Origin of the sequence: Bradyrhizobium tropiciagri, from assembly GCF_001189845.1 — a bacterium.
GTDB classification, from domain to species: domain Bacteria; phylum Pseudomonadota; class Alphaproteobacteria; order Rhizobiales; family Xanthobacteraceae; genus Bradyrhizobium; species Bradyrhizobium tropiciagri.
The window spans coordinates 1-57,671 of sequence record NZ_LFLZ01000050.1; the positions used below are offsets into that span (position 1 = coordinate 1).

The following is a 57,671-nucleotide window of genomic DNA, read 5'->3' on the forward strand; positions in this document are numbered from 1 at the left end:
GCAGGCGCCGGGCTTGCCAATGCGATCGCGGCCAAAGGGAGCAGCGCGACCAGGGCCGCGCGGAGCGTGTTGATACGGTTCATTGATACTTCTCCATCCCCTTCCTCAGGCGGCCGCTCGATCTGTCCCGGCGCGCGCGGTCCGCGAGGTGCGATATTCCTAACACGCGAGTTCTGCATTCGTCCCATGACAGATGTGTCATAGGGCCATTCAGACTGGCCTTCCGGCCACCACTCGCCATATAACCGGGCAGAATTTAGGAAAATCGATGAGCGCGCTCGCCAATCACGCATTCGCCAAGATGAACGGCATCGGCAACGAGATCGTCGTCGTCGACCTGCGCGATTCCCAAGGGCAAGGTCGGGCACATGTGTCGCCCGAAGAGGCGCGCGCGGTGGCGTCGCCGGCCGGAGCGCCCTATGACCAGCTGATGGTGCTGCAGCCGCCGCGGCTCGACGGCACCGAAGCGTACATCACGATCTACAACAATGACGGCTCGGAGGCCGGGGCTTGCGGCAACGGCATGCGCTGCGTGGTGCGGCGGATCTTCGAGAAGACCGGCCAGACCACGGCAACGTTCCAGACCCGCGCCGGCCTGCTCAATTGCTGGCAGGGGCCGGCGCCGGATCTCTACACCGTCGACATGGGCGCGCCGAAGTTCGGCTGGCAGGACATTCCGCTGGCTGAGGAATTTCGCGATACCCGCTACATCGAGCTGCAGGTCGGGCCGATCGACAATCCGGTGCTGCATTCGCCCTCGGTGGTCTCGATGGGCAATCCGCATGCAGTGTTCTGGGTCGATGACGTCAATGCCTACGACCTCGAACGGTTCGGGCCGCTGCTGGAAAACCATCCGATCTTCCCGGAGCGCGCCAACATCACGCTGGCCCATATCGTCGATCGCGACCACATCACGATCCGCACCTGGGAGCGCGGCGCCGGCCTGACCAGGGCCTGCGGCTCGGCAGCCTGCGCCACGGCGGTCGCGGCGGCGCGGCTGAAGCGCGCGAATCGTGTCGTCGAGATCACGCTGCCCGGCGGCAAGCTCGGCATCGAGTGGCGCGAGCGCGACGACCACGTGCTGATGACCGGCACCGCCGATTTCGAATATGAGGGCCGCTTCGATCCGGCGCTGTTCGCCAGCGTCGCTTAATTGCCATGGGCGTCGATGTCGTCACCTTTGGCTGCCGCCTCAATTCATTCGAATCCGAAGTGATCCGCCGCGAGGCCGAGCAGGCGGGACTTTCCGATACCATCGTCATCAATAGCTGCGCCGTCACCAATGAGGCGGTGGCGCAGGCCCGGCAGTCGATCCGCAAATTGAAACGCGAGCGCCCCGCGGCGCGCATCGTCGTCACCGGCTGCGCGGCGCAGACGCAAAGCCAGATGTTTGCCGAGATGGCCGAGGTCGATCGCGTCGTCGGCAATGACGAGAAGATGCGCGGCGACGCCTGGCGCGCGACACGTTCGGCATTCAACATCGGCGCAAGCGAGAAAGTCGCGGTCGCCGACATCATGGCGGTCACGGAGATGGCGCCGCATCTGCTCGACGGCTTCGAGCGCGGCCTGCCGCGGGTGTTCGTGCAGGTGCAGAATGGCTGCGATCATCGCTGCACCTTCTGCATCATCCCCTATGGCCGCGGCAATTCGCGCTCGGTGCCGATGGGCGCCGTGGTCGATCAGGTCCGCGCGCTGGTCGAGCGCGGCCATGCCGAGATCGTGCTGACCGGCGTCGATCTCACGAGCTATGGCGCCGATCTGCCCGGCACACCGAAGCTCGGCCAGTTGACCCGGCAGATCCTGCGCCACGTGCCCGAGCTGAAGCGGCTGCGCATCTCCTCGATCGATTCGATCGAGGCCGACCGTGATCTGCTCGATGTCATCGCCGACGATGCGCGGTTGATGCCGCACCTGCATCTGTCGTTGCAGTCCGGTGACGACATGATCCTGAAGCGGATGAAGCGCCGTCATTCCCGCCAGGATGCGATCGATTTCTGCGCGCAGGTGCGCAGGCTGCGGCCGGATATCGCGTTCGGCGCCGATATCATCGCGGGCTTTCCGACCGAAACCGAGGAGATGTTCGCGCGCTCGCTCGATCTGGTCGAGGAATGCGATCTCACCTTCCTGCATGTGTTTCCCTATTCGAAGCGTCCCGGCACACCGGCGGCGCGGATGCCGCAGGTCGCAGGCGGCGCGATCAAGGAACGCGCCAGGCGGCTGCGTGCGGCCGGCGACGCCGCGCTGCTGCGGCGGCTTGCCGCGGAAGCCGGCGCGACGCGCGAGGTGCTGATCGAAAGCGATAGGCAGGGCCGCACCGAACATTTCCTGCCGGTCGCGATCGATGGCGATGTGCCCGGCGTGGTGCGCCGGCTTGTGGTGACAGGCCATGATGGCGCGCGCCTCGTTGGATCGCGCGACGACGCCAGCTAGAGCACGATCCGGAAAAGTGCGAAGCGGTTTTCCTCGCGACAAACGCGGAGCGTTTGCGGGAAGATCATGCTTAAACAACGAGCTGAAGCGCGATGTCCGGTCGATCATCCAGTTCGCTCAACGGTGTTGCAAGAGGGCAGAGCGCCTCCTTGATCAGCCTGGGTCATTGTTTTCACGCTTTGTGAACGCGTCCAGTCTGAGGTAAACCATGCTCTGGCCTCGTCGTATGAGGCCCGTAGTCGCCGATCGCCCACAGTCGGACGGATCACTATGCCGGAGAAACAGCCAAGCGCGGATATGGAGGCTGCTCTCAAGCACTGGCTCGAAACCGTTGACCTCGGCCAGTACAGCGAGCTCTTTGTGCAGCATCGTATCGGTTTGGACGTCCTGCCCGATCTGACCGAGCAGGATCTGATCGAACTTGGGCTTCCGCTCGGAGATCGCAAGCGCTTGCAGCGCGCGGTCGCTTCCCTGACCCGTTCAGCAAAAAGTGCGGCCGGCAGTCGGAGCGATGCAGAAAGCGTAGCGGCGAGCGCCGAGCGGCGCCAGCTCACCGTGATGTTCTGCGACATGGTCGGATCGACCTCGCTGTCCGAACAGTTCGATCCCGAAGACGTCCGCGACATGATCGCGAGCTTCAGGGAAAAGTGCGTCGGCGTGGTCAAGCGGTACGAAGGCTTCGCGGCGCGCTACCTCGGGGACGGCATTCTGGTCTATTTCGGCTATCCGAACGCGCATGAGGATGACGCAGAGCGGTCGGTGCGCGCAGCGCTCGAAATTGTGCGGAGCCTGTCGACGGCGAGAGCGAATGACGCCCCCGGAGTCGCCAGTCATGGGCCCAGCGTGCGGATCGGGATTGCGACCGGCCTTGTTGTCGTCGGAGATCTGGTTGGGCGGGACACCGAAGAGCGCGATTCAGCAGTCGGCGAGACGCCAAATCTGGCTGCCCGTCTGCAGACCCTGGCACCTCCAGACGGCGTCGTCATAGCGTCTTCGACGCAAGCCCTGCTGAAAGGAAAGTTCGACTACCAGGACCTCGGATTTCACGCGCTGAAGGGGATATCCGCGAGGGCTCGGGCCTGGCTCGTAGTTCGACCCTCCCGCGCGGAAACGCGATTTGCGGCAGCCATGGGCCCCAGACTGACGCCGCTGGTCAACCGCACCGAAGAGGTGGCGTTGCTGCTCACGCGCTGGCAGCAAGCGAAAGCCCGTGGGGGCCAGGTCGTGCTGCTGACGGGCGAGCCGGGGATTGGAAAGTCCCGGATCGTCCAAGAGCTGCGGGAGCGGATCGCAAGCGATCCGCATGGACAGGTTTCGTTCCAGTGCTCTCCGTATTACAGCAGCACCGCCTTTCACCCCTTCATCGAGCAGCTCAAATTCGCGCTCGGCCTTGATGGCGAGCACGCATCTGCGCTGTGGCTGACAAACCTCGAAGCTGATGTCGCCGGCTCGAACGGAAATGCGGAGACAGTGGTACCGATCCTTGCGGCATTGCTTTCAATTCCCACCGGGGATCAATATGCGGCCCTCGATCTCTCGCCGCAACAGCAGAAGGATGCGACCGTTGCCGCTCTCGTCAACCGTCTGCTCGCGCAAGCACGCAAGCAGCCGCTGCTGATCGATTTTGAGGACGTGCATTGGATCGATCCCACCTCGCAGGACGTGCTCGATCTCCTGGTGGAGAACGTTCGCAACGCGTCGATCTTCATCGTGGTCACCGGTAGATCGGAGTTTCAGCCCGGCTGGACCGGTCACGCGCATACCATGACTGCGAACCTGAAGCGCCTCGGTCGACAAGTCCGCACGACACTGGTCGAACGCGTAGCGGGAGACAGGCAACTCCCCCGGGAGGTGGTCGAGGATATCATCGTCAAGACGGATGGTGTGCCACTCTTCCTTGAAGAACTGACCAAAGCCGTCCTTGAGTCGGACGTCCTGACCGAGCAGCATGGACACTACGTCTTGTCCGGTCCATGGCATCAGCTCGCGATTCCCGCAACACTGAACGATTCCCTCATGGCCCGCCTTGATCGGATGGGGCCGTTCAAAAAAATCGCGCAGATCGGCGCCACCATCGGCCGTGAGTTTTCCTACGAGATCCTTTGCGCGGTTGCCGATGCGCCAGCGGACCAGATCGAAGCCGCCCTGGACCATCTGGAGGCGGCCGGATTGATCGTCCGCTTCGGTTCCTGCCGGAGGCGTTGTACTCATTCAGGCATGTGATGATCCAGAATGCGGCGCATGAAAGCCTGTTGCACAGGGAAAGACGAACGCTGCATGCGAACATCGCGCGTGTGCTGGCCGACAAATATCCGGAAAAGACCGAACGCGAGCCGGAACTCCTCGCCTACCACCTGACCGAATCTGGCCAGAGCGAGCCGGCCGCGAGTTTCTGGCTCAAGGCAGGCAAGCAGGCCGCCATGAAGGGCGCCACTTTGGAGGCGATCGGCCATCTGCGTCGTGGGCTTGCCGTTCTGCAAGCCTCGCCCGGCATGCAGGGCCGAAACGAGTCCGAGCTCGAGCTTCGCATCGCCCTGGGCACGGCCCTGATTGCGGCCAAGGGATATGCCGTGCAGGAGGTCGAGGAAAATTATGTTCGAGCGCTCGAGCTCGGCCGGCATCTCGACGACAAGGCGAAGATCTTTGCGGCGACGCGCGGACTGTGGGTGTGCCATTTCATTCGCGGCGATCTCGCGCGGGCGCATGAGCTGAGCGCGGAGCTTCTGAAGTTCGCGAGGCGCGAGGCATTGAACCAAAAAATATCTCAGGCGCAACAGACCGGATATCTGATCGAGGCGCATCGGGCGATTGCGATGACCATGCTGTACCGCGGGCGATTTGTGGCCGCCGAACATCATCTTCGGCGCTTCAGGAGCCTGTACAGTCCGGAACTGCACGGCGCGCTGACGGCAACGCACGGCATCCACCCTGGCGTCGTCTCGCTGTCGTACATGGGATATCTCTTGTGGTTTCTCGGCCATCCTGACGCGGCGCGCCAGTATAGCCAGCAGGCCATTTCGGAGGCTGAAAACCTTCGCCACCCCTTCACGCTGTCGTTTGCTTTGACTTTCGGCGCTTACGTTTGCCAGCATCTCCGCGATGTCGAAGGGACCCGCGATTACACCAACAGGGCACTAGCCTTGTCATCGGAACACGGCTTCCTGCATTGGAAGCATCAGACGACCATCCTGCGCGGATGGGCGATGACCGAACTTGGAGATGTCGATGAGGGATTGAACCAGATGCGAATGGGCATCGACGGCTACGAGGGCATGAATGCCTGGCTCGCCAGTTGCTGGTTCAGGAGCCTGCTCGCGAAGGCTTTTGCAAGTGCCGGCTTGCTGGATGCTGCCTTGCGCGAACTCGACACCGCATCGGCGATCGGCGGAAGAACGGGAGAGCATTTTTACGAAGCCGAGATCTATCGGCTGCAAGGTGAGATGATCCTCAATTACGCGAAACCATCGTCCGTCGAATCCGCCGAGCGATTATTCCTCGCCTCGATCGAGCTGGCGCGCAGGCAAAGCGCGCGGTCCTTTGAGCTGCGGTCAGCTGTCAGCCTGGCGCGCCTATGGCGACATTCCGGCAAACACGAGCGAGCGAGCGAGCTGCTGCTCCCCGTCGTCCGAACGTTCACGGAAGGTCTGCTTACGTCCGACGTCAAGGAAGCGCTCGAGCTGGCGAATGAACTTGGCGCGGAAATGCCCGGAGATCATGAATGGAGCAGGCGTGACTGAGGCTGCGAGGTACCCTGGGGCGGGCGACCCAGTACGCCGCGGCCTCTCGATTCAAGCTCCGGTGTCTCTGCATGCGCGGGTGATGACACCGAGAGCGTGGCTGTTTGACAGGTCACGTCGGAATGGGGGCGCGTCATCGCGCATGATGTACTCGGCGTGTCGCACTCAGTGCGTGCGTCCGCCGGGCTTTGGAGGATGCGACGTGCGAACCTGCCAGAATCGCAGCAGGCGATCGGCGTTTTCGCGGGTCATTTTCGTGAACTGGCCCTTCGCGTGGGCGAGCTCGACGGGGCCCATGGAGCCGGTCGTGTAGCGGCATTCCATCACCGCGGCGGTGGTCTCCCAGCTCAGGCCAGCCGCGCGGCACGGCACCAGCAGGCCCTCACTGCGCAGGCTTTGCATCAGCGAGCGGATCACCTCGATGCTCGACTGCGCAAGATCCGCCAGCGCGACGACGGTTTCTTCATATTTTCGCTGCCTGGCGAAGCCGAGCAGGGCGGCTTCATTGAGCTCGCCGCTATCCCTGAGCTTTGCGATGTGGCGCCTGGCTGCGGCGAAATCGCGGACCTGCGACATGTCGCGGTCGACGCCGGCCGCGACCGCGGCGACCGCGTGCCGGATCTCCTCGAATAGATACGGCGGGGCGCGTTCCAGCAGACGACCGCGAACCTCTTCCGTTGCGTGGCGCAGCAGCTGAAGGCGGAGCTCCGATGGCAGGTCGGCGCGGATGCCGGTCTCGACGGCGAGAACCGGATCGTACTCGGCCTGCGCGAGGATGACGGCAAATCCGTCCGGCGAGACCTTGGCGCCGGGATTGTTGACCAGGCGGCGGCTCACACTGGCAAAGCGACGCGCCAGAAGCGCATCGGTGACGACCTCCTTCAACCACCAGCGGCCGGCGACGGCGAGCAGATGCTGCTCGCTCTTGGTCTGCGCGATCTCGACCAGGTCGTCCGCGCTGAGTCGCGACGACTCCTGCAAGACCGGCCGCGCGATCCTGATCTCGTCATTGCCGGCGAGACGGCGAATGATCGCGGGCGGTGCCTGGGTCACCGGTGCGAGCTGCTCGCTGATGTCGGTGAGCGCCATCCGGGCGCTGATGTCGGCAAGCGCCCTCAATTCGATGGTCTTGACCAGCCGATCAAGCACGTTGTCGAACAGCTCGACCTGTTCACTGTTGAAACTGCCGGCCGAGGCGAGGAACAAGTCGGTGACGCGCTTGGCGGTGGCGATGCACTTTTCGGCGGAGCCGGCGCGTATCGCCGCCTCGACTTCGTCGACAATTGCCTGCCCGGCAGTCAGCATTGCTCGTCCTGAGCCCGTCGTGAGCGCTTTTCTAAGCCGCCTGCAGGACTAGCGGACGAGGCTGAAAGTTCCGTAAAGGATAATGGTCCGTAAAATCCCGGAGATCACTGGCCGTTCCAGCCACAGGCCCTGAGCCGCTGCCACATATGCTCCGGCGCCGGTGCGACCACATGGACCGGGTCCTTGTTGCGGGAAATCGGGATGCCGATTTCGCGGGAATGCAGATGCAGGGTCGGCTCGCCAAAGCGGGGGCCGTTGCCATAGATATTGTCGCCGACGATCGGCCAGCCCATCGCCGACGCATGCACCCGCAGTTGATGGGTGCGGCCGGTGACCGGCTCCATCGCCAGCCAGGCGAGGCCTTCGCCGCGCCCCAGCACCTTCCAGTTGGTGATCGCCTTCTGCCCGTCCGGATCCGGCTTCTGCCACCAGCCGCGCTCGGCGTTGAGCCGGCCGAGCGGCATGTCGATGGTGCCCTCGTCCTCGGCGGGGCCGCCCTCAACCACGGTCCAGTAGGTCTTCAAGATCTTGCTGTGCTTGAACAGCAGCCCGAGCGAGGCGGTCGCCTTGCGGTGGCGTCCGAGGACAAGGCAGCCGGAGGTGTCCTTGTCCAGCCGATGCGCCAGCACCGGCGGCCGCGGCAGGCCGAACCGCAACGCGTCGAAGGAGGCCTCCAGGTTGGGCCCGCCTTTGGGGCCACGATGCACCGGCATGCCGGCCGGCTTGTCGATGACCAGCATCAATCCGTCGCGGTGGAGCACCCGGCCCAGGATTTCTTCCGCGGTCAATTGGGGAACATCGATCAATTCGTCGAGACTTTCGTTTGTGAGCCGAAACGGCTAACACGTCCGCGCCATGAACGATACCACTGCAGGAACTCCAAAACAGAGCTGGTGGCAGCGCCTGAAGGGCGGCCTGAAGCGGACCTCGAGTTCGATCGGGACCGCGGTCGCGGACCTCGTCACCAAGCGCAAGCTCGATGCGGCCATGCTCGATGACATCGAGGATGTGCTGCTGCGCGCCGATCTCGGCACCGATGTCGCGGTCCGCATAGCGGAGGCGGTCGGCAAGGGCCGCTACGACAAGGCGATCTCCGCCGACGAGGTCAAGGACGTCGTTGCGACCGAGGTCGAGAAGGTGCTGGCCCCGGTGGCGAAGCCGCTCGAGATCGATGCCACAAGGCGGCCGTTCGTCATCCTGGTCGTCGGCGTCAACGGCTCCGGCAAGACCACGACGATCGGCAAACTGTCAGCCAAATTTGCCGCCGAGGGCCGCAAGGTCATGCTGGCCGCCGGCGACACCTTCCGCGCCGCCGCGATCGAGCAGCTCAAGGTCTGGGGCGAGCGCACCAAGTCGCCGGTCATCGCCGGCGCCCAGGGCTCGGACTCGGCAAGCCTCGCCTTCAGCGCGCTGACCGCCGCCAAGGAGCAGCAGCGCGACGTGCTGCTGATCGATACCGCCGGCCGGCTGCAGAACAAATCCGAGCTGATGAACGAGCTCGAGAAGGTCGTGCGCGTCATCAAGAAGGTCGATGCGTCGGCGCCGCACGCGGTGCTGCTCGTGCTCGACGCCACGGTGGGACAAAATGCGCTGTCGCAGGTCGAGGCATTTCATCGTACGGCGGGTGTCACCGGCCTCGTGATGACCAAGCTTGACGGCACCGCGCGCGGCGGCATCCTTGTTGCGCTGTCGGAGAAGCATAAGCTGCCGGTGCATTTCATCGGCGTCGGTGAGGGCGTCGAGGACCTCGCGCCCTTTACGGCGAAGGATTTTGCCAAGGCGATTGCCGGGATCGAGGCATGACCTCGAAAATCATGCCTCAAACCAACACAGAGAATTAATGGACAAGACCCAGCCGCATCCGCTGTTCAAACTTGCGACCGAGCTCGGGCCGCTGCTCGTGTTCTTCATCGCGAACGCCAAGTACCATCTGTTCGTCGCCACGGCTGCGTTCATGGTGGCGATCGTCGCGGCTATGATCGCATCCTATGTGGTGACCAGGCACGTTCCGATCATGGCGCTGGTGACCGGCGCGATCGTCTTGGTGTTCGGCACCCTGACATTGGTGCTGCACGATGAGACCTTCATCAAGGTCAAGCCGACCATCATCTACGGCCTGTTCGCGGCCGTGCTCGGCGGCGGGCTGTTGTTCGGGCGCTCCTTCATCGCCGTGATGTTCGACCAGATGTTCAACCTGACGCCGCAGGGCTGGCGCATCCTCACCATGCGCTGGGCGCTGTTCTTCGCCGGCATGGCCATCCTCAACGAGATCGTCTGGCGCACGCAGACCACGGATTTCTGGGTGAACTTCAAGGTGTTTGGCGTGACGCCGCTGACCATGATCTTCGCCATCGCCCAGATGCCGCTGACCAAGCGCTATCACCTGGAACCGGTCTCGCTGGAAACCAGCGAGGCGGAGGCGGGCGATTTGCGGAAGTAGATCGAAACGCAGCACGGGCAATTGCGCCGCGCTGCGTTCGAGGTCTCAAAGCGCGATGAGATCGGGTTGAATCGTCATCGCGCTTTGGTTTCTTGTTTGAGCATGATCTCCGCGCAAACGCTTCGCGTTTGTCGCGAGGGAAAACCGCTTCGCACTTTTCCAGATCATGCTTCAGAGCTCAGCTCTTCTGCTTGGCGACGATCTTGTCCTTGATCTTGTCGTAGGTCGCCTGCGGCAGGATGTTCTTCTGCACCAGCTCATCCTTGCCCTTGTAGGGGCGGCCCTTGATGATCGCGGCCGAATAGGCCTTGCCGACACCAGGCAGCGCGTCGAGCTGGTCTGCGCTGGCGCTGTTGATGTCGAGCAGGTCGTCCTTCGCCATTCCCGTCGTCTTTGCATCGGGGGCCGCCGTCTTCGGCGCTGGCGTCATCTTGCCGGTCTCCGATTTGGTGGCGGGCGTAGCCGGCTGAACGCTCTGGGCCATCGACGGCGTGGCCGTCAGAATGCCGAGCGTAAGCGCGGTGGCGAGCAGTGAAGCGAGTGTGGTCTTGCGCATATGTCCCCTCCAGAGGAACGTTGATGTCAACGCTGCTGAGTTGGGGTTGCGTTCGTGGCGTTGCCGTGGCCGCGAAATGAACCGCGGATAAACGTGTCGAATTATTTTGTCGCAGGCATTTCGCTCGCCATTCACCAGCGGTTCACGGCACGTCTGAACGACGGTGCGCTTACTGTCCGGCGCGCAGCGCCTTCTCGATCTCTGCCTTCAGCACGCTGTTGACGTTCTCGGGCGTCACCGGTCCGACCAGCTTGTAGACGATGGTGCCCTCGCGTCCGACCAGGAAGGTCTCGGGCACGCCATAGACGCCCCATTCGATCGAGGCGCGGCCGTTGCCGTCGACGCCGACGATGCCGAACGGGTTGCCGTAGCGGCCGAGGAAGCGCCGCGCGTTCTCGGGCGAGTCCTTGTAGTTGATGCCGATGATCTGGAAGCGCTTGTCGCGGCCGAGCTCCGTCAGCAGCGGCGCCTCGTCGTGGCAGGGCACGCACCAGGATGCCCAGACGTTGACGACGCTGACCTTGCCCTTGAACGCTGCGGGATCGAGACCGGGGACCGGCGCGCCGTCCTTCACCAGGCCGTCGAGCGCGGGCAGGGCGGTCTGCGGCGCCGGCCGGCCGATCAGCGCCGACGGAATGCGCGAAGGATCGCCGCCATAGAGCCGCAGCAGGAACAGCCCGGCGAGCCCGAGGAAGATCAGCAGCGGCAGCACCACCAGCAGGCGGCGGGCTTGCGGCGGGCTGTTGGTCGCCTGCTCGCTCATCTGACATCCGCCGCGCTGCGGCCGGAGCGGCGCGTGATGCCGCTGGCCTCGATCTCTTTGAGGCGCGCCTGCTGGCGGCGATAGTCGGCGATGATCCAAACGATCAGGAGCAGCACCACGGCTGCGACCAGCAGATAGGACGTCACGATGAAGGAAGCGTAGGGACCAAGCGACATCGTGTCACGCCGCTCCGATTTCTTTTGGACCGGCACCGGCTTCGCTCGTGAACGAGACGCGGCTGGCCTGCATCATCTGCAGGCTGCGCACGCGCCGGCGCAGGATCTCGTTGCGCATCGCTGCGAGGTGCAGGGTGATGAAGAGCAGCGAAAACGCGATCGCCATCACCAGCAGCGGCCACAGGAACGCCTTGTCGAGCGTCGATCCGCCCATCCGGAGCACGGATGCCGGCTGATGCAGCGTGTTCCACCAGTCGACCGAAAACTTGATGATCGGGATGTTGATCGCACCGACCAGGGTCAGCACCGCCGCCGCCCGCGCCGCGCGCGAGGGGTCCTCCACCGCGCGCCACAGCGCCATCAGGCCGAGATACATCAGGAACAGGATCAAGACCGAGGTCAGCCGCGCATCCCACTCCCAGTAGGTGCCCCACATCGGCCGGCCCCACAGCGAGCCGGTGACGAGCGCAAGGAAGGTGAAGGCGGCGCCGATCGGGGCAGCGGCTTTCGCGGCGACGTCGGCGAGCGGGTGCCGCCACACCAGCGTGCCGAGCGCAGCCACGCTCATGACGCTCCAGACGAACATCGACAGCCACGCGTTCGGCACGTGGATGAACATGATCTTGACGGTGGCGCCCTGCTGGTAGTCGTCGGGCGCCATCGCCGACTGGTAGAGCCCGATCGCGAGCAGGATCGCGGTCGCGGCCGCGAGCACGGTAGGATGCGTGCGGTCAGCGCCAGAAACCTGGTCGGGTTGGCGAGGTCGGTCAGCGTCTCGGTCAGCTTCATGGCACCCTGATAGTCGTCCGCTGTGAGCGAGGCAATTGGCCGAATTCCCCTCGGCGAGATTTGATCAGTCCAGCCCGTGCCGCAGGCTCGCGGCGGCCGCAAACGGGCCGATCACGAGGCTGGCAAGCGACAGCGCGCAGAGGATCGAGAACGGTGTTCCAAACGGCAGCGGTCCCGAGATCGCCGCCTGTGAGGCCGCGACGCCGAAGATCAGCACCGGGATCGACAGCGGCAGCACCAGCACCGCGAGCAGCAGCCCGCCGCGATGCAACGTCACCGCCAACGCCGCGCCGATCATCCCGGTGAAGGTCAGCGCCGGTGTTCCCGCCAGCAGCGTGGCTGCGACCGCAAGCGTTGCCGTGCCGTCGAGATTGAGCAACAGGCCGAGCACCGGGGTCGCGACGATCAACGGCAGCCCGGCGGCGATCCAGTGCGCCAGCGCCTTGGCCGCGCAGGCGAGTTCCAGCGGCGTCCGGCTCATCACGATCAGGTCAAGCGAGCCGTCCTCGTGATCGGCCGTGAACAGGCGGTCGAGGGTCAATAGGCTCGCCAGCAGCGCGCCGAGCCAGAGGATGGCCGGGCCGAGCCGCGACAGCAGGGCCAAATCGGGACCTACCGCAAACGGCATCAGTACCGTGACGGTGAGGAAGAACAGCACCCCGATCAACGCGCCGCCGCCGACGCGCAGCGCGATGCGGATGTCGCGGCGGATCAATGCGGCCAGTGCGCTCATGCCGCGCCTCCCATCCGCAAATCGCGCGCTTCGATGCCGAGCGGCAGATGGGTTGCTGCGACGATCAGGCCGCCGCTTGCGAGATGATCGCGCATTAGGGCGACGAACAGCGCCTGTCCGGCCGTATCGAGCGCCGATGTCGGCTCGTCCAAGAGCCAGACCGGGCGCCGCACCGAGAGCAGGCGCGCGATCGACAGGCGGCGGCGCTGGCCCGCGGAGAGGTAGGCCGCCGGCAGATGCTCGGCGTGGTCGAGCCCCACGGCGGCCAGGCAGCGGCCGGCATCCTCGGTCTTGCCGCCGAGGAATTCCCGCCAGAAGGAAAGATTTTCCATAACGCTCAGCGCCGGCTTCAACGCGTCGCGGTGACCGAGATAGTGGGCCTGCTCGGGCAGGCTGAGCTCGGCGTCGCCGCCTTCGAGCGCGACCGTCCCCTCAGCTGGAACCAGCAGCCCGGCGAGCACCCGCAGCAACGAGGTCTTGCCCGCGCCGTTGGGGCCGGTCACGGCGAGCGCCTCGCCGGCCGCCGCCGAAACATCGAGGCCGGAAAACACCTCGCGCCCGCCGCGCACGCATTTCAGATTTCGTCCCGAGAGCCGCATGGTTCGTCTTGTCACAGCCCTCTGAAATCTTTCGCTATCGCGTGAGAATTTTTGGGTCGCGCGATGCCGCCGCACGCTTGTCGGTGTGGCGGTGCTTCTAGAAAGGTTCTATAAGCCCGGAACTTGATGCAGCACACACAATCGGCGGCCGCAACCCACCCCCCGGGCCATCCCTTGGCCAGTGTCGTTCGCCGGTGTTTAGTTACCCTTGCCGGGTATAACTGATAATTGGGATTCCTCGCATGACCTCACTCGACAGCTTCAAATGCCGCAAGACCATGAAGGTCGGCGCCAAGTCCTACGTCTATTACAGCCTGCCCCAGGCGGAGAAGAACGGACTGAAGGGTATTTCGAAGCTGCCGTACTCGATGAAGGTTCTGCTCGAGAACCTGCTGCGCAACGAGGATGGCCGCACCGTCAAGAAGGAAGACATCGTTGCGGTGTCGAAGTGGCTGAAGAAGCGCCAGCTCGAGCACGAAATCGCGTTCCGCCCGGCGCGCGTCCTGATGCAGGATTTCACCGGCGTCCCGGCCGTGGTCGATCTCGCCGCGATGCGCAACGCGATGCAGAACCTCGGCGGCGATGCCGAGAAGATCAACCCGCTGGTGCCGGTCGATCTCGTCATCGACCACTCGGTCATCGTCAACTTCTTCGGTGACAACAAGGCGTTCGCGAAGAACGTCACCGAGGAATACAAGCAGAACCAGGAGCGCTACGAGTTCCTGAAGTGGGGCCAGAAGGCGTTCTCGAACTTCTCGGTGGTGCCGCCCGGCACCGGCATCTGTCACCAGGTCAATCTGGAATATCTCGCGCAGACGGTGTGGACCAAGAAGGAGAAGATGACGGTCGGCAAGAAGACCGGCACCTTCGAGGTCGCCTATCCCGACTCGCTGGTCGGCACCGACTCGCACACCACGATGGTCAACGGCCTCGCCGTGCTCGGCTGGGGCGTCGGCGGCATCGAGGCCGAAGCCTGCATGCTCGGCCAGCCGCTGTCGATGCTGCTGCCGGAAGTGGTCGGCTTCAAGCTCAAGGGCCAGCTCAAGGAAGGCGTCACCGCGACCGACCTCGTGCTCACCGTCACCCAGATGCTGCGCAAGCTCGGCGTGGTCGGCAAGTTCGTCGAGTTCTTTGGCCCCGGCCTCGACTATCTCTCGGTTGCGGACAAGGCGACCATCGGCAACATGGCGCCCGAATACGGCGCGACCTGCGGCTTCTTCCCGGTCGACGCCGCGACTATCGATTATTTGAAGACCTCGGGCCGCAAGGCCGATCGCGTCAAGCTGGTTCAGGCCTATGCCAAGGCCCAGGGCCTGTTCCGCACCGCCAAGTCGACCGACCCGGTGTTCACCACCACGCTGACGCTCGATCTCGGCGACGTTGTGCCGTCGATGGCCGGCCCGAAGCGCCCCGAAGGCCGCATCGCGCTGCCGGCGGTGTCGACCGGTTTCGCGACCGCGCTGGTTGGTGAATACAAGAAGCCCGAGGGTGAGCAGAAGCGCTACACCGTCGAAGGCCGCGACTTCGATCTCGGCCATGGCGACGTCGTGATCGCCGCGATCACCTCCTGCACCAACACCTCGAATCCGAGCGTGCTGATCGGCGCCGGCCTGCTGGCGCGCAAGGCGGCCGCCAAGGGCCTGAAGGCCAAGCCGTGGGTGAAGACCTCGCTCGCGCCGGGCAGCCAGGTGGTGGCGGAATATCTCGCCAATTCCGGCCTGCAGGCCGATCTCGACAAGGTCGGCTTCAATCTGGTCGGCTTCGGCTGCACGACCTGCATCGGCAACTCCGGCCCGCTGCCGGAGGACATCTCGAAGTCGATCAACGAGAACGGCATCGTCGCCGCCGCCGTGCTCTCCGGCAACCGCAACTTCGAAGGCCGCGTCTCGCCCGACGTGCAGGCGAACTACCTCGCCTCGCCGCCGCTGGTGGTCGCGCATGCGCTTGCCGGCACGGTGACCAAGGATCTCGCGGTCGAGCCGCTCGGCATCGGCAAGGACGGCAAGCCGGTGTTCCTCCGGGATATCTGGCCGACCGCCAAGGAGATCAACACCTTCATGAAGAAGTACGTCACCGCGACGATCTTCAAGAAGAAGTACGCCGACGTGTTCAAGGGCGATACCAACTGGCGCAAGATCAAGACCACGGAAAGCGAGACCTATCGCTGGAACATGGGCTCGACCTATGTGCAGAACCCGCCCTATTTCGAAGGCATGAAGAAGCAGCCCGACCCGGTCACCGACGTGGTCGACGCGCGGATCCTCGCGATGTTCGGCGACAAGATCACCACCGACCACATCTCGCCGGCCGGTTCGATCAAGCTGACCTCGCCCGCCGGCAAGTTCCTCAGCGAGCATCAGGTGCGTCCCGCCGACTTCAACCAGTACGGCACGCGGCGCGGCAACCATGAAGTGATGATGCGCGGCACCTTCGCCAACATCCGCATCAAGAACTTCATGCTGAAGGGCGCCGACGGCAATATTCCGGAAGGCGGTTTGACCAAGCACTGGCCCGACGGCGAGCAGATGTCGATCTACGACGCCGCGATGAAGTATCAGGCCGAAGGCGTGCCGCTGGTGGTGTTCGCCGGCGCCGAATACGGCAACGGCTCGTCGCGCGACTGGGCCGCCAAGGGCACGCGCCTGCTCGGCGTGCGCGCGGTGATCTGCCAGAGCTTCGAGCGTATCCATCGCTCCAACCTGGTCGGCATGGGTGTGCTTCCGCTCACCTTCCAGGACGGCACGTCGTGGTCCGCGCTCGGCCTCAAGGGCGACGAGAAGGTCACGATCCGCGGGCTGCAGGGCGACCTGAAGCCGCGCCAGACGCTGACAGCCGAGATCGTCTCCGCTGACGGCGGCAAGCGGGATGTCCCGCTGCTCTGCCGCATCGATACGCTGGACGAGCTCGACTACTATCGCAACGGCGGCATCCTGCATTATGTGCTGCGCAAACTCGCGGCCTAAGGCCGCTTGTTTGAGCATGGTCTCCGCGCAAACGCCTGGCGTTTGCCGCGGGGGAAAACCCCTTCACACTTTTCCGGACCATGCTCTAACGCGACTTTGTGATCGGTGCCTCACTGCTTAGTGAGTAGCGGCTAAAAAGAAGGCGGCCTATGAAAAGGCCGCTTTCTCGCGTTTTGGGGCACGCAAGTTCAGGGACAGACTTCATGCTCCGTACAATTACGGATGGAAATCATCACGACTGGTTCGCAGTATGACAGCGATGATGGCCTATAATTCCATTTCGCGATGGTCCAGCGCGCTCGGTATCTGCGCGATCGTCGCGATCATCCGCCCCGCTCACGCCGATCCGCGTGCAGTCGTCGAACTCTTCACCTCGCAGGGATGCTCGTCCTGTCCGCCTGCGGACAAGATCATCGGTGATCTCGCCAAGGACCCCAACGTCATCGCGCTCAGCATGCCGATCGACTATTGGGACTATCTCGGCTGGAAGGACACGCTGGCCGATTCCCGTTTCAGCGCGCGCCAGAAGGCCTATTCCCACATGCGCGGCGATCGCGACGTCTACACGCCGCAGGCCGTGATCAACGGCTCCGCGCATGTCATTGGCAGCGATCGCGCCAGCATCGAGGATGCCATCAAGAGCACCGAGAAGGGCGGCACCGTGATGTCGGTGCCGGTCACCATGACGCTGACCGGCAAGCAGATCAACGTGTCGGTCGCGGCGTCGAAGTCGCCCGCCGTGTCGCGCGGCGAAGTCTGGATCTGCTCGATCTCGAAGTCGGTGCCGATCTCGATCTTGCGCGGCGAGAACCGTGGCCACGAGATTACCTATCACAACGTGGTGCGCAATCTGCTGAAGGTCGGTGACTGGAACGGCTCGTCCGGCAGTTGGACCGTACCGCTCGAGAACATCACGCGCGATGGCGTCGATGCCGCGGCGGTGTATGTCCAGGACGGCAATCGCGACAAGCCGGGCCCGATGCTCGGCGCCGCATTCACCTCGCTTCACTAGCGCGTTGCTGCGCTAACTGCCGTCAGGCGCGTCGTTGGGCCGCACGTATTGTCGTGCCGCCTGGTGCCGCGGCAAGCGTGCATCCGGTGGCGTGCATCCAGTGATGTGCTGAAGGGAAGGCGCCGAGGGTTTGCGCTCGCGTCTCGGTCGCGCGGAGTTGAGCAGGTCCCCAAAACAAAAAGGACCAACTTTCGTTGGCCCAGTGTTGGGATTTAACTCCCCTGCGAACAGGCCCGATCCCGACGGCCCCGGGGGGCTGGGGGCTGAGGAATCCGGAACCGAAAGGACCGGGCCAACGCAGGATTTTCTTTTCGCAGGGCAGCGGGGCGGGCGATGGGCGGAAGTGGGGCAGCAATATGATTCCGCTAACGTTCCCGTGACTCTTCGGTTTTCCGGACAATCCGTCGCGCCTGACCCTGGTTCAGCCTGGTTGCGTTGCGAATGGCCCCTTGCAGGCCCCCGCGCTTAGCGCGATCATGTCAGTCTCGTGACGATCCCGAAGCAGGGGGCACCGGCCTTCGGAACCGCCGTCACCGGGATGACAGGAGGCGCTCGATGAGTTTGATCTCGGAGGACACCGATCCGAGCGGGAGCCGTGCCGCGGCGCGCCCCGCCGCCGCGACACCCCAGCCCAACCGCGTGACATTCAATCGACTTGAGCTCAACCGCATTCTCAATCTCTACGGCCGCATGGTCGCCGACGGCGAGTGGCGCGACTATGCGATCGACTTCCTGAAGGACCGTGCCGTGTTCTCGGTGTTCCGGCGCGCCTCCGAAATGCCGATCTACCGGATCGAGAAGGATCCCCGGCTGGCGCGCAAGCAGGGCATGTACAGCGTGATTTCGGCGACTGGCCTGATACTGCGCCGCGGCCACGAACTCGAGCGGGTGCTGTTCGTAATCGACCGCAAGCTGTCGCTGGTGTAGGCGCGGTCGTTCGACGCCCGTAGCCTCGTAGCCCGGATGCAGCGAAGCGAAATCCGGGGGACTGTTCCTGCGGATAGCGCTGCCCCCGGATTACGCTGCGCTCCATCCGGGCTATGGTCGCAATTTGCTCGACGCAAAGAAAAAGCCCCGGCCGCATGGCCGGGGCTTGGATCGGTTGCCTTGCTCGAGGCGCTTAGTCGCGCTGGCCGAGCAGCTGTAGCAGCAGCGTGAACAGGTTGATGAAGTTCAGGTAGAGCGACAGCGCACCAGTGATTGCCGCACGCTCTGCCATCACGCCGCCCTGCGAGGCGTAGCCGTAGATGTAGTCGTTCTTCAGCCGCTGGGTGTCCCAGGCGGTGAGGCCGGCGAACACCAGCACGCCGACGATCGAGACGATGAACTGCAGCGCCGAGCTCGCCAGGAACAGGTTGACCAGGCTCGCGATGATGATGCCGATCAGGCCCATGAACAGGAACGAGCCCATGCCGCTCATGTCACGCTTGGTGGTGTAGCCGTAGAGGCTCAGCGCACCGAACGTCGCCGCGGTGATGAAGAACACGCGCACGATCGAGGTGTGCGTGTACACCAGGAAGATCGACGACAGCGACAGGCCCATCAGCGCCGAGAACACCCAGAACAGGAGTTGGGCGGTCGCAGGCTGCAGGCGGTTGATGCCGGCCGAGATGACGAACACCATCGCAAGGGGGGCGAGGATGAACAGCCACTTCAGCGGGCTCACGAACATCGCGTAGCCGAACTGCGTCAGATAGGCATTGCCAAACTTGGCGACGGCGGCGGACTGGTCGGTCGTCACCGCGCCCATATAGACGCCGAGCGCGGCCAGGCCGGTGATGGCGAGGCCGATGCTCATGTAGTTGTAGATGCGCAGCATGTAGGCGCGCAGACCGGCGTCGACGGCCGCAGCGTCAATGCGCCCGGCGGCCCGGCCGAAAGGAGAAGCGTAGTTGCGGTCTAGGTCCGACATGGTCGAATTCCCGTGGTTGGTCCCGGTGGAGCGCAAGGGATTTGCGGCGCCGGTTATAAATCTATCTCAGATGGCTCGGTTTGCGGAGCATTAATTCCGTGTCATTCAAACCGACTATCCGACCCGACTGGTATGTGGGAAATTAACACATCCGACGCAAGCTTCCACGCGCGGCCGAATGTCGCTCTGGCCTAGCATGACAGGAAAAAACGGCGCTTCCACCGCTACAAATTGTCACAAATTCCGCAACACCGAGGCCGGCTTCTGGTTCAGCGCGAGCAGCGTTCCGGCCAGCCCCAATCCGACGGTGACGACCAGCGCGGCGGCCACGACCAGGGCGGCGCTGCCGGCCTGCCAGATGAAACTCAGCGTCATCAGCCGCGTCACGATCAGCCAAGCCGCGACCGAGCCGGCGATCACGCCGAAAATCGCGGTTGCAAAGCCGATCATCAGGTACTCCAGCGCGTAGGCGCCGAGCAATCGCGCCCGCGTGGCACCGAGCGTCTTGAGGATCACCGCGTCATAGACGCGGTGGCGGTGCCCGGCGGCGAGCGCGCCGCCCAGCACCAGGATCGCCGAGATCAGCGTCACGGCGCTGGCGCCGCGGATCGCCAGCACCAGGTTGCTGACGACGCTGCCGATGGTCTCCAGCGCCTCGCGGACCCGCACGCTGGTCACCATCGGAAATGCGTCGGCGACCTGCTTGATGATGCGCGCGTCGTCGTTGGAGCTCGCTTGGGTCGCGCTGGCATGTGGTTCCGTCAGCGTCGCGACGTGGCTGTGCGGCGCGCCCTTGAAGGCGTTCGGCGAGAACACCAGCACGAAGTTGATGCCGAGGCCCTGCCAGTCGATGTTGCGCAGATTGGCGATCTTCGCCGGCACGTCGCGGCCCAGCACGTTGACCACGATCTCGTCGCCGATCTTCAGGGACAGGCCGTCGGCGATCTTCTTCTCCATCGAGACCAGCGGCGGTCCGCTGTAGTCCGGGCCCCACCATTCGCCCTCGACGATCTTCGAGCCCTTGGGAATTTCACCGGTATAGGTCAGGCCGCGGTCGCTCTGCAGCACCCACTCGGAATCGACCGACGGCTTGAGCTGGTCGGCCTTGACGCCGTGCGCGGCGACGATGCGCCCGCGCAGCATCGGCACGTCCTCGACGGTCGAGCCGGCGGCGATCTGGGCCAGGAAGGCATTGAAGCGATCGGCCTCGGTGGAGGGGATGTCGATGAAGAAGAACGACGGCGCCCGTTCCGGCAATGCGGCCAGGAATTGCCGGCGCAGATTGCCGTCGATCTGGGTGATAGTGACGAGCACGGCGAGCCCAAGGCCGAGCGACAGCACGACCGACGGCGTCAGCGCGCCCGGCCGGTGGATGTTGGCGATGGCGAGCCGCAGCATGGTCATGCGGCTGCGCGGCAGCCGGCGCGCCACCGCCATCAGGATCTCGGCGATCCCGCGTAGCAGCAGGAACACCGCGATCGAGGCGACGACGAACACGGTGGCGACCCGCTTGTCATAGGCAAGCCCGATCGCAACGCCGATCAGCAGCGCGACCACCACGGCCATCAGCGCGAGATAGCTCCAGCGCGGGCGGTGCCACTCGCTGGCGACGGTCTCGCGGAATAGCGCCGCGACCGGCACGTCGTGGACCCGGCCGAGCGGCCACAGCCCGAACGCCAGCGCCGTGAGCTGGCCATAGATGAAGGAGAGCGCGAGCTCGTCGGGATGCAGGGCGGGCACCACCGGCAGCGGCAGCAGCTTGCCGAACAGGCCGACGATGACGAACGGCAGCGCGGCGCCGAGCACGAGGCCGATCACCGAGCCGATCCCGGCCAGCACCACCACCTGCGTGCAGTAGATCGTGAAGACGTCGCGGCCGGTGGCGCCGAGCGCCTTGAACGAGGCGATGACGTCGCGGCGGCGGTCGATATGGCTCTTCACCGCATTGGCGACGCCGACACCGCCGACCAGGAGCGCGGCAAGACCAACGAGGGTCAGGAACTGGGTGAAGCGGTTGATGGTGCGCTCGAGCTGCGGCGAGGCGTTGCTGCGGCTGCGGACCTCCCAGCCGGCCTCCGGCGCCGCGGCGCGCGCGCCGTCGATCAAGGCGGTGGTGGCGCGATCGTCGTTGGCGCCGTCGGGCAGCTTCACCCGGTAGATCCAGCGCACCAGGCTGCCGGGCTGCAACAGGTCGGTGGCGCGCAGGCTGGCTTCGCTGATCAGGAAGCGCGGGCCGAGGCCGACGCCGCCGGCGAGCTTGTCGGGCTCGGCCGCCACCACGCTGCGGATCTGGTAGGTCGCGCTGCCGATGGTGACGCGGTCGCCGAGCTTCAGGTCGAGCCGCGCCAGCAAGGTCGAGTCGGCAGCCGCGCCAAAAACGCCGTCGCGCTCAGTGAGCAGATCGGCGATCGGCATGCTGGGCTCGAGCGTCAGCTCGCCGAGCATCGGATATTTGCCGTCGACCGCCTTGAGCTCGACCAGCGCCAGCTTGCCGTCGCCGCTGCGGGCCATCGCGCGCAGCGTGGCCGCAACCGAAACCTCGCCGCGGGTGCGCAGATAGGCGACCTCGTCGGGCTTGGCCTCGCGCGAGATCAGCGAGAACGCGACGTCGCCGCCGAGCAGCGTGCGGCCCTCGCGCGACAGCCCGTCGCCGAGGCTCGCCGCGACCGAGCCGACGCCGGCAATTGCCATCACGCCGAGCGCGATGCAGGCGATGAACACGTAGAAGCCGCGCAGGCCGCCGCGCAGTTCGCGCAGCGCGTAACGGAAGGCAAGCGACGACGCACGGCCCTGGGTACGGACCTGCACCGCGACTTCGGACGCAATGCTCATGTCGGGGATTGTCCGTCGATGCGGCCGGAGCGCAGCCGCACCACGCGGTCGCAGCGCTGCGCGAGCGCGAGGTCGTGAGTCACCAGCACCAAGGTCATGCCGCGCTCGGCGTGCTTGGTGAACAGCAAATCGACGATCTGCTTTCCCGTCGTCTCGTCGAGATTTCCGGTCGGCTCGTCGGCGACCAGGATCGCCGGATCGGGCGCGAGTGCGCGTGCGATCGCGACGCGCTGCTGCTCGCCGCCGGACAGTTGCGTCGGATAGTGATGCAGCCGTTCGCCGAGACCGACCGATTGCAGCTCCTGCGCGGCGCGCGCGGCGGCATCGGGATTGCCGGCGAGCTCGAGCGGCACCGCGACGTTCTCCAGCGCGGTCATGGTCGGGATCAGATGGAACGACTGGAAGACGATGCCGACCTGGCGGCCGCGGAAGCGCGCCAGCGCATCTTCATCGAGGGCATTGAACGAGGTGCCGTCGACAACCACTTCACCGCTGTCAGGACGTTCAAGCCCCGCCATCACCATCAGCAAGGTCGACTTGCCCGAGCCCGACGGGCCGATCAGGCCGATGGCCTCACCCGCTGCCACACGAAGGCTGATATCTTTGAGGATATGAACCCGTGCCGCGCCGGTGCCGAGCGAGAGATTGACGTTCCTGACGGCAATGGTGTCCGGCTCGACGTCGGTCAGTGAAGAGGATTCGATGAGACTGTCCATGGTTCGGTCATATGGCACTTCCGCCGCTGCGGTCGAGGCCCGGTTGAGAATCTTCGTGCACATACTCGTGTTGCTTATGGGCTTGATGACGGCGGCGAGCGCGCAGACGCCAGACCAGGGGAAAGCTTCCGCGAAACCGATCAAAATGGTGGTTCTGGGCGATTCCCTGAGCGCCGGGTACGGCCTTCCGGCCGAGGCGGCATTTCCGGTCCGGCTGCAAAAAGCCTTGGAAGCCAAGGGGATAAAGGTCGGCATGACCAATGCCGGGGTGTCCGGCGACACCGCCTCGGGCGGCCGCGAGCGGCTCGACTGGTCGGTGGCCGACGGAACCGATGCCGTGATTGTCGAGCTCGGCGCCAACGATGCCTTGCGCGGCATCGACCCCGCGGTGACGCGCGCCGCGCTCTCCGACATCATCACAAAGTTGCAGGCGCGCAAGATCGCGGTGCTCTTGTGCGGCATGCTCGCGCCACCGAACTATGGCAGTGAGTATGCGGCGAAGTTCAACGCGATCTATCCGGATCTGTCGAAATCGCTTGGCGTGCCGCTCTATCCGTTCTTCCTCGATGGCGTTGCTGCTAATCCGAAGATCAATCAGGCCGACGGAATGCATCCGACGGCAGAAGGTGTGGACATCCTCGTGAAGAATATCCTGCCCACGGTGGAGGCATTTCTCGGCGCATTATCAGGGCAACGCAGTTGAAACGCAGGCAGCGCGCGGCGTTGCGTCCGTAGGTTTACGAGCTGTTAACGCCTCATGCTTCGCAGAGTCACATATCTCGGGTACAAATAGGCATCGGTGATTCGTCGCCGGGCTTGTTACAGGGTGCGGGCTCCCAAAACCCGCGCCAGCATCGAGGATTATAGCGATGCCGCGTCTGTTCACTGGTCTGGAAATTCCGGCCGATATCGGCCAATCCCTCTCCAATTTGCGTGGCGGCCTTCCCGGCGCACGCTGGATCGATCCCGAAAATTATCACGTCACCCTGCGCTTCATCGGCGATATCGATGGCCTCTGGGCCAACGAGATCGCGACGATGCTGTTTCGGGTGAACCGCAAACCGTTCGAGGTCAAATTGCAGGGCCTGTCGAGCTTCGGCGGACGCAAGCCGCGCGCGGTGGTTGCCGCCGTCGAGCCGAGCCGGCCGCTGATCGAACTGCAGGCCGAGCTCGAGCGGATGATGCAGCGGATGGGGCTCGATCCCGAGGGCAGGAAATTCACGCCACATGTCACGCTCGCGCGTTTGCACGACGCGTCGAGCCAGGACGTCGCGGACTATCTGTCCGTGCGCGGCTACTTCCCGAGCCGCACCTTCCTGGCGGACCGCTTCGTGCTGTTCTCGTCGCGCGCGTCGACAGGCGGCGGCCCCTACGTGGTCGAGGATTCCTACGAGCTCTGCGCGTAGGGTTTCCTGAGATCGCGGTTTGTGGCGCCGGCGAGGCGCGTGCGGTCGGCCGTGGTATGCAAGGGTTTGCGCTTGCATACCTGCTGCATGCCCATTGGCACAATTCACGGCTTGCAATTTGCCGCGCACTAGGGCCGTAAGGTGGGCTCATGCTGTCCACCTCGCCTAGTTCGTTCCTAGAACACTACAAATCCCTGGTCGCCTCCGGCGCGATCGAGGCTGATCCCGCGCAGGCCGTCGCCGCCGATGCGTTCAGCGCGCTGGAGGAGCGGCTCGCGAGCTACAAGCCGCAGCGCAAGCAGGGTCTGTTCGGGCGGCTGTTCGGCGGCGACAAGGACGACAAGCTGCCGCGCGGGCTCTACGTCCATGGCGAGGTCGGCCGCGGCAAGACCATGCTGATGGACCTGTTCTTCCAGCAGAGCCCGGTCGAGCACAAGCGCCGCGCGCATTTCCACGAATTCATGGCCGAGGCGCATGAGCGCATCTACGGCTTCCGCCAGCAGATCGCGCGCGGCGAGATCGCGGACGGCGACGTGATCGCGCTCACCGCGCAGGCGATCTTCGACGAAGCCTGGCTGCTCTGCTTCGACGAATTCCACGTCACCGACATCGCCGACGCGATGATCCTCGGGCGGCTGTTCGCAAAGCTGTTCGAGCTCGGCACCGTCGTGGTCGCGACCTCGAACGTCGCGCCCGACGATCTCTACAAGGGCGGTCTCAATCGCGCACTGTTCCTGCCGTTCATCGCGCAGATATCAGACCACATGGACGTGCTGCGGCTCGATGCGCGCACCGACTTCCGGCTGGAGAAACTCGTCGGCGTGAAGATGTGGCTGGTGCCCGCGGATGACGCGGCCGATGCCGCGCTCAACGCGGCCTGGCGCAAGATGACCGGCAATGCGCCGTGCAAGGCGCGCCTCATTCCGATCAAGGGACGCATCCTGAACGTGCCGTGCTCGGCGCACGGCGTCGCGCGCTTCAGCTTCATGGACCTCTGCGAGAAGCCGCTTGCCGCGTCCGATTATCTGAGGCTTGCGCACGACTACCACACGATCCTGATCGACCACATTCCGGTGATGGATTACGCCGAGCGCAACGCGGCCAAGCGCTTCATCTCGCTGATCGACACGCTCTATGACAATGCCGTGAAGTTGATGGCCTCCGCCGAGGCCGATCCGGTGTCGCTGTACCTTGCCGAGGAAGGCGTCGAGGCGATGGAGTTCAAGCGCACCGCTTCGCGCCTGATCGAGATGAGCTCGGAATCCTACCTGGCTTTGCCGCACGGCCGGAAGGATTCGTCGGCGAGCGGTTCGACGACCGGACTGGTCGAGACCTGACATTCAGCCCTGAAATTTGGTCTCGAAATTTGCTCTTGCCCGCGGCCCGGTTCGGAGCAACTTTTCGTGTCTCCGGGCGGACGTTGCTGGCATGCCTGACCGAATTGCAGGCAGGGCCCGCAATCGGGCAGGCCCTGACTTGAATGGATCATTCGAAAGGGATAACCACCCTTGCAACCGACTTCCCTCCCTCCTGCATCCAGTTCAAAGGACTGATTTCCCATGGCACGCGACAAGATTGCACTGATTGGCTCCGGACAGATCGGCGGAACGCTGGCGCACCTCGTTGGCCTCAAGGAACTCGGAGACGTCGTGCTGTTCGATATCGCCGAGGGCGTGCCGCAGGGCAAAGCGCTCGACATCGCGCAGTCGTCGCCGGTCGACGGCTTCGACTCCAACCTGGTCGGCGCCAATTCCTATGAAGCGCTCGACGGCGCCAAGGTCTGCATCGTCACCGCGGGCGTGCCGCGCAAGCCGGGCATGAGCCGCGATGATCTCCTCTCCATCAACCTCAAGGTCATGGAGCAGGTCGGCGCCGGCATCAAGAAGTACGCGCCCGACGCCTTCGTCATCTGTATCACCAACCCGCTGGACGCGATGGTGTGGGCGCTGCAGAAGGCCTCCGGCCTGCCGCACAAGAAGGTGGTCGGCATGGCCGGCGTGCTCGACTCCGCGCGCTTCCGCTACTTCCTGGCCGATGAATTCAACGTCTCGGTCGAAGACGTCACCGCCTTCGTTCTCGGCGGCCATGGCGACACCATGGTGCCGCTGACCCGCTACTCGACCGTTGCAGGCATTCCGCTGCCCGACCTCGTCAAGATGGGCTGGACCTCGCAGGCGCGCATCGACGAGATCGTCGATCGCACCCGCAATGGCGGCGCCGAGATCGTCAACCTGCTCAAGACCGGCTCCGCGTTCTACGCGCCGGCCGCTTCCGCGATCGCGATGGCCGAGAGCTATCTGAAGGACAAGAAGCGCGTGCTGCCCTGCGCGGCCTATCTCAACGGCGAGTACGGCGTGAAGGACATGTATGTCGGCGTGCCCACCGTGATCGGCTCCAAGGGTGTCGAGCGCGTGGTCGAGATCGAGCTCGCCGGCAAGGACCGCGAAGCGTTCGACAAGTCGGTCGGCGCGGTGCAGGGCCTGGTCGACGCCTGCAAGAAGATCGCGCCCGATCTGCTCGGCAAGTAATCTCAATCGGCAATGACCCGATAGGCGATTCCAATCGCCTGTCGGGTGCAAGATGATGAAATTCTGGCGGATTTTGTAGTTGCGCGAGCCTTGGTATATGGTATGCCAGTGTCAGGGCTGACGTTAAGTTCGCCGCACGAGGGTTTGGGAGCGTCTTTCCATGAATATCCACGAATACCAGGCCAAGGCTCTGCTGCATGAATTCGGCGTGCCGATCTCGCGCGGCGTTCCGGTGCTGAAGCCGGAAGAAGCCGACGCGGCGGCCAAGCAGCTCCCCGGCCCGATCTGGGTGGTGAAGAGCCAGATCCACGCCGGCGGCCGCGGCAAGGGCAAGTTCAAGGAAGCATCCGCCGGCGACAAGGGCGGCGTCCGCATCGCCAAGTCGGTCGCCGAGGTCGGCGAGTTCGCCAAGCAGATGCTCGGCGCGACGCTGGTCACGGTGCAGACCGGCCCGCACGGCAAGCAGGTCAACCGCCTCTACATCGAGGAAGGCTCCGACATCGACAAGGAGTTCTACCTCTCGATCCTGGTCAATCGCGAGACCTCGGAAATCTCCTTCGTGGTGTCGACCGAAGGCGGCGTGAATATCGAAGAGGTCGCCCATTCGACTCCCGAAAAGATCGTCTCCTTCTCGGTCGATCCCGCCACCGGCATCATGCCGCATCACGGCCGCACGGTGGCTGAGGCGCTGAAGCTGAAGGGCGATCTCGCCAAGCAGGCCGAGAAGCTGACGGCCCAGCTCTACACGGCGTTCGCCGCCAAGGACATGGCGATGCTCGAGATCAACCCGCTGGTTGTCACCAAGCTGGGCCAGCTCCGCGTGCTCGACGCCAAGGTGTCGTTCGACAGCAACGCGCTCTACCGTCATCCGGACGTGGTCGCGCTGCGCGACGAGACCGAGGAAGACGCCAAGGAGATCGAGGCGTCGAAATACGATCTCAACTACGTCGCGCTCGACGGCACGATCGGCTGCATGGTCAACGGCGCCGGCCTCGCCATGGCGACGATGGACATCATCAAGCTGTACGGCATGGAGCCGGCGAACTTCCTCGATGTCGGCGGCGGCGCCAGCGTCGAGAAGGTCGCGGCCGCGTTCAAGATCATCACCGCCGATCCGAACGTGAAGGGCATCCTGGTCAACATCTTCGGCGGCATCATGAAGTGCGACGTGATCGCCGAGGGCGTGGTCGCCGCGGTGAAGCAGGTCGGCCTCAAGGTGCCACTGGTGGTGCGCCTCGAAGGCACCAATGTCGAGCAGGGCAAGAAGATCATCCGCGACAGCGGTCTCAACGTGCTGCCGGCCGACAATCTCGATGACGCCGCACAGAAGATCGTGAAAGCCGTCAAGGGAGGCTAACGATGGCCGATCATCTCGACGCTCCGACCCCGCTGGACGAACACCGCAAGCTCGCGGCTTTCGCGGGCGAGTGGAACGGCGAAGAGATGGTCTTTCCGTCGCGCTGGACCGCCGGCGGTCCAGCCACCTCGCATGTCGTTGCGCGCATTGCGCTCAACGGCTTCTACCTGATCCAGGACAGCGTGCAGACCCGCGACGGCAAGGAAAGCTTCGCCACCCACGGCGTCTTCACCTACGACCGCGACGATCGCGCCTACAAATTGTTCTGGCACGATTCGCTCGGCTACTACCCGCCGTCGCGCCTCCGGCGGCTGGGCGGGCAAGTCGCTGATCCTGGTGCGCGGCTCGCTGCGCGGCAATGCCCGTCACGTCTACGAGGTCGTCGACGACAACACCTACACCATGAAGATCCAGTTCTCGCCTGACGCGGAAGGGTGGGCCGATGTGCTCACCGGCGTGTACCGGCGTATCCACTAAACCCTTCACCGCTGTCTCGCGAAAGCATCTCGAACCATGTCCATTCTGATCGACAAGAACACCAAGGTCATCTGCCAGGCTTCACCGGCAAGAACGGCACGTTCCATTCGGAAGCGGCGATCGCTTACGGCACCAAGATGGTCGGCGGCGTGGCGCCGGGCAAAGGCGGCTCGACCCATCTCAACCTGCCGGTGTTCGACACCGTCGCCGAAGCGCGCGAGAAGACCGGCGCCGACGCCAGCGTGGTCTATGTCCCGCCGCCGGGCGCGGCAGATGCGATCTGCGAGGCGATCGATGCCGAGATCCCGTTGATCGTCTGCATCACCGAGGGCATTCCGGTGCTCGACATGGTGCGCGTGAAGCGCTCGCTGTCGGGTTCGAAGTCGCGGCTGATCGGGCCGAACTGCCCCGGCGTGATGACCGCCGGCGAGTGCAAGATCGGCATCATGCCGGCCAACATCTTCAAGCCCGGCTCGGTCGGCATCGTCTCCCGCTCCGGCACCCTGACCTATGAAGCGGTGTTCCAGACCACCCAGGAGGGCCTCGGCCAGACCACCGCGGTCGGCATCGGCGGCGACCCGGTCAAGGGCACCGAGTTCATCGACGTGCTGGAGATGTTCCTGGCCGACGAGAAGACCAAGTCGATCGTCATGATCGGCGAGATCGGCGGTTCCGCCGAGGAAGACGCCGCCCAGTTCCTCAAGGATGAAGCCAAGCGCGGCCGCAAGAAGCCGATGGTCGGCTTTATCGCCGGTGTTACCGCACCTCCCGGCCGCCGCATGGGCCATGCCGGAGCGATCATCTCCGGCGGCAAGGGCGACGCCGGTTCCAAGACCGCGGCGATGGAAGCCGCCGGCATCAGGGTGTCGCCGTCTCCGGCGCGGCTCGGGCACACGCTCGCCGAGATGCTGAAGTAATCGCCGCCCGGCGAGGTTCCCTTCGGCTGGCGCGATTTCGGGCGGGTTCTCCTTGGGGAACCCGCCTTTTTCATGCGTTTTGCGGTCAGAACGCAGATCAATAAGATATGAAAATTGATTCATTCTTTAGTTCTTTTAGGCAGGAATATCCGACCTAGATAGGGTAAAGGATATCCATCCAGCCGGCGCTCTTCCCAGACCGGCACTTGCGCCGTCTCCTACGCGCGAACCGAAAAAATCACCAGGACTGCCTCATGTCTCGCCAAGACGCGAACGCCGCTTTTGCTCTCTCCTCATTCCTGCAAGGCACCAACGCCGCCTATATCGACGACCTCTATGCTCGCTACGAGCAGGACCCGTCGTCGGTCGACGCCGAATGGCAGGATTTCTTCAAGAGCCTGAAGGACGCCCCGGCCGACGTGCAGAAGAACGCCGAAGGCGCCTCGTGGGGCCGGGCCAACTGGCCGGTGACGCCGCGCGACGAGCTGACCTCGGCGCTCGACGGCAACTGGGCCCAGGTCGAGAAGGCGGTCGGCAGCAAGCTCGCGGCCAAGGCGCAGGCCAAGGGCGCCGCGCTCTCCGACGCCGACGTCCATCAGGCCACCCGCGATTCGGTTCGCGCACTGATGCTGATCCGCGCCTACCGCATGCGCGGCCATTTCCACGCCAAGCTCGATCCGCTCGGCATCGAGGCGCCGCGCGACCGCGAGGAACTCGATCCGCGCTCCTACGGCTTCTCCGAGGCCGACTTCGATCGCAAGATCTTCCTCGATCACGTGCTCGGCCTCGAATACGGCACGCTGCGCGAGATCGTTCAGATCTGCGAGCGCACCTACTGCCAGACGCTCGGCGTCGAGTTCATGCACATCTCCAACGCCGCGCAGAAGGCGTGGATCCAGGAGCGCATCGAGGGTCCGGACAAGGAGATCAGCTTCACGCCGGAGGGACGCCGCGCGATCCTCAACAAGCTGATCGAGGCCGACGGCTTCGAGAAGTTCTGCGATACCAAGTTCACCGGCACCAAGCGCTTCGGCCTCGACGGCGGTGAATCGCTGATCCCGGCGCTCGAGCAGATCATCAAGCGCGGCGGCAATCTCGGCGTGAAGGAGATCGTGTTCGGCATGCCGCATCGCGGCCGCCTCAACGTGCTGACCCAGGTGATGGGCAAGCCGCACCGCGCGCTGTTCCATGAATTCAAGGGCGGTTCGGCCAACCCGGACTCGGTCGAAGGCTCCGGCGACGTCAAGTATCACCTCGGCGCCTCCTCGGACCGCGAGTTCGACGGCAACAACATCCATCTGTCGCTGACCGCAAATCCGTCGCATCTCGAGATCGTCGATCCCGTCGTGATGGGCAAGGTGCGCGCCAAGCAGGACCAGCACGGCGATCCGCCGGACATGCGCATCTCGGTGCTGCCGCTGCTGATGCACGGTGACGCGGCGTTCGCGGGCCAGGGCGTGGTGGCGGAATGCTTCAGCCTGTCCGACCTGAAGGGCTACCGCACCGGCGGCTCGCTGCACTTCATCGTCAACAACCAGATCGGCTTCACCACCTATCCGCGCTACTCGCGCTCGTCGCCCTATCCGTCCGACGTCGCGAAGATGATCGATGCGCCGATCTTCCACGTGAACGGCGACGATCCGGAAGCGTGGTGTTCGCCGCCAAGGTCGCGATCGAGTTCCGGCAGAAATTCCACAAGCCGGTCGTCATCGACATGTTCTGCTACCGGCGCCACGGCCACAATGAGGGCGACGAGCCGGCCTTCACCCAGCCGGTGATGTACAAGAAGATCGCCTCGCACCCGACGACGCTGGAGATCTACGCCAAGCGGCTGGTCGCCGATGGCGTGCTCACCGAAGGTGAGGTCGAGAAGGCCAAGGCCGACTGGCGCGCGCGGCTCGATGCCGAGCTCGAGGCCGGCTCGGGCTACAAGCCGAACAAGGCCGACTGGCTCGACGGCAAATGGGCAGGCTTCAAGTCGGCCGATCAGGAAGAAGACGCCCGCCGCGGCGTCACCGGCGTCGATGTCGCCGTGCTCAAGGAGATCGGCCGCAAGATCACCAAGGTGCCGGACGGTTTCCGGGTTCACCGAACGATCCAGCGCTTCCTCGACAATCGTGCCAAGGCCATCGATACCGGCGAAGGGATCGACTGGGCGACCGGCGAGGCACTGGCGTTCTGCACGCTGCTGCAGGAAGGCCATCACGTGCGGCTGTCCGGCCAGGATTCCGAGCGCGGCACCTTCTCGCAGCGCCATTCGGTGCTGATCGACCAGGAGGACGAGAGCCGCTACACGCCGTTCAACCATCTCGGCGGCGAAGACACCGGCCATTACGAGGTGATCAACTCGCTGCTGTCGGAAGAGGCCGTGCTCGGCTTCGAATACGGCTACTCGCTGGCCGAGCCGAATGCGCTGGCGCTCTGGGAAGCGCAGTTCGGCGACTTCGCCAACGGCGCCCAGGTCGTGTTCGACCAGTTCATCTCCTCGGGCGAACGCAAATGGCTGCGCATGTCGGGCCTCGTCTGCCTGCTGCCGCACGGCTATGAAGGGCAGGGACCGGAGCACTCCTCCGCGCGCCTCGAGCGTTATCTGCAGATGTGCGCCGAGGACAACATGCAGGTGGTCAATCCGACCACGCCGGCGAACTACTTCCACGTGTTGCGGCGCCAGCTGCATCGCGAGATCCGCAAGCCGCTGATCCTGATGACGCCGAAGTCGCTGCTGCGCCACAAGCGCGCCGTGTCGCGGCTCGACGAGCTCGGCAAGAACGCGACCTTCCATCGCATCCTGTACGATGACGCGCAGATGCTGCAGGACGAGAAGATCAAGCTGGTGCCGGACGACAAGATCCGTCGCGTCGTGCTGTGCTCCGGCAAGGTCTATTACGACCTGTACGAGGAGCGCGAGAAGCGCGGCATCGACGACATCTATCTGATGCGCATCGAGCAGCTCTATCCGGTGCCGCTCAAGGCGCTGGTCCAGGAGTTCGGCCGCTTCAAGAATGCCGAGATGGTCTGGTGCCAGGAAGAGCCGCGCAACATGGGCTCCTGGCACTTCATCGAGCCCTATCTCGAGTGGGTGCTGAACCAGGTCCACGCAGCCAACAAGCGTCCGCGCTATGCCGGCCGTCCGGCATCGGCGGCGACCGCCACCGGGTTGATGTCGAAACATCTCGCGCAGCTCAAGGCGCTGCTCGACGACGCACTGAACTAACGACCTTCACCAACACCATGCCCCGCCTTGTGCGCAATTGCGCACTGGAGCGGGGCATCCGGTATCCCGCGTCATCCAGCACAAGCGCTGTCGTCACGGAGTACCGGGTCGTTCGCTTTGGCGGATGGTGGCCGGAAAAATTTTGCGACCGCAGGGTTATCGAGGAAAAGACCATGACTGAAATTCGCGTTCCAACGCTCGGCGAATCCGTAACCGAGGCCACGATCGGCCGCTGGTTCAAGAAGGCCGGTGAGGCCGTTGCGGTGGACGAGCCGTTGGTGGAGCTGGAAACCGACAAGGTCACCATCGAGGTGCCCGCGCCGGTCGCCGGCACCCTCGGCGAGATCATCGCCAAGGACGGCGAGACCGTCGCCGTCGGCGCGTTGCTCGGCCAGATCAATGACGGTGCCGTCGCCGCGGCCAAGCCCGCTGCCGCAGCCGCCGCTCCCGCAGCGGCGCCTGCCGCACCCAAGGTGCCGCCGGCGGATGCGCCGCTCGCGCCCTCGGTGCGCAAGCTCTCCGCCGAAAGCGGCGTCGACGCCTCCACCGTTCCGGGCTCGGGCAAGGACGGCCGCGTCACCAAGGGCGACATGCTGGCCGCGATCGAGAAGGCCGCCTCGGCGCCGACCCCGGTCAACCAGCCGGCCGCCGCCGTGCAGGTGCGTGCGCCGTCGCCGGCGGACGACGCCGCCCGCGAGGAGCGCGTGAAGATGACCCGGCTGCGCCAGACCATCGCGCGCCGACTCAAGGACGTGCAGAACACCGCCGCGATGCTGACCACCTTCAACGAGGTCGACATGACCGAGGTGATGAAGCTGCGCGCCCTCTACAAGGACACGTTCGAGAAGAAGCACGGCTCGAAGCTCGGCTTCATGGGCTTCTTCACCAAGGCGGTGGTGCAGGGGCTGAAGGATATTCCGGCGGTCAACGCCGAGATCGACGGCTCCGACCTGATCTACAAGAACTACTACCACATCGGCGTTGCTGTCGGCACCGACCGCGGCCTGGTGGTGCCTGTGGTGCGCGACTGCGACCACAAGTCGATCGCCGAAATCGAGAAGTCGATCGCCGACTACGGCCGCCGTGCCCGCGACGGCCAGCTCAAGATCGACGAGATGCAGGGCGGCACCTTCACCATCACCAATGGCGGCATCTACGGCTCGCTGATGTCGACGCCGATCCTGAACGCGCCGCAGTCCGGCATCCTCGGCATGCACAAGATCCAGGAGCGGCCGATGGTGGTCGGCGGCAAGATCGAGGTCCGCCCGATGATGTATCTGGCGCTGTCCTACGATCACCGCGTCATCGACGGCAAGGAAGCGGTCACCTTCCTGGTGCGCGTCAAGGAGAGCCTGGAGGATCCGGCCCGCCTGGTGCTGGACCTCTAAGGTCATATCGCGCGCGGCGTCCGATCGGATCGGGCGCCGCGATTCGTTGGGTGCTTACCTTTGGGGATCAACGTGACGGACAAGGTCGTTGTCATCACCGGCGGCAGCCGCGGCATCGGCCGCGCCACCGCGCTTGCAGCTGCCGCGCGCGGCTATCGCGTCGTCGTCGGCTACGCCACGAACCAGGCTGCGGCCAATGAGGTCGTCACCGCGATCGAGGCCAGGAACGGCAAGGCGATCGCGGTGAAGTGCGACGTCGGCAGCGAGCAGGACATCCTGGCGCTGTTCAAGGCGGCGGATGGCTTCGGCACGCTCGGTGCGCTCGTCAACAATGCCGGCATCGTCGGCAAGAGCGGTGTGCGCGTCGACGAGATGTCCGCCGAGCGCATCCAGCAGATGATGTCGGTCAACGTCACCGGCAGCATCCTGTGCGCGCGCGAGGCGGTGAAGCGGATGTCGACCAAGCACGGCGGCAAGGGCGGCGTCATCGTCAACCTGTCCTCGGTCGCGGCGAAGCTCGGCGCGCCCAACACCTATGTCGACTATGCCGCCTCCAAGGGCGCGATCGATTCCTTCACCGTCGGCCTCGGCTACGAGGTCGCGGGTGAAGGCATCCGCGTCGCCGGCATCCGGCCCGGACTGATCGACACCGACATCCATGCCGCGGGCGGTGAGCCCGATCGCGCGCATCGGCTCGCCCATATGGTGCCGATGAAGCGTGTCGGCACCGCGGATGAAATCGCCAACGCCATCGTCTGGCTGATCTCGGACGAGGCGTCCTACGTCACCAGCGCGATCCTCGACGTGTCGGGCGGCCGCTAAAACATAAATCCGACGCGGGTCCCGATCTGCCGATCAGATCGGACCCGCCTTATTGTCACAGAGTTAGCTACAGGACCTTCCATCATGGCTTCTTACGATCTCGTCGTCATCGGCACTGGCCCCGGCGGTTATGTCTGCGCGATCCGCGCGGCGCAACTCGGCATGAAGGTTGCCGTCGTCGAGAAGAATGCGACGCTGGGCGGCACCTGCCTCAATGTCGGCTGCATGCCGTCGAAGGCGCTGCTGCACGCTTCCGAGATGTTCGAGGAAGCGGGGCACTCCTTCGCCAAGATGGGCGTCAGCGTCCCGGCGCCGAAGCTCGATCTGCCCGCGATGATGAACTTCAAGCAGCAGGGCATCGACGGCAACGTCAAGGGCGTCGAATTCCTGATGAAGAAGAACAAGATCGACGTGCTCAAGGGCACCGGCAAGATCCTCGGTGCGGGTAAGGTCGAGGTCACCAGTGACGGCAAGTCCGAGACCGTCGAGACCAAGAACATCGTGATCGCCACCGGCTCCGACATCGCGCGGCTGAAGGGCATCGAGATCGACGAGAAGCGCATCGTGTCGTCGACCGGCGCGCTGTCGCTGGAGAAGGTGCCGGAGAAACTGCTGATCATCGGCGCCGGCGTGATTGGGCTCGAACTCGGCTCGGTCTGGCGCCGCCTCGGGGCGGATGTCATGGTCGTGGAATTCCTCGACCGCATCCTGCCTGGCATGGACGGCGAAGTGGCAAAACAATTCCAGCGCATGCTGGAGAAGCAGGGCTTTGTCTTCAAGCTCGGCACCAAGGTCACCGCGGTCGACACCTCGGGCAAGACGCTGCAGGCCAAGGTCGAACCGGCCGCTGGCGGCGCTGCGGAGACCATCGAGGCCGACGTCGTGCTCGTGTGCATCGGCCGCGTGCCCTACACCGAGGGCCTCGGGCTGAAGGACGCCGGCGTTGCGCTCGATAATCGCGGCCGTGTCGAGATCGACGCGCACTTCTCGACCAATGTGAAGGGCATCTACGCGATCGGCGACGTCGTCGCCGGGCCGATGCTTGCGCACAAGGCGGAAGACGAGGGCGTTGCCTGCGCCGAGATCATCGCCGGCCAGGCCGGCCATGTGAACTACGACGTCATTCCAGGTGTTGTGTATACCACGCCGGAAGTGTCGTCGGTCGGCAAGACCGAGGAAGACCTCAAGCAGGCCGGCGTCGCCTATACCGTCGGCAAATTCCCGTTCACCGCGAACGGCCGCTCCAAGGTCAATCAGACCACCGACGGCTTCGTGAAGGTTCTCGCAGATGCGAAGACGGACCGGGTGCTCGGCGTCCACATCGTCGGCATCGAGGCCGGTGAAATGATCCATGAAGCCTGCGTTCTGATGGAATTCGGCGGTTCGGCCGAGGATCTGGCGCGGACCTGCCACGCACATCCGACCCGCTCCGAGGCGATCAAGGAAGCTGCGCTTGCGGTGGGCAAGCGCGCCATCCATATGTGATGATCGAACGTCCGGCGCGAGCCGGGCTGGAGCATGGTCCGGAAAAGTGTGAAGCGGTTTTCCGAGAAGATCATGCTCAAACAAGGAGCTGAAGCGCGTTGATTCAACTCGGTCTCATCGCGCTTTAGGATCACAGGGATGTTGCGCCGCCTGCTTCAGCCGTTCTGGGTCCTGCTTGCGATCATCTTCCTGATCGAGGCCTGGCTGTGGGACCACCTCGAGCCGATCGTGGCCCGGGTGGTCGCCTGGATCCCGCTCCGTGCGCTCAAGCAATGGCTGGCCGACCAGGTCGATTCGCTGTCGCCGGCGATGACGCTGATCGTCTTCGTCGTGCCGCTGATCCCGCTGTTTCCGCTCAAGCTGGTCGGGCTCTGGCTGCTGGCGAACCAATATTGGTTCAGCGCAGTCTCGCTGATCCTGTTTGCCAAATTCCTCGGCGTCGGCGTCACGGCCTTCGTGTTCGACGTGACACGGTCGAAGCTTTTGGAGATGCCCTGGTTCGAGGCGCTCTATAATTTCGTGATGGCGCTGCGCGCCAAGGCTACTGCGCTGGTCGAGCCGGTCAAGCAGCGCATCCGCGAGATGATCAGCGGCGACGGCGAGGGCTGGGCCGCGCGCACGCTGCGCCTGATCGCCCGCTTCCGCAAAAGCGTGCATCAGACCAGCAAGGTTCTTTGATCGGCACTTCTAGCCCCGTCATCCTGAGGAGCCCGCGCAGCGGGCGTCTCGAAGGATGCACGGCCCCGCTGTGGCCCCGTCGATCCTTCGAGACGCGCGCAAGAGCGCGCTCCTCAGGATGACGGGGGGATAGTAGGGTGCCAGCCGCGGCCTCAATGCAGATGCAGCAAATGCGGCTGGAACAGGCCGAGCACGGTCATCGCGACGCCGGCCAGTGTCACCAGACCCGACACCCAGACGAGCGCGGCGATGCCGGTGATGATGGTCGCGGACGCCAGCACGATGGCGATCTGGAAGGCGGCGGAAGCAAGCTCGAAGTGATGATATTTCGCGGTGGCCTCATCGCGCTCATGCTCTGCGTGCTTGGCGCGTTCGGAGAGTTGTTCTGAACCCTCGCCGGTGTCCGGCTCCGAGCGATAGCGTGCCGCGGTCTTGAGCCAGTCGTCGATCTGCTTCTGCAGGGCAGCCTTGGCCGCCTCGTCGGTGGTGGTGGCGAGGTTCAGCTTGCCCTGTTCGGCCGCGGTCTGCACCGCGGTGCGGCGGATGCTCTTGGCCTGGAAGAAGGCCCAGAGGTTGGAGGCTTCGACGTTCTTGCTGATCGATTCGGTCTGGGCACCCTTGCCGAGGGTTTCCGACAGCGCCAGGCAGAGCGCGATCACGGCGATCAGGAGCGCGATCTTCTTGTTCTCGCCCGACGCATGCTCGGCATGCTCCGCGTGCTCCATACTTTCTTGTGCGCTCATGATTCCCCTCCGATGAGACTGTGCCACGATTGCCGAATGCGATGCACAAGGCAAGGGGCCGCAGTTTGTGGTTAGCCGTATGAAGATGAACGCAGCATGACGGCGAGCCAAATCCGGCGTCTCATCTGGACCCGGATCCGGCCGCTCAGCCGCGCGGGTGCGCGGAGCGATAGACTTCGAGCAGGCGCTCGCTGTCGATGCCGGTGTAGATCTGCGTGGTCGACAGCGACGCGTGGCCGAGCAATTCCTGGATCGCGCGCAGGTCGCCGCCGCGGCTCAGCAGATGGGTGGCGAAGGAGTGCCGCAACGCATGCGGCGTCGCGCTGTCGGGCAGGCCGAGCGCACCGCGCAGCCGCTCCATGGTGAGCTGGATGATGCGCGGGCTCAAGGGTCCGCCGCGTGCACCGACGAACATCGGTCCGGTCGGGCTGAGTTGATGCGGGCAGATCGCGGCATAGTCCGCGATCAATTGCAGCACATTTTGCAGCACCGGCACCATGCGGGTCTTGTTGCCCTTGCCGGTCACGACCAGCACGTCGCCTTCGCCCGGCTTCGGCACGTCGCGGCGCTTCAGCCCCAGCGCCTCGGAGATGCGCAGGCCCGAGCCGTAGAGCAGCGCCATCACGGCGGCGTCGCGCACCAGGATCCAGGTCTCGCGCTCCTCGCCGGCACGCTCATCGGCATCGGCGAACCGTTTCGCCGCTTCCATGTGGATCGGCTTCGGCAGGCTCTTTGCCACCTTGGGCGCGCGGATCGCCGAGAGTGCGCCGACCTTGCCCTTGCCTTCGCGTTCCAGGAAACGGCCGAACGAGCGCAAGCCCGCCAGCGCCCGCATCAGCGACCGTCCGCCGATCTCGTCTGCGCGCCGCATCGCCATGAACGCGCGGACATCGCTTGCCTCGAGCGCGGAGAAGGCCGCAAGCGTCACGCGCGCCCCCCAGTGCTCGGCCAGGAAGGCCAGGCATTGCCGCACGTCGCGGGCGTAGGCCTCGAGCGTCTTCGGCGACAGCCGCCGCTCTGCGCGCAGATGCGACAGCCAGCGCGTCATCTCCTGCGTGACTGATGTGTCGGCGCAGTCGAGCTCGAGCGGTTGCATGGGCTGATCGGTCCGGGCCATCTGTAAAGGGCTATTGGCGCTGCGAATCTCCTGATTATATCGCACTGCCTTCGTTTACCGATCGCTAAGACCGCGCAGCGGTGACAGAGCGTTTTCGAGCGAAGTGGAGGCCGGCTCGCGTGAAGAAAACGCGTCAAAACAAGAAGCTGGAGATTTGGTTCTGATTCATTCAGAACCAAATCTCTAGCCCGGTGCAAAGTTCGGATTCAAAAGCCCTGATTTGATGGATCACACCACGCGCCCCAGCCCAGCCTCCGCATCGACGACACGTGTCGTCGACGTGCTGGTGCCTGTCGCGCTGAACCAGACTTATTCCTACCGCGTCCCGCGCGGCATGGAGCTTGTGCCGGGCGATGTGATCTCTGTTCCGCTCGGGCCGCGCGAGGTCGTCGCGGTGGTGTGGGCCGAGAATGCCAGGCCGGATCCGCGGCTGCACAACCGGCTCAAGGACGTCAGCGAGAAGCTCGATGTTCCGCCGCTCCGGGCGGAGCTGCGCCAGCTGGTCGACTGGGTCTCCACCTACACGTTGTCGGCGCGCGGCATGGTGCTGCGGATGACGCTACGGATGGGCGAGAACCTCGGGCCGGAGCGCACACGGCTCGGCGTCCGCCTCGTCGGCGAGCCGCCGCGGCGCCTGACGCCGGCGCGCCGGCGGGTGATCGAGGTGCTGTCGGACCGCTTGCTGCACAGTAAGTCGGAGGCGGCACGGGAGGCCGGCGTCAGCTCGGGCGTAATCGACGGCCTGGTCGACGAAGGCACGTTGACGGTCGAGGCGATGCCGCCGCCGGCCGCGCCGCCCGTTCCGGATCCCTCTTATGCGCAGCCGGATTTCTCGCGCGAGCAGCGCAGCGCGGTCGACGTGATGCGGACGCTGGCGGCGAGCGGCAGCTTTCACGTCGCGCTGCTCGACGGCGTCACCGGTTCCGGCAAGACCGAGGTCTATTTCGAGGCGATCGCCGAGAATATCCGTCGTGGCAAGCAGACGCTGATCCTGATGCCGGAAATCGCGCTGACCGGCCAGTTCCTCGACCGCTTCGCGCCGCGCTTCGGCGTGCGGCCGCTGGAATGGCATTCGGAGCTGACGCCGCGCACGCGGGCGCGCAACTGGGCGGCGATCTCAGAGGGCAAGGCGCCGGTCGTGGTCGGCGCCCGTTCGGCGCTGTTCCTGCCCTATGCCGATCTCGGGCTGATCATCGTCGATGAGGAGCACGACCAGGCCTACAAGCAGGACGACGGCGCGCATTACCACGCGCGCGACATGGCGGTGGTCCGCGCCCATATCGCCAAGATCCCGATCGTGCTGGCGTCGGCCACGCCGTCGGTCGAGAGCGAGGTCAATGCGCGCAAGGGGCGCTACCAGCGCGTCGCGCTGCCGTCGCGGTTCGGCGGCCAGCACATGCCGCATATCGAGGCGATCGACATGCGCCGCGCGCCGCCGCCGCGCGGGCGGTTCATTTCGCCTGTGCTGGCCGAGCAAATTCGCCACGCAATCGAGCGCCGCGAGCAGGCGCTGCTGTTCCTCAACCGCCGCGGCTATGCGCCGCTGACGCTCTGCCGTGCCTGCGGCCACCGCTTTGCCTGCACGATCTGCGACGCCTGGCTGGTCGATCATCGGTTCCGGCAGCGGCTGGTCTGTCATCACTGCGGTTTCTCGATGCCGCGCCCGAACATCTGCCCGCATTGCGCGGCCGAGGAATCGCTGGTCGCCGTCGGCCCCGGCGTTGAGCGCCTGCAGGAGGAGGCCGCCAGCATCTTCCCCGAATCCCGCACCATGGTGCTGTCGAGCGATCTCATCACCTCGATCGAGACCATGCGCAGCGAGCTCAACGAGATCGCCGAGGGCCGCGTCGACATCATCATCGGCACCCAGCTGGTGGCGAAGGGGCACAATTTCCCGCGGCTCAATCTGGTCGGGGTCATCGACGCCGATCTCGGCCTCAGCAACGGCGATCCGCGCGCCGCCGAGCGGACGTTCCAGCTGTTGAACCAGGTGGTCGGCCGCGCCGGCCGCGAGCAGGGCCGCGGCGTCGGCTATCTGCAAACCCATCAGCCGGAACATCCGGTCATCAAGGCCCTGATCGCCAACGACCGCGAGGCGTTCTACGCCAGTGAGATCGAGATCCGCGAGCGCACCGGCTATCCGCCGTTCGGCCGGCTGGCGAGCCTGATCGTCTCGGCCGGCGATCGCCCGACCGCGGAAGGATTTGCCCGCAAGCTCGCCGCGGTGGCGCCGCTCGATGAACGGATCCAGGTGCTCGGTCCTGCGGAGGCGCCTCTCGCCGTCATCAAGGGCCGCTACCGGTTTCGCCTGCTGGTGAAGTCGCTGCGCAATGTCGACCTGTCGCAATATCTGCGCGAATGGCTGGAGGCGGGCCCGAAGACCAAGGGCAATCTGAAGCTCGAGGTCGACGTCGATCCGCAGAGCTTCCTGTAGGAGTGCCTGCAAAGAAAAAGCCTGCCGTCATTTGCGACGGCAGGCCCTTTTGGCGCGAAGCAGGCCTCGCGGCCGTTACGCAACGCAACGCTTACTGAACGCTTAGGACACGACCTCGGCGGTGACGCGGCCGACGCCGGCGCCGGTCAGGCCGATGGCGCGGCTGCGCCGGTCGAGAGGTCGAGCACGCGGCCGCGGACGAACGGGCCACGATCGTTGATGGTGACGACGACGCTGCGGCCGCCATGGGTGACGCGGATCTTGGTGCCGAACGGCAGCGAGCGGTGGGCCGCGGTCATGGCGTTCTGGTTGAAGCGCTGGCCGGAAGCGGTGCGGCTGCCCGACTCATTGCCGTAGAACGAGGCCATCCCCGAGAACGAGTGGCCGCCGGACGGCTGGATCGATGCATTGGCGTCGCGCCAGGACGAACCTTCGGCGCGGGCCTGGTGATGATGGTGGCGGTGATGATGGTGCCTGGACTTCGCGGACGCCTCGGTCACGCTGCCCCCGACCAGGATAGTTGCGGCTACAAACGCAAGCGCCGTACGCGAGCGGGTTACGTTGCCCGCCGCCTTCTTGATATTCAGCATTGATAAGACCCTCAGACAGTATTGCCGCTAACACGGCAAGTGGAACCCCCGTCCCTTCGTTGACCAAGGCCGTTTGGTTTCGCAATGAGGCACGAATTAGGCAGTAAATCCCAATTGTCTCGGGCTGAAATATCTTGTTACCGCCTTGGGGTATTCAATCGAGGTTCCGTAACCTTGGCCGTTAACGAATTTTTAACGATATAAATACTTACGAATACTGATTATCTGTCCGGCTGTAAGTTTTCGGTAAGTAATCGTGAAATGAAATGGCGGTCCGCTCAGGGTTCCTTGCGCCCGAGCCCATAGGTCCATGCAAATTTCGATGGAACAAAATCGAGGGACGCGAATCGGAGCCGGTTGCGCCGGATTTCCGCGCGCCGAATTTCTCCGATTCGACCGCCGGCCGCGGTCGCGAAAAACCGCATGCGACAAGGCGGCTCTCACGATGCCGTCATGTTGCACCTGCGCGATTGCTATGTTAGCAAAGCCGCGATTTTAACGGTCCCGGCATGTCCTGTGCCGGTCGAAAATCGAAGTCCCGCTTGAATTCCAAGGGCTTGGATCGCTAGGCGCTGCTTTGGTGGCGACGGTTTTTCCCTTGCGAATTTGACAGCAAAAAAGAGCGAGCTTGTGGCTGCTGAAGATCCGTCCGTTTCGGGAGTTTCCGGTCGTTATGCAACGGCCCTGTTCGAGTTGGCGCGCGACGAGCAATCCGTCGATCAAGTCAGGGCCGACCTCGAAAAATTCGAAGCCATGCTCAACGACAGCGCCGATCTCAAGCGCCTCGTTCGTAGCCCGGTGTTTGCCGCCGATGCCCAGCTGAAGGCGCTGACCGCGGTGCTCGACAAGGCCGGCATCGCCGGCACGTCGGCAAAATTCCTCAAGGTGCTCACCGCCAATCGCCGGCTGTTTGCCGTCGCCGATGTGATCCGCGCCTATCGCGCGCTGGTGGCGAAGTTCAAGGGCGAGGCGACTGCGGAAGTCACCGTCGCCGAGCAGCTCAGTGACAAGAATCTCGACGCCCTGAAGACCGCACTGAAGTCAGTGACGGGCAAGGACGTCGCGCTCAACGTGAAGGTCGATCCCTCCATTATTGGTGGCCTGGTGGTCAAGCTCGGCAGCCGCATGGTGGATAGTTCGCTTCGCACCAAACTCAATTCGATCAAGAACGCGATGAAAGAGGCAGGCTGATGGACATCCGCGCCGCAGAAATTTCTGCGATCCTCAAGGACCAGATCAAGAATTTCGGCCAGGAAGCCGAGGTCACCGAAGTTGGCCAGGTGCTGTCGGTCGGCGACGGTATCGCCCGCGTCTACGGTCTCGACAACGTTCAGGCCGGTGAAATGGTCGAGTTCGAGAACGGCACGCGCGGCATGGCGCTGAACCTCGAAACCGACAACGTCGGTATCGTGATCTTCGGCGCCGACCGCGAGATCAAGGAAGGTCAGACCGTCAAGCGCACCCGCGCCATCGTGGACGCGCCGGTCGGCAAGGGCCTGCTTGGCCGCGTCTCGACGCGCTCGGCAACCCGATCGACGGCAAGGGCCCGATCCAGGCCACCGAACGCAAGCGCGTCGACGTCAAGGCGCCCGGCATCATTCCGCGCAAGTCGGTGAACGAGCCGATGGCCACCGGCCTCAAGGCAATCGACGCGCTGATCCCGATCGGCCGCGGCCAGCGCGAGTTGATCATCGGCGACCGTCAGACCGGCAAGACCGCGATCGCGCTCGACACCATCCTGAACCAGAAGCCGCTCAACGCCCAGCCGGACGAGAACCTCAAGCTGTATTGCGTCTACGTCGCGATCGGCCAGAAGCGCTCCACCGTCGCGCAGTTCGTCAAGGTGCTCGAGGAGCAGGGCGCGCTGGAATACTCGGTCATCGTCGCGGCGACCGCGTCCGATCCGGCGCCGATGCAGTACATCGCGCCGTTCACCGCCTGCACCATGGGCGAGTACTTCCGCGACAACGGCATGCACGCCGTGATCATCTATGACGACTTGTCCAAGCAGGCCGTCGCCTACCGCCAGATGTCGCTGCTGCTGCGCCGCCCGCCGGGCCGCGAGGCCTATCCGGGCGACGTGTTCTATCTGCACTCCCGCCTGCTCGAGCGCGCCGCCAAGCTCGGCAAGGACCATGGTTTGGGCTCGCTGACGGCGCTGCCGGTTATCGAAACCCAGGCCAACGACGTGTCGGCCTACATCCCGACCAACGTGATTTCGATCACCGACGGTCAGATCTTCCTGGAAACCGACCTGTTCTTCCAGGGCATCCGCCCCGCGGTGAACGTCGGTCTGTCGGTGTCGCGCGTCGGTTCGTCGGCGCAGACCAAGGCCACCAAGAAGGTCGCCGGCAAGATCAAGGGCGAGCTCGCGCAATACCGCGAAATGGCGGCGTTCGCGCAGTTCGGCTCCGACCTCGACGCCTCGACCCAGCGCCTGCTCAACCGCGGCTCGCGCCTGACCGAACTTTTGAAACAGCCGCAGTTCTCGCCGCTGAAGATGGAAGAGCAGGTCTGCGTGATCTGGGCCGGCACCAACGGCTATCTCGACCCGCTGCCGCTCAACAAGGTGAAGGCGTTTGAGGATGGTCTGTTGTCGTTGCTGCGCGGCAAGCACGTCGACATCCTCAACGCGATCCGCGACAGCCGCGACCTGTCTGACGACAGTGCCGCCAAGCTGAAGTCGGCGGTCGATAGCTTCGCCAAGACGTTTGCATAACGAATGGGGCGTCGCCCGGCTCGCCGCCGGGCGTGACGAACGGAGGCTTGCGGTCTGACCATTGTGGTCGGATCGCCGGGGTGAACGAAGAATGGCGTCACTAAAAGACATGCGGGTCCGCATCGCCTCGACCAAGGCGACGCAGAAGATCACCAAGGCCATGCAGATGGTCGCAGCCTCGAAGCTGCGCCGCGCGCAGAACGCCGCCGAGGCGGCGCGGCCCTATGCCACCAAGATGGATGCGGTGATTTCCAACATCGCAGCCGCGGCCAATGGCACGCCCGGCGCGCCGGCGCTGCTCGCCGGCACCGGCAACGACCAGGTCCACCTGCTGCTGGTCTGCACCGGCGAGCGCGGCCTGTCCGGCGCGTTCAACTCGGCCATCGTGCGTCTGGCGCGCGAGCGGGCGAACGCGCTGCTCGCGCAGGGCAAGGAAGTGAAGTTCTTCTGCGTCGGCCGCAAGGGCTATGAGCAGCTGCGGCGGACGTTCGAGAAGCGGATCGTCGAGCATCTCGACCTGCGTTCGATGCGGCAGATCGGCTTCGTCAATGCCGAGGACATCGCGAGCAAGGTGCTGGCGCGGTTCGAGGCCGGCGAGTTCGATGTCTGCACGCTGTTCTATTCGCGCTTCCAGTCGGTGATCGCGCAGATCCCGACCGCGCAGCAGATCATCCCGCTTGAGGTGGCTGCGCCTGCGGCCAATGCGGCTCCCGCAACCTCGTACGAATACGAGCCTGAAGAGGACCAGATCCTCGGCAGCCTGCTGCCGCGCAACCTCGCGGTGCAGATCTTCCGCGCGCTGCTCGAGAACAACGCCTCGTTCTACGGCGCGCAGATGAGCGCGATGGACAGCGCGACGCGCAATGCCGGCGAGATGATTCGCAAGCAAACCCTGATTTACAACCGAACCCGTCAGGCCCAGATCACGAAGGAGCTGATCGAGATCATCTCCGGCGCTGAGGCGGTCTAAGGCAGAATTTTCGAAGGAGAACAGTCCATGGCTACAGCAGCCAATCCGATCGGTCGCGTTACCCAGGTCACGGGCGCCGTGGTCGACGTGCAGTTCGAAGGCCACCTTCCGGCGATTCTGAACGCGCTCGAGACCAAGAACGGCGGTAACCGCCTGGTGCTCGAAGTCGCGCAGCATCTCGGTGAATCGACCGTCCGCACCATCGCGATGGATATCACTGAAGGTCTGGTCCGCGGCCAGGAAGTGACCGACACCGGCGAACCGATCCGGGTGCCGGTCGGCGAGGGTACGCTCGGCCGCATCATCAACGTCATCGGCGAGCCGATCGACGAAGCCGGCCCGATCAAGGCCGACGGCGTGCGCGCCATCCACCAGGAAGCGCCGACCTACACCGACCAGTCCACGGAAGCGGAAATTCTCGTCACCGGCATCAAGGTCGTCGATCTTCTTGCTCCGTACGCGAAGGGCGGCAAGATCGGCCTGTTCGGCGGCGCTGGCGTCGGCAAGACCGTGCTGATTCAAGAGCTGATCAACAACGTCGCGAAGGCGCACGGTGGTTACTCCGTGTTCGCCGGCGTCGGCGAGCGCACCCGCGAAGGCAACGACCTCTATCACGAGTTCATCGAATCCAAGGTCAACGCCGATCCGCACAATCCGGATCCGAGCGTGAAGTCGAAGTGCGCACTGGTGTTCGGCCAGATGAACGAGCCGCCGGGCGCCCGCGCCCGCGTCGGTCTGACCGGTCTGACGGTCGCCGAGCACTTCCGCGACCAGGGCCAGGACGTGCTGTTCTTCGTCGACAACATCTTCCGCTTCACCCAGGCGGGTTCGGAAGTGTCGGCGCTGCTCGGCCGTATTCCTTCGGCGGTGGGTTATCAGCCGACGCTCGCGACCGACATGGGCGCGCTGCAGGAGCGCATCACCACCACCCAGAAGGGCTCGATCACCTCGGTGCAGGCGATCTACGTGCCGGCCGACGACTTGACCGACCCGGCGCCCGCCACCTCGTTCGCGCATTTGGACGCCACCACGGTGCTGTCGCGCGCGATCTCGGAAAAGGGCATCTATCCCGCGGTGGACCCGCTCGACTCGACCTCGCGCATGCTGTCGGCGCTGGTCGTCGGTGAAGAGCACTACAACACCGCGCGTCTCGTCCAGCAGATCCTCCAGCGTTACAAGTCGCTGCAGGACATCATCGCCATTCTCGGCATGGACGAACTGTCGGAAGAGGACAAGCTGACGGTCGCCCGCGCCCGCAAGGTCGAGCGCTTCCTGTCGCAGCCGTTCCACGTCGCTGAAGTGTTCACCGGCTCGCCGGGCAAGTTCGTCGACCTCGCCGACACCATCAAGGGCTTCCGCGATCTCTGCCAGGGCAAGTACGACCATCTGCCGGAAGCGGCGTTCTACATGGTCGGCACCATCGAAGAAGCCGTCGAGAAGGGCAAGAAGCTCGCCGCCGAGGCGGCCTGAGCTTCATGATGTCGTCATCGCCGGACTTGATCCGGCGATCCATCGAACGAAAACTGTCTTGACTGATGGACCCGCGGGTCAAGCCCGCGGGTGACAGCGCAAAGAACGGAAAGACCATGGCCACCTTCCACTTCGATCTCGTCTCTCCCGAAAAGCTCGCCTTCTCCGGCGAGGTTGATCAGGTCGACGTTCCCGGCGTGGAGGGTGATTTCGGCGTGCTCGCCGGCCACGCTCCCGTCGTCGCCACTGTTCGTCCGGGCATCCTGACGATCACGGCCGCCGGCAAGCGCGACAAGGTGATCGTGCTCGGTGGCCTTGCCGAGATGTCGGACAAGGGCCTCACCGTGCTCGCCGACGTCGCGACCACGATTGCCGAACTCGACCGCGTGAAGTTCGCGGAGACCATCAAGGAGATGGAAGAGAAGCTCGCCGAGAAGGAGGGCTCCGAACTCGATCACGCGATCGAGCGGCTCGACCACTTCAAGAGCATCCAGAACGAGCTCAACACCACGGCTATGCACTAGGGCGCGATTGCCGACCAGCGATCGCGCCGATGTGTCGAGTGAGCCGGCCCCCTTTGTAAAATCGCTCACAGTTTTCCGGTCATCGTCTGCCAAGATTTGAGTGACTCAGCGCTCGCCGCACCCCGGCGGGCGTTGAATGCTTGTTGCACCCGCGAACGTCCGGCGGCATTCTCCCCGGCATATTTGGATTCCGGGGCTGGTGCTCATGAAGCGCAAGATCGCGGCGATCTTTGCGGCCGATATTGCAGGCTATAGTCGATTGGTTGCCGAGGATGAGGAAGAGACGCTGCGGCGGCTTGCCTCCTATCGTCAGGTCACCGACGACTTCATTGCAAAATGCGGTGGCCGCATCTTCAACACCGCAGGCGACGCGGTGCTCGCCGAATTTCCCAGCGCCGTCGAGGCCGTGCGTTGCGCGATCGACATCCAGGAAAGCCTGCGCACGCGCAACATGGCCTATCCGCCGAGCCGGCAGATGTCGTTCCGGATCGGCATCACCATCGGCGATGTGGTCGAGCGCGACGGCGATCTGCTCGGTGACGGCGTCAACATCGCGGCCCGGCTCGAGGGCCTCGCCGAGGTCGGCGGCATCTGCGTCTCGCGCGCCGTGCACGAGCAGGTCGCCAACAAGCTGTCGGTGCAGTTCGCCGACATCGGTGCGCAGGAAGTGAAGAACATCCCGACCCCGGTGCACGCCTACATGGTGGCGATGCGGCGTGAGGACGGCACTTACGCAACGCCGCAGGTGAAGAAGCCGGTCAAGGCCGCGCCTTCAGCTGCGCCAGCCTGGATGTGGCCCGCTGCCATCACCGTGGTGCTGCTGGCCGCGATCGGCGTCGGCGGCTTCCTCGCCTACACCAAGCTGGAAACCTCGGCGGCGAAGCCCGCTTCCGTGGCGAGTTCTACGCCGGCGTCCACGCCCCTGGTATCGGCCTCACCGGCTCCGTTGGTTGCGCCGTCGTCGCCAGCATCGCCGGCGCCATCTGCCCCATCGAAGCCCGCGCCGGCATTGACGGCGACGGCTTCGACTGCGCCAGGTGATAAACTCGGCGATAAACTCGCGGCCGACATCGTTCCGTTCGTCAGCGACCGCACCCGCAACATGCTCGCGACCGAGTATTTGCCCGCAGGCGATTCCAAGGCGGTCGCTCTCAATATCAACGGCTTCGTCGGCTGGAGCGTGGCGCAACCGAATGAGGATGCGGCCAAGACCGCGGCACTCGATCTGTGCCAGAAGCGCGCCGACAATGCGGGCTCGCCGCGCAAATGCGAACTGTACGCCGTGGGCAACACGATCGTGTACGCCCATGGCCAGCCTCCGGTGCCGGCCTTGCCGTGGGTCAAGCGTGACGTGCTGGTCGAGAAGCCGTACGCCACCAAGGACGTGCCGCTGCTGCGCGACGCGGCCAGGGCCCGGCTCGACAGCCTGTTCGTGCCGGGCCGCAAGACGCGAACCATCGCGCTCGGCCCTGGCGGTCACTACTTCTTCAATGCGGGCATCGATTCGCTGGAGGAATCGGCGCGGCGCAATCTGCAAGCCTGCGGCGCGGTCGCCGGCGTGCCCTGCACGATCGTCGTCGTCGACGACGTCTTCGTGGTGCCGATTCCGGCGACGTTGCGCGTCACCGGCTTCCTCAGGGCGGCCGACAGCTCGGTTATCGCTCCGGGCGAGCGGGCCGATGTCGTCCGCAGGCTTGCCGATGCGACGGCAGGCTGGAATGCGGTCGCGGTCGGGACGCAGGGACGGCCGGGGCTTGGATTGAAGGCGGAGAACGAGCTGGGCGCGGTCGACGCCGCGCTCGGCGACTGCGCGAAGCGCGACAGCGATTGTCATGTCATCGCGATCGGCCCGTTCACGGTCGGCCCGAACTAGAACCTGCAAAGTGGTGAACCGATCCGGAAAATGTGAAGCAGCTTACAGCTGAGATCGGTCACAAATGACAAGCTGCGGCGCAACGACGAGCCGACTCGATCGGATCGCGATTCCACTTTGGACGTAATGGACAAGATTCCGTGTTGACCTTCTCCACCGACGCGCTCCGTCCGCAGGACCGTTTCGAGCACTGGTGCGACGTGCGCGGTAAGAGCCTGTTCGGGGTCACGATCGAGCTCGAGCGCGACAAGCGGCCTGACTTCCGCGGGCACTTTTCCGCGACGCCCGTGGGCGATGCCGTGCTGGCGGAAATGTCGGCATCGTCCTATCGGGTCAGCCGTACCTCATCGGACATTACGCGCGTCCCGAGCAACAGCCTGCAACTCGCCTGGCAGGTGCGCGGCCCCGGCCACCTGAATATCGGTCGCGATCGTGTCCAGTTCGTGCGCAACGGAGACCTGGTATTCGGCCATTCCAATCGCCCGTATTTCTCGACACCCGAACGGACCGACGGTTTTCATTTCTTCAGCCTCAAGATCCCGGTCACCAGCGAGCTGGTGCTCGGTGCGCGAATCGAGGATGCGCCGCCGGTCGCGCTGGCGCGTGATGCGCGCCTGACCCGGCTGGTCGGCGCCATGTTCCGCGCCATGACCCGCGATCCGGCGCAGGCCGGGCAGTTCGCCGACGAAGTCACGCATATGGCGCGCCTTGCGCTGCTCGCGCGCGGACGTTTGCGGCCGCGACAGGATGAAATCCGTGCCGCGCTGCATGCGGGCTACCTCCATGCCGCGCGCGAGATCCTGCTGCGCGATCTGCATCGCGCCGCGCTGACGCCGGCCGCGGTCGCCACCGAGCTCGGCGTTTCACTGCGGCAGTTGCATGCGCTGTTCGAGCCGACCGGCCTGTCGTTCGCGCGAACGCTGACGGCGACCAGGTTGCAGGAGGCGAGGCGGCTGCTTTACAGCATGCAGGAGCGCGGCATCGACGAGATCGCGTTCGCGTGCGGCTTCGACAGCATCGCGACGTTCTATCGCGTGTTCCGCGCGACCTACGGCATGACGCCGGGCGATGCGCGGCGCGTTCCGTCGCAGGATCAGCCGGCGAATTCCGCGAACCGGGTCGCGACCGCGCGATAGACGTCGCGGCGGAACGGCACCACCAGATCGGCGACGCGGTCGAGGCGCTCCCAGCGCCATTGATCGAATTCCGCAGGCTGGCCGTTGCGCGGCGTCAGCGGATCGATCTCCTCGTCCCGTCCGGTGAAGCGCAGCGCAAACCATTTCTGCCGCTGACCGCGGAATTTGGCGAGCCGATGCGAAGCCGGGCCGTCATAGGCGGGGAATTCGTAGGTCATCCAGTCGGTCTCGCCGAGATAGTCGGCGCTGACCGCCCCGGTCTCTTCCCACAATTCGCGCATCACGGCCTGGCGCGGATCCTCGCCGTCATCGATGCCGCCTTGCGGCATCTGCCATTCGAGGCCGGGCAGCACGATCTCCGGACCATCGTCCTTGATCCGGTGGCCGATCAGCACGCGTCCAAAGCTGTTGAACAGCGCGATGCCCACGTTGGGGCGATAAGGCTTATCCGATGACATCTCGATGGCTGCGTCGCGCGTTGATCTGGCCGGTCGCCCGGCCGTTCACTTCGCCGCCAGACCGGCGAATTCCTTCACGACGCGCTCATAGACCGGGCGCTTGAACGGCACAATCAGCTCCGGCAAATTCTTCATCGGCTCCCAGCGCCAGGTGATGAACTCGGCCTTGTGGCCGCCACCGGGGTTGGCGACGTTGATCTCATTCTCGTCGCCGGTGAAGCGCAACGCGAACCACTTCTGCCGCTGGCCGCGATAGCGGCCCTTCCAGGCGCGGCCCGCGACGGTGCGCGGGATGTCGTAGATCAGCCAGTCCGAGACCTCGCCGAGCTTCTCCACTGACTTGACGCTGGTCTCTTCATAGAGCTCGCGCCGCGCGGCCTGAAACGTATCCTCGCCGGGATCGACGCCGCCTTGCGGCATCTGCCAGACATGCGCGTCGTCGACATGTTCGATGCCGCCCGCGCGGCGTCCGATGAAGACCAGTCCGGCCGTATTCAGCAGCATGATGCCGACGCAGGTTCGATAGGGCAGGTCCTCATAACGTGCCATGCTGCCGCTACCTCGCATTTCCTGATGCCATCAGACCCGGCCCCCCGGCTAGGTCATGCTGCACCAACAGATTGATCTTTAGCCCGATTTTGATTTCAGCATCGCCGTTGTCAATGGCACAAGCATAATGCCCTTGGAATCCAGTGTCTTGAGCCAGGCGCCGAGCCGCTCGATCGAGACCGGCAGCGCCGAGGCGACGCCCACGGCCGTGCCGCGTTCCTTGGCGATGGTTTCCAGCTTGACCAGCGCGCGGTCGATTTCTGCCGACGTCGGCACCGCGTCGATGGCGAAATCGGCCCTGGCGAACGGCAGCGACTGGCCCGCGGACAGGCTCTGCGCGACGCTGCGCGGGGTGGAACCGTCGTCGAAATAGCTGAGGCCGCGCTTGGCCGCTTCGCGCACGATGGGTTGCATCACGGGATCGGTCGCGACGAAGCGGGCACCCATGAAATTGGCGATCCCGGCATAGCCCTGCAGGCGGCTGAGGTGCCAATAGAGCCGGTCGAGGTTCTGTTCGCTGCTCAGCGTGGTCAGCAGGGTCTGCGGCCCCGGATCGTTGTCGGGATAGTCGAACGGCTCCATCGGGATCTGCAGCAGGATCTCGTGGCGCTGCGCCCGGGCGCGTTCCGCAAGCTTGCCGGGGTCGGCGCCATAGGGCGTGAAGGCCAGTGTCACGGCCGGCGGCAGCTTCATGATGGCATCAGTGGTCTTGGCGGCGCCGACGCCGAGGCCGGCGACCACGATGGCAACCACCGGCATCCGGGCCGCCTTGGCGCGGTCGGCCTCGGCCGCATAGACCGTGAACGGCTTCAGGCCGTCGGCGACCACCGGGATCATGCCGTAGCGCGACTTTTCCAGCAGGCGCGGGTCGATGCCGCTCATCGCGAGCGGCGGCGCGTCGCCGTCAGCCTTCTCAGCCGCCAGGTCGCCGTCAGCCTTCTCAGCCGCCAGGTCGCCGGCGCCGATCACGACGTCCTGGCGCTTGCCGCTGGAGCCGTCGATGATGGTGACCGTCCTGGCGTCGCTCTTGGCGTCGCCGGCCGCAGCCGGAGCCTTGGCGGCGGATTTGACCGCCGGTTCGGCCGGGGCGTGCTTGTCGTCGGCGGATGCGGGTGGGGGATTACGGAGGGTGATGCGGGCCATCGGCTCGCCGCCGAGCGGGTTGTCGTTGAACAGCGCAACGCCAACGAAACCGACCAGCACGAGCCCCAGCAGCACCGCGAGCGCCTGCATCGCCGTGAATGGCAGGCGGAAACGGCGCGTCCTGCCCACGGTCTGCTGCCCAAGCGGCGTGCTCAGTTCGTCGGCCGCTTCTGCCATGCCCCTCCCCGAATCAACAGCGCAAACGATAGCACGATGCGGTGCATTCCCGCGCGCCGGCCTCCCCGGCAAAGCACCGATGGGAGAATGCAACAGCAAAAAGGGCGGCCGGAGGGCCGCCCTTTCGCCTGGACGATTGGATTGGATCAGTTCGCGGACTTGTTGGCCGGCTTGTCGGCGGCGGCCTTGTCACCGGGCGCCTTGTCATCGGCCGGTGCCGGCGTGGCGTTCGAGGTCGACTTGATGCCGTGCAGCAGGTCGTCCGCCATCTTCAGCGCCTTGTCGTCCTTGGCGTCCGGCGGGACGTAGGACTGCGAACCGGTCTTCTCGTCGCCATCGTTCTTCAGATGGCCGCGCAGCGAAGCCTCGCCCTTGGTGTCGGTGCGCGCCTTCAGCTCGTCCGGCACGTCCTGCAGCACCTCGATATCGGGCACGATGCCCTTGGCCTGGATCGACTTGCCCGACGGCGTGTAGTAGCGCGCGGTGGTCAACCGCAGCGCGCCGTTGCCCGAGCCGAGCGGGATGATGGTCTGCACCGAGCCCTTGCCGAACGAGCGGGTGCCGACCAGCGTCGCACGCTTGTGGTCCTGCAGCGCGCCGGCGACGATTTCGGAGGCCGACGCCGAGCCGCCGTTGATCAGCACGATGACCGGCTTGCCCTTGGTCAGGTCGCCGGGATGCGCGGCGCGGCGCTGGGTTTCCTCGGCATTGCGGCCGCGGGTCGAGACGATCTCGCCACGCTCCAGGAAGGAGTCGGACACGGTGACCGCTTCCTCGAGCAGGCCGCCGGGATTGTTGCGCAGGTCGATGATGTAGCCCTTCAGCTTGTCGCCGATCTGGCCCTGCAGATTGGCGACCTCCTTCTTCAGGCCTTCGGTGGTCTGCTCGTTGAAGGTGGTGATTCGGATATAGGCGATGTCGTCGGCCTCGACGCGCGCGCGCACCGAGCGGACGCGGATGTTGTCGCGCACCAGCGTCACGTCGATCGGATTGTCCTGGCCCTTGCGGATGATCTTGAGCTTGATCTTGGTGTTGACCGGACCGCGCATCTTCTCGACGGCCTGGTTCAGCGTCAGGCCCTGCACGGCCTCGTCATCGAGATTGGTGATGATGTCGTTGGCCATGATGCCGGCCTTCGAGGCCGGGGTGTCGTCGATCGGCGAGACCACCTTGATCAGCCCGTCTTCCATCGTGACTTCGATGCCGAGGCCGCCGAACTCGCCGCGGGTCTGCACCTGCATGTCGCGGAAGCTCTTGGCGTCCATGTAGCTCGAATGCGGATCGAGGCCGGACAGCATGCCCGAGATCGCGGATTCGACCAGCTTGGAGTCGTCGGGCTTCTCGACATAGTCGCTGCGCACACGCTCGAACACGTCGCCGAACAGATTGAGCTGGCGGTAGGTGTCCGACGTCGCGGCGCGCGCGCTCGATCCCATCAGCACAGCGCGGGGCTGCGTGACGAAAAGCGTCAGGGCCGCGCCGGTGGCGGCGCTAAGGAGAATTACCGAAGTCTTGCGCATCATCCGCGAACCTTTTCGCCTTCATTTGTGGCCCACCATGGACCTGGATCGATTGGAGTGCCGTCTTTCCGGAACTCGACATAGAGCACTGGCTGGCTCGCATTGGTCGCGAGAATGGATGCAACTTGGGACGTCGACCCCATGGTCGCAACCGGCTCCCCCGTAAGTACAAACTGGCCGATGTTTACCGAAATACGCTCCATCCCGGCGATCAGGACATGATACCCGCCCCCGGCATTGAGGATCAAGAGTTGTCCATAGCTGCGGAAAGGACCCGCGTAAACAACCCAGCCGTCACACGGGGTTGTGACCTGCGCGCCCGGTTTGGCTGCCAAAGAAATGCCTTTTTGTACGCCCCCCGCGCCGTCGGAACCGCCAAATTCGCGAATCTTGGTGCCATTCACGGGATAGGCGAACAGGCCTTTGGCCGAGGCGAAGGCGACCGCCGGGCTCATGCGCGCCGGGTCCTTGAGCGCCCCGAGATTGGGTTTACCGTTAACGGTCGCCGGCGCCCCCTGGAGGCTGGCCGTGGCGGCCGCCTTGGCCGCGCTCTTGAGGTCCTGCTCCATCTTGGCGATCAGGCTCTGCAGATTGTCGGCCTGCTTCGACAGCGCAATGGCGCGGGCGCCCTCCGCCTCCATGTCCTTCTCGGCCGCGCTCTGCTGCCGCTGCCGCTCGTCGACCAGCGCCGCAAGCCGGGTCTGGTCCTCCCTGAGCTTGTCGCGGTCGGCCGCCAGTGCGTCGCGCTCGGTCGAGATGGTCTTGCGCAGCGCGACCAGTTCGCCGAGATCGGCGGCAAGCTTCTCGGCGCGGACGCGCAACTCCGGCACCACGGCGCCGAGCAGCATCGCGGTGCGCAGCGATTGCAGCGCGTCCTCGGGCCGCACCAGCAGCGCCGGCGGGGTGCGCCGTCCGGCGCGCTGCAGCGCGGCCAGCACCTCGATCACTTCGGAGCGGCGTGAATCGAGCGAGCTGCGGATCTCGCGCTCGCGGCCGTCGAGCGGCTGCAACCGTGCTTCGGCCTCGCCGATCCTTGTTTCGACGCCGCGCACCTGGCCGGCAATGTCGATCAGCTGTTGATTGAGCTTGCTGCGGTCCTGGCCCATCGCGGCGATGTCGGCCTTCAGCTTCTCCTGCAACTCGGTCGCCTTGCGCTGCTGCTCGCGCGCGGCCTCGAGCTCCTGCTCGCGCTGCTTGATGGCGTCGGGCGATGTCTCCGCCGTCGCGGCCTGCTGTGCAGGTGGCGTGGCTTGCTGTGCCGGTGGTGTTGCTTGCGCATGCAGCGCGGCCAGCGGAGCAGCGGCGAACAGCACGATCGACAACGGCAGCGACACCGGCAGCCGGTGGCGGCGCGCGGTCTCGAAATCAGAATGCTTGTCCCGCTTGTGCTGCATCCGAGCTGTTCAGCGCTTTTGTCTGTCCCTCACCGCGTCACGCGCGATGGTAGGGGTGGCCGGCCAAAATGGTCGCGGCCCGATAAATCTGTTCCAGAAGCATGACGCGGACCATTTGGTGCGGCCAGGTCGCGGAGCCGAATGCAATACGCAACGAAGCCTTGCGCTGCAATTCAGGCGAAAGTCCGTCGCGCCGCCGATCACGAAGGCCGCATGTGCCGCCCCCTCGTCGCGCCAGCGGCCGAGCTGCTGCGCGAAGCTTGCGCTGTCGATGCTCTTGCCGCGTTCGTCGAGCGCGACCAGCATGTGCTTGTCGGGCAGCAGCGCCGCGATCGCCGCGGCTTCTTCCGCGATGCGCGCGGCCGTGTCGCGCGCGCGGCTCTCCGCAATCTCATGAATCTCGAGGCCGCGAAAGCCGAGCTTGCGGCCGATATCCTCGAAGCGCTCGCGGTAACGCTCGGCGAGCTCCCGTTCAGGGCCCTGTTTCAGGCGGCCGATGCAGATCACGACGAGGCGCATACACGCGTTTTCCGGCAAAGTGGAATCCGGTTTGCCGTAGAAAACGCGTCAAGTCCATGACTGGCGCGCCTCAAGGCGCGCGCACAAGCTATATGCGCTGCAGCCGATTCGCATCGGCTTCGATACCCTTTAGACCGCCGCGACCGCCGGGTTCTGAGTCCACAACCGCTCGAGGTTGTAGAACTCGCGCACCTCAGGCCTGAACACGTGCACGATCACCTCGCCGGAATCGATCAGCACCCAGTCGCAATTGGGCAAGCCCTCGACGTGGATGTTCTTGACCCCGTTTTCCTTGAGGCTCTTCGTCACATTTTCCGCGATCGCGCCAACGTGCCGGTTCACCCGGCCGGTGGTGACGATCATGTAGTCGGAATATGCGGATTTGCCCCGAAGGTCGATGGTGACCGTCTCTTCCGCCTTCATGTCCTCGAGGCGGGAGAGGATCAGGCTCAGCGTCTTGTTGGCATCCGGTTTGTCGGCGTCCGGTTGCGCCTGCAAGGCCGCGGTTTTCGTCGATGTTTTACGCGCAGTCTTTGGAACCTTGGGTAAAACAGACTTTGACAATACAGATGTGGCCAGGGACCATTCCTTTCACTGTATCGCGGGTGCCGAATCCTCGGCCCCACGCGCCATATTACGCATGTGGGGTTAATGGTTTCAATATTCCAGTAACCCTTTTGCGCTTCACGCCGTTCTCCAGCTCCCGTCCGGGTTCCGTAGTCCGGTCGAAGACAGATTGGATTTCATTCCTGTCAGGAAGACCCAGGCCGGCGCCCGCTGGTCGGCCAGCCGTGTCGCCTGATTTTCGGGCATGCGATAGCGCGTGAGTGCCTGCGCCGCCGGTGCGGCAAGGGCGCGGAAGCTTTGGGGCGGTCGGTCGATCACGGCAATCGGCACATCGGACGCGATGCGCCGCCAATCTTTCCAGCGATGAAATTGCGCGAGATTGTCAGCGCCCATGATCCAGACGAAGTGCACGCCGGAGACACGGCGGCGCAAGTGGATGATCGTGTCGACAGTGTAGCGGGTGCCGATGACAGCTTCGAGACAGGAGATGTCGATGCGCGGATCGTCGGCAACGCGGCGCGCGGCGGCGGCGC

General features: G+C 64.7%; 42 protein-coding genes and 8 pseudogenes (1 of these 50 running past the window's edge). 28 read left to right on the forward strand and 22 right to left on the reverse strand.

Annotation, left to right across the window (positions count from 1 at the left end; all coding sequences use genetic code 11):
- Positions 1-268: 268 nt before the first annotated feature.
- The 3 genes and pseudogenes from dapF (at position 269) to AKN84_RS30670 (ending at position 6,167) form a co-directional block, all read left to right on the forward strand.
- Positions 269-1,153, forward strand: a complete 885-nt coding sequence (dapF, locus tag AKN84_RS30660; RefSeq protein WP_050424233.1) for a diaminopimelate epimerase — start codon at positions 269-271, stop codon at positions 1,151-1,153.
- Positions 1,154-1,158: 5 nt separating this feature from the next.
- Positions 1,159-2,430, forward strand: a complete 1,272-nt coding sequence (gene mtaB, locus AKN84_RS30665; RefSeq protein ID WP_050424234.1) for a tRNA (N(6)-L-threonylcarbamoyladenosine(37)-C(2))-methylthiotransferase MtaB — start codon at positions 1,159-1,161, stop codon at positions 2,428-2,430.
- A 270-nt stretch (positions 2,431-2,700) separates the two neighbouring features.
- Positions 2,701-6,167 (forward strand): annotated as a pseudogene (locus tag AKN84_RS30670) (ATP-binding protein).
- A gap of 165 nt (positions 6,168-6,332) precedes the next feature.
- On the opposite strand, the gene AKN84_RS30675 reads toward AKN84_RS30670, so the two are convergent.
- Positions 6,333-7,472, reverse strand: a complete 1,140-nt coding sequence (locus tag AKN84_RS30675) for a DUF2336 domain-containing protein (RefSeq protein ID WP_050424235.1) — start codon at positions 7,470-7,472, stop codon at positions 6,333-6,335.
- 104 nt (positions 7,473-7,576) lie between these two features.
- Positions 7,577-8,278, reverse strand: a complete 702-nt coding sequence (locus tag AKN84_RS30680; protein ID WP_050424236.1) for an RluA family pseudouridine synthase — start codon at positions 8,276-8,278, stop codon at positions 7,577-7,579.
- Between the two features lie 49 nt (positions 8,279-8,327).
- On the opposite strand from AKN84_RS30680, the gene ftsY reads away from it, so the two are divergent.
- Both ftsY and AKN84_RS30690 read left to right on the forward strand, forming a co-directional pair.
- Entirely contained in the window at positions 8,328-9,275 is a 948-nt protein-coding gene (gene ftsY / locus AKN84_RS30685; protein WP_050424237.1) for a signal recognition particle-docking protein FtsY, read from the forward strand.
- A gap of 37 nt (positions 9,276-9,312) precedes the next feature.
- Positions 9,313-9,912: a septation protein A gene (locus tag AKN84_RS30690; RefSeq protein ID WP_050424238.1), complete on the forward strand. Its 600-nt coding sequence runs from the start codon at positions 9,313-9,315 to the stop codon at positions 9,910-9,912.
- A 178-nt stretch (positions 9,913-10,090) separates the two neighbouring features.
- Here AKN84_RS30690 and AKN84_RS30695 read toward each other — a convergent pair whose 3' ends face one another.
- From AKN84_RS30695 to ccmA, 6 genes and pseudogenes are all read right to left on the reverse strand, one after another.
- Positions 10,091-10,468, reverse strand: coding sequence for a ComEA family DNA-binding protein (locus tag AKN84_RS30695; RefSeq protein WP_050424239.1), 378 nt, complete (start codon positions 10,466-10,468; stop codon positions 10,091-10,093).
- A 169-nt stretch (positions 10,469-10,637) separates the two neighbouring features.
- Positions 10,638-11,231 carry a DsbE family thiol:disulfide interchange protein gene (locus tag AKN84_RS30700; protein ID WP_050424240.1) on the reverse strand — a complete coding sequence of 198 codons (594 nt, stop codon included), beginning with the start codon at positions 11,229-11,231 and terminating at the stop codon, positions 10,638-10,640.
- Positions 11,228-11,407, reverse strand: a complete 180-nt coding sequence (gene ccmD, locus AKN84_RS30705; RefSeq protein ID WP_050424241.1) for a heme exporter protein CcmD — start codon at positions 11,405-11,407, stop codon at positions 11,228-11,230. The genes AKN84_RS30700 and ccmD overlap by 4 nt, the downstream gene beginning before the upstream one ends.
- Before the next feature lie 4 nt (positions 11,408-11,411).
- Positions 11,412-12,196: pseudogene (locus tag AKN84_RS30710) on the reverse strand (heme ABC transporter permease).
- Between the two features lie 64 nt (positions 12,197-12,260).
- On the reverse strand, positions 12,261-12,929 hold the full coding sequence (ccmB, locus tag AKN84_RS30715; protein ID WP_050424242.1) for a heme exporter protein CcmB: 669 nt from the start codon (positions 12,927-12,929) through the stop codon (positions 12,261-12,263).
- On the reverse strand, positions 12,926-13,528 hold the full coding sequence (gene ccmA / locus AKN84_RS30720; protein WP_050424243.1) for a heme ABC exporter ATP-binding protein CcmA: 603 nt from the start codon (positions 13,526-13,528) through the stop codon (positions 12,926-12,928). Before ccmA ends, ccmB begins: the two co-directional genes overlap by 4 nt.
- Positions 13,529-13,770: 242 nt before the next feature.
- On the opposite strand from ccmA, the gene acnA reads away from it, so the two are divergent.
- The 3 genes from acnA to AKN84_RS30735 all read left to right on the forward strand — a co-directional run bounded on the left by acnA (position 13,771) and on the right by AKN84_RS30735 (position 18,430).
- Positions 13,771-16,491: an aconitate hydratase AcnA gene (gene acnA, locus AKN84_RS30725; RefSeq protein WP_050424244.1), complete on the forward strand. Its 2,721-nt coding sequence runs from the start codon at positions 13,771-13,773 to the stop codon at positions 16,489-16,491.
- A 250-nt stretch (positions 16,492-16,741) separates the two neighbouring features.
- Complete coding sequence (locus AKN84_RS30730; protein WP_050424245.1) at positions 16,742-17,503, forward strand: DUF1223 domain-containing protein; 762 nt, start codon at positions 16,742-16,744, stop codon at positions 17,501-17,503.
- Positions 17,504-18,058: 555 nt separating this feature from the next.
- Positions 18,059-18,430 carry a DUF2794 domain-containing protein gene (locus AKN84_RS30735; protein WP_050400886.1) on the forward strand — a complete coding sequence of 124 codons (372 nt, stop codon included), beginning with the start codon at positions 18,059-18,061 and terminating at the stop codon, positions 18,428-18,430.
- A 193-nt stretch (positions 18,431-18,623) separates the two neighbouring features.
- Here the strand turns inward: AKN84_RS30735 and AKN84_RS30740 are convergent, their stop codons facing one another.
- The 3 genes from AKN84_RS30740 to AKN84_RS30750 all read right to left on the reverse strand — a co-directional run bounded on the left by AKN84_RS30740 (position 18,624) and on the right by AKN84_RS30750 (position 22,963).
- The gene (locus AKN84_RS30740) at positions 18,624-19,415 is read right to left on the reverse strand and encodes a Bax inhibitor-1/YccA family protein (RefSeq protein WP_050424276.1); all 792 of its coding nucleotides are present in this window, start codon (positions 19,413-19,415) and stop codon (positions 18,624-18,626) included.
- 234 nt (positions 19,416-19,649) lie between these two features.
- The gene (locus AKN84_RS30745; protein WP_050424246.1) at positions 19,650-22,247 is read right to left on the reverse strand and encodes an ABC transporter permease; all 2,598 of its coding nucleotides are present in this window, start codon (positions 22,245-22,247) and stop codon (positions 19,650-19,652) included.
- A complete protein-coding gene (locus AKN84_RS30750) occupies positions 22,244-22,963 on the reverse strand; it encodes an ABC transporter ATP-binding protein (RefSeq protein WP_050424277.1) in 720 nt (239 codons plus the stop codon). The genes AKN84_RS30745 and AKN84_RS30750 overlap by 4 nt, the downstream gene beginning before the upstream one ends.
- A 55-nt stretch (positions 22,964-23,018) precedes the next feature.
- Between AKN84_RS30750 and AKN84_RS30755 the strand changes: the two genes are divergently transcribed.
- The 12 genes and pseudogenes from AKN84_RS30755 (at position 23,019) to AKN84_RS30810 (ending at position 37,235) form a co-directional block, all read left to right on the forward strand.
- Complete coding sequence (locus AKN84_RS30755; RefSeq protein ID WP_050424247.1) at positions 23,019-23,666, forward strand: arylesterase; 648 nt, start codon at positions 23,019-23,021, stop codon at positions 23,664-23,666.
- A 166-nt stretch (positions 23,667-23,832) separates the two neighbouring features.
- Positions 23,833-24,369: an RNA 2',3'-cyclic phosphodiesterase gene (gene thpR, locus AKN84_RS30760; protein ID WP_050424248.1), complete on the forward strand. Its 537-nt coding sequence runs from the start codon at positions 23,833-23,835 to the stop codon at positions 24,367-24,369.
- 149 nt (positions 24,370-24,518) lie between these two features.
- Positions 24,519-25,706, forward strand: a complete 1,188-nt coding sequence (gene zapE, locus AKN84_RS30765; RefSeq protein WP_050424249.1) for a cell division protein ZapE — start codon at positions 24,519-24,521, stop codon at positions 25,704-25,706.
- A gap of 222 nt (positions 25,707-25,928) precedes the next feature.
- Positions 25,929-26,897 (forward strand): malate dehydrogenase, encoded by a 969-nt coding sequence (mdh, locus tag AKN84_RS30770; protein WP_021078790.1) that lies wholly within the window; start codon positions 25,929-25,931, stop codon positions 26,895-26,897.
- A 160-nt stretch (positions 26,898-27,057) separates the two neighbouring features.
- A complete protein-coding gene (gene sucC / locus AKN84_RS30775) occupies positions 27,058-28,254 on the forward strand; it encodes an ADP-forming succinate--CoA ligase subunit beta (RefSeq protein WP_050424250.1) in 1,197 nt (398 codons plus the stop codon).
- 2 nt (positions 28,255-28,256) lie between these two features.
- Positions 28,257-28,731, forward strand: a pseudogene (locus tag AKN84_RS50480) (DUF1579 family protein).
- A 36-nt stretch (positions 28,732-28,767) separates the two neighbouring features.
- Positions 28,768-29,648 (forward strand): annotated as a pseudogene (sucD, locus tag AKN84_RS30785) (succinate--CoA ligase subunit alpha).
- 254 nt (positions 29,649-29,902) lie between these two features.
- A pseudogene (locus tag AKN84_RS30790) lies at positions 29,903-32,862 on the forward strand (2-oxoglutarate dehydrogenase E1 component).
- Positions 32,863-33,035: 173 nt separating this feature from the next.
- Positions 33,036-34,250 carry a 2-oxoglutarate dehydrogenase complex dihydrolipoyllysine-residue succinyltransferase gene (odhB, locus tag AKN84_RS30795; protein WP_050424251.1) on the forward strand — a complete coding sequence of 405 codons (1,215 nt, stop codon included), beginning with the start codon at positions 33,036-33,038 and terminating at the stop codon, positions 34,248-34,250.
- 72 nt (positions 34,251-34,322) lie between these two features.
- Positions 34,323-35,072, forward strand: coding sequence for an SDR family oxidoreductase (locus AKN84_RS30800; protein ID WP_050424278.1), 750 nt, complete (start codon positions 34,323-34,325; stop codon positions 35,070-35,072).
- Between the two features lie 84 nt (positions 35,073-35,156).
- Positions 35,157-36,557, forward strand: coding sequence for a dihydrolipoyl dehydrogenase (gene lpdA / locus AKN84_RS30805; RefSeq protein ID WP_050424252.1), 1,401 nt, complete (start codon positions 35,157-35,159; stop codon positions 36,555-36,557).
- Positions 36,558-36,695: 138 nt separating this feature from the next.
- A complete protein-coding gene (locus tag AKN84_RS30810) occupies positions 36,696-37,235 on the forward strand; it encodes a hypothetical protein (RefSeq protein ID WP_050424253.1) in 540 nt (179 codons plus the stop codon).
- A 152-nt stretch (positions 37,236-37,387) separates the two neighbouring features.
- On the opposite strand, the gene AKN84_RS30815 is transcribed toward AKN84_RS30810, so the two are convergent.
- Complete coding sequence (locus AKN84_RS30815) at positions 37,388-37,978, reverse strand: DUF4337 domain-containing protein (protein WP_050424254.1); 591 nt, start codon at positions 37,976-37,978, stop codon at positions 37,388-37,390.
- A gap of 145 nt (positions 37,979-38,123) precedes the next feature.
- Positions 38,124-39,074 carry a tyrosine recombinase XerC gene (locus AKN84_RS30820; RefSeq protein WP_430649944.1) on the reverse strand — a complete coding sequence of 317 codons (951 nt, stop codon included), beginning with the start codon at positions 39,072-39,074 and terminating at the stop codon, positions 38,124-38,126.
- Between the two features lie 244 nt (positions 39,075-39,318).
- Here AKN84_RS30820 and AKN84_RS30825 point away from each other — a divergent pair, with 244 nt between their 5' ends.
- Positions 39,319-41,529, forward strand: coding sequence for a primosomal protein N' (locus AKN84_RS30825; RefSeq protein ID WP_050424256.1), 2,211 nt, complete (start codon positions 39,319-39,321; stop codon positions 41,527-41,529).
- A gap of 102 nt (positions 41,530-41,631) precedes the next feature.
- On the opposite strand, the pseudogene AKN84_RS30830 reads toward AKN84_RS30825, so the two are convergent.
- Positions 41,632-42,119: pseudogene (locus AKN84_RS30830) on the reverse strand (septal ring lytic transglycosylase RlpA family protein).
- A 630-nt stretch (positions 42,120-42,749) separates the two neighbouring features.
- Here AKN84_RS30830 and AKN84_RS30835 point away from each other — a divergent pair.
- From AKN84_RS30835 to AKN84_RS30865, 7 genes and pseudogenes are all read left to right on the forward strand, one after another.
- Entirely contained in the window at positions 42,750-43,310 is a 561-nt protein-coding gene (locus AKN84_RS30835) for a F0F1 ATP synthase subunit delta (RefSeq protein WP_050424257.1), read from the forward strand.
- A pseudogene (gene atpA, locus AKN84_RS30840) lies at positions 43,310-44,838 on the forward strand (F0F1 ATP synthase subunit alpha). Before AKN84_RS30835 ends, atpA begins: the two are co-directional and overlap by 1 nt.
- 91 nt (positions 44,839-44,929) lie before the next feature.
- Entirely contained in the window at positions 44,930-45,808 is an 879-nt protein-coding gene (locus AKN84_RS30845; protein ID WP_050424258.1) for a F0F1 ATP synthase subunit gamma, read from the forward strand.
- 27 nt (positions 45,809-45,835) lie between these two features.
- On the forward strand, positions 45,836-47,278 hold the full coding sequence (gene atpD / locus AKN84_RS30850; RefSeq protein ID WP_050424259.1) for a F0F1 ATP synthase subunit beta: 1,443 nt from the start codon (positions 45,836-45,838) through the stop codon (positions 47,276-47,278).
- Positions 47,279-47,394: 116 nt separating this feature from the next.
- Complete coding sequence (locus tag AKN84_RS30855) at positions 47,395-47,802, forward strand: F0F1 ATP synthase subunit epsilon (protein ID WP_050424279.1); 408 nt, start codon at positions 47,395-47,397, stop codon at positions 47,800-47,802.
- 205 nt (positions 47,803-48,007) lie between these two features.
- A complete protein-coding gene (locus AKN84_RS30860; RefSeq protein WP_050424260.1) occupies positions 48,008-49,675 on the forward strand; it encodes an adenylate/guanylate cyclase domain-containing protein in 1,668 nt (555 codons plus the stop codon).
- Between the two features lie 140 nt (positions 49,676-49,815).
- Positions 49,816-50,811 (forward strand): helix-turn-helix transcriptional regulator, encoded by a 996-nt coding sequence (locus tag AKN84_RS30865; protein WP_050424261.1) that lies wholly within the window; start codon positions 49,816-49,818, stop codon positions 50,809-50,811.
- On the opposite strand, the gene AKN84_RS30870 is transcribed toward AKN84_RS30865, so the two are convergent.
- From AKN84_RS30870 to AKN84_RS30905, 8 genes and pseudogenes are all read right to left on the reverse strand, one after another.
- Positions 50,769-51,269: an RNA pyrophosphohydrolase gene (locus tag AKN84_RS30870; RefSeq protein ID WP_050424262.1), complete on the reverse strand. Its 501-nt coding sequence runs from the start codon at positions 51,267-51,269 to the stop codon at positions 50,769-50,771. The genes AKN84_RS30865 and AKN84_RS30870 overlap by 43 nt on opposite strands.
- 45 nt (positions 51,270-51,314) lie before the next feature.
- On the reverse strand, positions 51,315-51,818 hold the full coding sequence (locus AKN84_RS30875) for an RNA pyrophosphohydrolase (protein WP_050424263.1): 504 nt from the start codon (positions 51,816-51,818) through the stop codon (positions 51,315-51,317).
- Between the two features lie 78 nt (positions 51,819-51,896).
- The gene (locus tag AKN84_RS30880) at positions 51,897-53,138 is read right to left on the reverse strand and encodes a divergent polysaccharide deacetylase family protein (protein ID WP_050424264.1); all 1,242 of its coding nucleotides are present in this window, start codon (positions 53,136-53,138) and stop codon (positions 51,897-51,899) included.
- A gap of 146 nt (positions 53,139-53,284) precedes the next feature.
- Complete coding sequence (locus AKN84_RS30885; RefSeq protein ID WP_050424265.1) at positions 53,285-54,661, reverse strand: S41 family peptidase; 1,377 nt, start codon at positions 54,659-54,661, stop codon at positions 53,285-53,287.
- Entirely contained in the window at positions 54,658-56,052 is a 1,395-nt protein-coding gene (locus AKN84_RS30890) for a murein hydrolase activator EnvC family protein (protein WP_050424266.1), read from the reverse strand. The genes AKN84_RS30885 and AKN84_RS30890 overlap by 4 nt, the downstream gene beginning before the upstream one ends.
- 37 nt (positions 56,053-56,089) lie before the next feature.
- A pseudogene (rlmH, locus tag AKN84_RS30895) lies at positions 56,090-56,571 on the reverse strand (23S rRNA (pseudouridine(1915)-N(3))-methyltransferase RlmH).
- 129 nt (positions 56,572-56,700) lie between these two features.
- Positions 56,701-57,069, reverse strand: a complete 369-nt coding sequence (gene rsfS / locus AKN84_RS30900; RefSeq protein WP_016847840.1) for a ribosome silencing factor — start codon at positions 57,067-57,069, stop codon at positions 56,701-56,703.
- Between the two features lie 186 nt (positions 57,070-57,255).
- Positions 57,256-57,671, reverse strand: partial view of a nicotinate-nucleotide adenylyltransferase gene (locus AKN84_RS30905; protein ID WP_050424280.1) — the 3' portion only. The gene runs 208 nt beyond the window's last position; the window shows 416 of its 624 coding nt (coding positions 209-624); its start codon lies beyond the right edge, outside the window — the gene reads right to left on this strand; its stop codon occupies positions 57,256-57,258.

What these genes read in the sequence shown, in the direction of transcription:
- dapF (WP_050424233.1), top strand. Translation starts at nt 269, where the DNA reads ATGAGCGCGCTCGCCAATCACGCATTCGCCAAGATGAACGGCATCGGC.
- mtaB (WP_050424234.1), top strand. Translation starts at nt 1,159, where the DNA reads ATGGGCGTCGATGTCGTCACCTTTGGCTGCCGCCTCAATTCATTCGAA.
- AKN84_RS30675 (WP_050424235.1), bottom strand. Translation starts at nt 7,472, where the DNA reads ATGCTGACTGCCGGGCAGGCAATTGTCGACGAAGTCGAGGCGGCGATA.
- ftsY (WP_050424237.1), top strand. Translation starts at nt 8,328, where the DNA reads ATGAACGATACCACTGCAGGAACTCCAAAACAGAGCTGGTGGCAGCGC.
- AKN84_RS30690 (WP_050424238.1), top strand. Translation starts at nt 9,313, where the DNA reads ATGGACAAGACCCAGCCGCATCCGCTGTTCAAACTTGCGACCGAGCTC.
- AKN84_RS30695 (WP_050424239.1), bottom strand. Translation starts at nt 10,468, where the DNA reads ATGCGCAAGACCACACTCGCTTCACTGCTCGCCACCGCGCTTACGCTC.
- AKN84_RS30700 (WP_050424240.1), bottom strand. Translation starts at nt 11,231, where the DNA reads ATGAGCGAGCAGGCGACCAACAGCCCGCCGCAAGCCCGCCGCCTGCTG.
- ccmD (WP_050424241.1), bottom strand. Translation starts at nt 11,407, where the DNA reads ATGTCGCTTGGTCCCTACGCTTCCTTCATCGTGACGTCCTATCTGCTG.
- ccmB (WP_050424242.1), bottom strand. Translation starts at nt 12,929, where the DNA reads ATGAGCGCACTGGCCGCATTGATCCGCCGCGACATCCGCATCGCGCTG.
- ccmA (WP_050424243.1), bottom strand. Translation starts at nt 13,528, where the DNA reads ATGCGGCTCTCGGGACGAAATCTGAAATGCGTGCGCGGCGGGCGCGAG.
- acnA (WP_050424244.1), top strand. Translation starts at nt 13,771, where the DNA reads ATGACCTCACTCGACAGCTTCAAATGCCGCAAGACCATGAAGGTCGGC.
- AKN84_RS30730 (WP_050424245.1), top strand. Translation starts at nt 16,742, where the DNA reads ATGACAGCGATGATGGCCTATAATTCCATTTCGCGATGGTCCAGCGCG.
- AKN84_RS30735 (WP_050400886.1), top strand. Translation starts at nt 18,059, where the DNA reads ATGAGTTTGATCTCGGAGGACACCGATCCGAGCGGGAGCCGTGCCGCG.
- AKN84_RS30740 (WP_050424276.1), bottom strand. Translation starts at nt 19,415, where the DNA reads ATGTCGGACCTAGACCGCAACTACGCTTCTCCTTTCGGCCGGGCCGCC.
- AKN84_RS30745 (WP_050424246.1), bottom strand. Translation starts at nt 22,247, where the DNA reads ATGAGCATTGCGTCCGAAGTCGCGGTGCAGGTCCGTACCCAGGGCCGT.
- AKN84_RS30750 (WP_050424277.1), bottom strand. Translation starts at nt 22,963, where the DNA reads ATGGACAGTCTCATCGAATCCTCTTCACTGACCGACGTCGAGCCGGAC.
- thpR (WP_050424248.1), top strand. Translation starts at nt 23,833, where the DNA reads ATGCCGCGTCTGTTCACTGGTCTGGAAATTCCGGCCGATATCGGCCAA.
- zapE (WP_050424249.1), top strand. Translation starts at nt 24,519, where the DNA reads ATGCTGTCCACCTCGCCTAGTTCGTTCCTAGAACACTACAAATCCCTG.
- mdh (WP_021078790.1), top strand. Translation starts at nt 25,929, where the DNA reads ATGGCACGCGACAAGATTGCACTGATTGGCTCCGGACAGATCGGCGGA.
- sucC (WP_050424250.1), top strand. Translation starts at nt 27,058, where the DNA reads ATGAATATCCACGAATACCAGGCCAAGGCTCTGCTGCATGAATTCGGC.
- odhB (WP_050424251.1), top strand. Translation starts at nt 33,036, where the DNA reads ATGACTGAAATTCGCGTTCCAACGCTCGGCGAATCCGTAACCGAGGCC.
- lpdA (WP_050424252.1), top strand. Translation starts at nt 35,157, where the DNA reads ATGGCTTCTTACGATCTCGTCGTCATCGGCACTGGCCCCGGCGGTTAT.
- AKN84_RS30810 (WP_050424253.1), top strand. Translation starts at nt 36,696, where the DNA reads ATGTTGCGCCGCCTGCTTCAGCCGTTCTGGGTCCTGCTTGCGATCATC.
- AKN84_RS30815 (WP_050424254.1), bottom strand. Translation starts at nt 37,978, where the DNA reads ATGAGCGCACAAGAAAGTATGGAGCACGCGGAGCATGCCGAGCATGCG.
- AKN84_RS30820 (WP_430649944.1), bottom strand. Translation starts at nt 39,074, where the DNA reads ATGCAACCGCTCGAGCTCGACTGCGCCGACACATCAGTCACGCAGGAG.
- AKN84_RS30825 (WP_050424256.1), top strand. Translation starts at nt 39,319, where the DNA reads ATGGATCACACCACGCGCCCCAGCCCAGCCTCCGCATCGACGACACGT.
- AKN84_RS30845 (WP_050424258.1), top strand. Translation starts at nt 44,930, where the DNA reads ATGGCGTCACTAAAAGACATGCGGGTCCGCATCGCCTCGACCAAGGCG.
- atpD (WP_050424259.1), top strand. Translation starts at nt 45,836, where the DNA reads ATGGCTACAGCAGCCAATCCGATCGGTCGCGTTACCCAGGTCACGGGC.
- AKN84_RS30855 (WP_050424279.1), top strand. Translation starts at nt 47,395, where the DNA reads ATGGCCACCTTCCACTTCGATCTCGTCTCTCCCGAAAAGCTCGCCTTC.
- AKN84_RS30860 (WP_050424260.1), top strand. Translation starts at nt 48,008, where the DNA reads ATGAAGCGCAAGATCGCGGCGATCTTTGCGGCCGATATTGCAGGCTAT.
- AKN84_RS30870 (WP_050424262.1), bottom strand. Translation starts at nt 51,269, where the DNA reads ATGTCATCGGATAAGCCTTATCGCCCCAACGTGGGCATCGCGCTGTTC.
- AKN84_RS30875 (WP_050424263.1), bottom strand. Translation starts at nt 51,818, where the DNA reads ATGGCACGTTATGAGGACCTGCCCTATCGAACCTGCGTCGGCATCATG.
- AKN84_RS30880 (WP_050424264.1), bottom strand. Translation starts at nt 53,138, where the DNA reads ATGGCAGAAGCGGCCGACGAACTGAGCACGCCGCTTGGGCAGCAGACC.
- AKN84_RS30885 (WP_050424265.1), bottom strand. Translation starts at nt 54,661, where the DNA reads ATGATGCGCAAGACTTCGGTAATTCTCCTTAGCGCCGCCACCGGCGCG.
- AKN84_RS30890 (WP_050424266.1), bottom strand. Translation starts at nt 56,052, where the DNA reads ATGCAGCACAAGCGGGACAAGCATTCTGATTTCGAGACCGCGCGCCGC.